The sequence below is a fragment of the Streptomyces sp. NPDC005483 genome, from assembly GCF_040606035.1.
In the GTDB taxonomy this organism is placed as follows: Bacteria; Actinomycetota; Actinomycetes; order Streptomycetales; family Streptomycetaceae; genus Streptomyces.
In genome coordinates this window covers 497,119-548,530 of sequence record NZ_JBEXEA010000003.1, presented here as the reverse complement: position 1 = coordinate 548,530, position 51,412 = coordinate 497,119, and the positions used below count along the sequence as shown (strand labels likewise).

General features: G+C 71.1%; 75 protein-coding genes and 3 pseudogenes (2 of these 78 running past the window's edge). 57 read left to right on the top strand and 21 right to left on the bottom strand.

Annotated features, from left to right (window positions below):
* From ABZT06_RS08930 to ABZT06_RS08905, 6 genes are all read left to right on the top strand, one after another.
* A protein-coding gene (locus tag ABZT06_RS08930) for a class I SAM-dependent methyltransferase (RefSeq protein ID WP_355736986.1) crosses the window boundary here: on the top strand, window positions 1–307 show its end. The gene continues 479 nt to the left of window position 1, outside the view; only the last 307 of its 786 coding nucleotides appear in the window; its start codon lies off the left edge, out of view; the stop codon is at window positions 305–307.
* A 383-nt stretch (window positions 308–690) separates the two neighbouring features.
* Window positions 691–1,308 carry a TOPRIM nucleotidyl transferase/hydrolase domain-containing protein gene (locus ABZT06_RS08925; protein ID WP_355736983.1) on the top strand — a complete coding sequence of 206 codons (618 nt, stop codon included), beginning with the start codon at window positions 691–693 and terminating at the stop codon, window positions 1,306–1,308.
* A 166-nt stretch (window positions 1,309–1,474) separates the two neighbouring features.
* Window positions 1,475–2,587 (top strand): Gfo/Idh/MocA family oxidoreductase, encoded by a 1,113-nt coding sequence (locus ABZT06_RS08920; RefSeq protein ID WP_355736980.1) that lies wholly within the window; start codon window positions 1,475–1,477, stop codon window positions 2,585–2,587.
* The gene (locus tag ABZT06_RS08915) at window positions 2,584–3,510 is read left to right on the top strand and encodes a PmoA family protein (protein ID WP_355736977.1); all 927 of its coding nucleotides are present in this window, start codon (window positions 2,584–2,586) and stop codon (window positions 3,508–3,510) included. Before ABZT06_RS08920 ends, ABZT06_RS08915 begins: the two co-directional genes overlap by 4 nt.
* Window positions 3,504–4,256 (top strand): cupin, encoded by a 753-nt coding sequence (locus tag ABZT06_RS08910; protein ID WP_355737073.1) that lies wholly within the window; start codon window positions 3,504–3,506, stop codon window positions 4,254–4,256. Before ABZT06_RS08915 ends, ABZT06_RS08910 begins: the two co-directional genes overlap by 7 nt.
* A gap of 73 nt (window positions 4,257–4,329) precedes the next feature.
* Window positions 4,330–4,968, top strand: a complete 639-nt coding sequence (locus ABZT06_RS08905) for a hypothetical protein (protein ID WP_355736974.1) — start codon at window positions 4,330–4,332, stop codon at window positions 4,966–4,968.
* 11 nt (window positions 4,969–4,979) lie between these two features.
* Here the strand turns inward: ABZT06_RS08905 and ABZT06_RS08900 are convergent, their stop codons facing one another.
* Complete coding sequence (locus tag ABZT06_RS08900; RefSeq protein ID WP_355736971.1) at window positions 4,980–7,223, bottom strand: heavy metal translocating P-type ATPase; 2,244 nt, start codon at window positions 7,221–7,223, stop codon at window positions 4,980–4,982.
* A 159-nt stretch (window positions 7,224–7,382) separates the two neighbouring features.
* Between ABZT06_RS08900 and ABZT06_RS08895 the strand changes: the two genes are divergently transcribed.
* Window positions 7,383–8,348, top strand: coding sequence for a hypothetical protein (locus tag ABZT06_RS08895; RefSeq protein ID WP_355736968.1), 966 nt, complete (start codon window positions 7,383–7,385; stop codon window positions 8,346–8,348).
* A 3-nt stretch (window positions 8,349–8,351) separates the two neighbouring features.
* On the opposite strand, the gene ABZT06_RS08890 is transcribed toward ABZT06_RS08895, so the two are convergent.
* Together ABZT06_RS08890 and ABZT06_RS08885 are read right to left on the bottom strand one after the other, a co-directional pair.
* Window positions 8,352–9,227, bottom strand: a complete 876-nt coding sequence (locus tag ABZT06_RS08890) for a PhzF family phenazine biosynthesis isomerase (protein ID WP_355736966.1) — start codon at window positions 9,225–9,227, stop codon at window positions 8,352–8,354.
* 59 nt (window positions 9,228–9,286) lie between these two features.
* Window positions 9,287–11,083: a glycoside hydrolase family 15 protein gene (locus ABZT06_RS08885; protein ID WP_355737070.1), complete on the bottom strand. Its 1,797-nt coding sequence runs from the start codon at window positions 11,081–11,083 to the stop codon at window positions 9,287–9,289.
* Window positions 11,084–11,255: 172 nt separating this feature from the next.
* On the opposite strand from ABZT06_RS08885, the gene ABZT06_RS08880 reads away from it, so the two are divergent.
* Both ABZT06_RS08880 and ABZT06_RS08875 read left to right on the top strand, forming a co-directional pair.
* Window positions 11,256–12,140, top strand: a complete 885-nt coding sequence (locus ABZT06_RS08880; protein WP_355736963.1) for an SIS domain-containing protein — start codon at window positions 11,256–11,258, stop codon at window positions 12,138–12,140.
* Between the two features lie 8 nt (window positions 12,141–12,148).
* Window positions 12,149–13,000, top strand: coding sequence for a class II fructose-bisphosphate aldolase (locus ABZT06_RS08875; protein ID WP_355736960.1), 852 nt, complete (start codon window positions 12,149–12,151; stop codon window positions 12,998–13,000).
* On the opposite strand, the gene ABZT06_RS08870 is transcribed toward ABZT06_RS08875, so the two are convergent.
* Window positions 12,981–13,742 carry a class I SAM-dependent methyltransferase gene (locus tag ABZT06_RS08870; protein ID WP_355736958.1) on the bottom strand — a complete coding sequence of 254 codons (762 nt, stop codon included), beginning with the start codon at window positions 13,740–13,742 and terminating at the stop codon, window positions 12,981–12,983. The two genes, ABZT06_RS08875 and ABZT06_RS08870, sit on opposite strands and share 20 nt — an antisense overlap.
* The gene (locus ABZT06_RS08865) at window positions 13,735–14,877 is read right to left on the bottom strand and encodes a methyltransferase (RefSeq protein ID WP_355736955.1); all 1,143 of its coding nucleotides are present in this window, start codon (window positions 14,875–14,877) and stop codon (window positions 13,735–13,737) included. Before ABZT06_RS08865 ends, ABZT06_RS08870 begins: the two co-directional genes overlap by 8 nt.
* Before the next feature lie 68 nt (window positions 14,878–14,945).
* Between ABZT06_RS08865 and ABZT06_RS08860 the strand changes: the two genes are divergently transcribed.
* The 4 genes and pseudogenes from ABZT06_RS08860 (at window position 14,946) to ABZT06_RS08845 (ending at window position 18,036) form a co-directional block, all read left to right on the top strand.
* Window positions 14,946–15,587 (top strand): alpha-ketoglutarate-dependent dioxygenase AlkB, encoded by a 642-nt coding sequence (locus ABZT06_RS08860; protein WP_355736952.1) that lies wholly within the window; start codon window positions 14,946–14,948, stop codon window positions 15,585–15,587.
* Window positions 15,588–15,624: 37 nt separating this feature from the next.
* On the top strand, window positions 15,625–16,869 hold the full coding sequence (locus ABZT06_RS08855; protein ID WP_355736949.1) for an ROK family protein: 1,245 nt from the start codon (window positions 15,625–15,627) through the stop codon (window positions 16,867–16,869).
* Window positions 16,862–17,585 (top strand): annotated as a pseudogene (locus ABZT06_RS08850) (NUDIX hydrolase). Before ABZT06_RS08855 ends, ABZT06_RS08850 begins: the two are co-directional and overlap by 8 nt.
* A 1-nt stretch (window position 17,586) precedes the next feature.
* Complete coding sequence (locus tag ABZT06_RS08845; protein WP_355736947.1) at window positions 17,587–18,036, top strand: RpiB/LacA/LacB family sugar-phosphate isomerase; 450 nt, start codon at window positions 17,587–17,589, stop codon at window positions 18,034–18,036.
* A 14-nt stretch (window positions 18,037–18,050) separates the two neighbouring features.
* Here ABZT06_RS08845 and ABZT06_RS08840 read toward each other — a convergent pair whose 3' ends face one another.
* Window positions 18,051–19,022 carry an NAD(P)-dependent oxidoreductase gene (locus ABZT06_RS08840; RefSeq protein ID WP_355736944.1) on the bottom strand — a complete coding sequence of 324 codons (972 nt, stop codon included), beginning with the start codon at window positions 19,020–19,022 and terminating at the stop codon, window positions 18,051–18,053.
* Window positions 19,023–19,132: 110 nt separating this feature from the next.
* On the opposite strand from ABZT06_RS08840, the gene ABZT06_RS08835 reads away from it, so the two are divergent.
* Window positions 19,133–19,660, top strand: a complete 528-nt coding sequence (locus tag ABZT06_RS08835; RefSeq protein WP_355736942.1) for an SMI1/KNR4 family protein — start codon at window positions 19,133–19,135, stop codon at window positions 19,658–19,660.
* A 6-nt stretch (window positions 19,661–19,666) separates the two neighbouring features.
* On the opposite strand, the gene ABZT06_RS08830 is transcribed toward ABZT06_RS08835, so the two are convergent.
* The 4 genes from ABZT06_RS08830 to ABZT06_RS08815 are packed head-to-tail and all read right to left on the bottom strand — an operon-like array spanning window position 19,667 to window position 22,168.
* Window positions 19,667–20,590: a phosphotriesterase gene (locus tag ABZT06_RS08830; protein ID WP_355736939.1), complete on the bottom strand. Its 924-nt coding sequence runs from the start codon at window positions 20,588–20,590 to the stop codon at window positions 19,667–19,669.
* Window positions 20,584–21,168 carry a DUF4865 family protein gene (locus ABZT06_RS08825; RefSeq protein ID WP_355736936.1) on the bottom strand — a complete coding sequence of 195 codons (585 nt, stop codon included), beginning with the start codon at window positions 21,166–21,168 and terminating at the stop codon, window positions 20,584–20,586. Before ABZT06_RS08825 ends, ABZT06_RS08830 begins: the two co-directional genes overlap by 7 nt.
* A gap of 11 nt (window positions 21,169–21,179) precedes the next feature.
* Window positions 21,180–21,575 (bottom strand): cupin domain-containing protein, encoded by a 396-nt coding sequence (locus ABZT06_RS08820; protein ID WP_355736934.1) that lies wholly within the window; start codon window positions 21,573–21,575, stop codon window positions 21,180–21,182.
* Between the two features lie 14 nt (window positions 21,576–21,589).
* Window positions 21,590–22,168, bottom strand: coding sequence for a TetR/AcrR family transcriptional regulator (locus ABZT06_RS08815; protein ID WP_355736932.1), 579 nt, complete (start codon window positions 22,166–22,168; stop codon window positions 21,590–21,592).
* A 171-nt stretch (window positions 22,169–22,339) separates the two neighbouring features.
* On the opposite strand from ABZT06_RS08815, the gene ABZT06_RS08810 reads away from it, so the two are divergent.
* The 3 genes and pseudogenes from ABZT06_RS08810 to ABZT06_RS08800 form a co-directional block, all read left to right on the top strand.
* Window positions 22,340–22,633 (top strand): SHOCT domain-containing protein, encoded by a 294-nt coding sequence (locus tag ABZT06_RS08810; protein ID WP_355736930.1) that lies wholly within the window; start codon window positions 22,340–22,342, stop codon window positions 22,631–22,633.
* Window positions 22,630–23,490 carry an ABC transporter ATP-binding protein gene (locus ABZT06_RS08805; protein WP_355736927.1) on the top strand — a complete coding sequence of 287 codons (861 nt, stop codon included), beginning with the start codon at window positions 22,630–22,632 and terminating at the stop codon, window positions 23,488–23,490. Before ABZT06_RS08810 ends, ABZT06_RS08805 begins: the two co-directional genes overlap by 4 nt.
* A pseudogene (locus ABZT06_RS08800) lies at window positions 23,490–25,661 on the top strand (ABC transporter permease); the annotation flags it as partial. The gene ABZT06_RS08805 and the pseudogene ABZT06_RS08800, both read left to right, overlap by 1 nt.
* Before the next feature lie 29 nt (window positions 25,662–25,690).
* On the opposite strand, the gene ABZT06_RS08795 reads toward ABZT06_RS08800, so the two are convergent.
* Together ABZT06_RS08795 and ABZT06_RS08790 are read right to left on the bottom strand one after the other, a co-directional pair.
* The gene (locus ABZT06_RS08795) at window positions 25,691–27,028 is read right to left on the bottom strand and encodes an integrase (RefSeq protein WP_355736925.1); all 1,338 of its coding nucleotides are present in this window, start codon (window positions 27,026–27,028) and stop codon (window positions 25,691–25,693) included.
* A 431-nt stretch (window positions 27,029–27,459) separates the two neighbouring features.
* Window positions 27,460–27,873, bottom strand: coding sequence for a hypothetical protein (locus ABZT06_RS08790; RefSeq protein ID WP_355736922.1), 414 nt, complete (start codon window positions 27,871–27,873; stop codon window positions 27,460–27,462).
* Between the two features lie 198 nt (window positions 27,874–28,071).
* On the opposite strand from ABZT06_RS08790, the gene ABZT06_RS08785 reads away from it, so the two are divergent.
* From ABZT06_RS08785 to ABZT06_RS08675, 23 genes are all read left to right on the top strand, one after another.
* The gene (locus ABZT06_RS08785) at window positions 28,072–28,326 is read left to right on the top strand and encodes a helix-turn-helix transcriptional regulator (RefSeq protein WP_355736920.1); all 255 of its coding nucleotides are present in this window, start codon (window positions 28,072–28,074) and stop codon (window positions 28,324–28,326) included.
* Window position 28,327: 1 nt separating this feature from the next.
* Window positions 28,328–28,675, top strand: coding sequence for a hypothetical protein (locus ABZT06_RS08780; RefSeq protein WP_355736917.1), 348 nt, complete (start codon window positions 28,328–28,330; stop codon window positions 28,673–28,675).
* Window positions 28,676–28,795: 120 nt separating this feature from the next.
* Window positions 28,796–29,083: a hypothetical protein gene (locus ABZT06_RS08775; protein WP_355736915.1), complete on the top strand. Its 288-nt coding sequence runs from the start codon at window positions 28,796–28,798 to the stop codon at window positions 29,081–29,083.
* Entirely contained in the window at window positions 29,080–29,706 is a 627-nt protein-coding gene (locus ABZT06_RS08770; protein WP_355736912.1) for a hypothetical protein, read from the top strand. The genes ABZT06_RS08775 and ABZT06_RS08770 overlap by 4 nt, the downstream gene beginning before the upstream one ends.
* Window positions 29,703–30,089: a hypothetical protein gene (locus ABZT06_RS08765; RefSeq protein ID WP_355736910.1), complete on the top strand. Its 387-nt coding sequence runs from the start codon at window positions 29,703–29,705 to the stop codon at window positions 30,087–30,089. The genes ABZT06_RS08770 and ABZT06_RS08765 overlap by 4 nt, the downstream gene beginning before the upstream one ends.
* The gene (locus ABZT06_RS08760; RefSeq protein ID WP_355736908.1) at window positions 30,086–30,385 is read left to right on the top strand and encodes a hypothetical protein; all 300 of its coding nucleotides are present in this window, start codon (window positions 30,086–30,088) and stop codon (window positions 30,383–30,385) included. The genes ABZT06_RS08765 and ABZT06_RS08760 overlap by 4 nt, the downstream gene beginning before the upstream one ends.
* A complete protein-coding gene (locus tag ABZT06_RS08755) occupies window positions 30,382–30,558 on the top strand; it encodes a hypothetical protein (protein ID WP_355736906.1) in 177 nt (58 codons plus the stop codon). The genes ABZT06_RS08760 and ABZT06_RS08755 overlap by 4 nt, the downstream gene beginning before the upstream one ends.
* Window positions 30,555–30,806 (top strand): hypothetical protein, encoded by a 252-nt coding sequence (locus tag ABZT06_RS08750; protein ID WP_355736903.1) that lies wholly within the window; start codon window positions 30,555–30,557, stop codon window positions 30,804–30,806. The genes ABZT06_RS08755 and ABZT06_RS08750 overlap by 4 nt, the downstream gene beginning before the upstream one ends.
* The gene (locus ABZT06_RS08745; protein WP_355736900.1) at window positions 30,807–31,007 is read left to right on the top strand and encodes a hypothetical protein; all 201 of its coding nucleotides are present in this window, start codon (window positions 30,807–30,809) and stop codon (window positions 31,005–31,007) included.
* 14 nt (window positions 31,008–31,021) lie between these two features.
* Window positions 31,022–31,312 carry a hypothetical protein gene (locus tag ABZT06_RS08740; RefSeq protein WP_355736897.1) on the top strand — a complete coding sequence of 97 codons (291 nt, stop codon included), beginning with the start codon at window positions 31,022–31,024 and terminating at the stop codon, window positions 31,310–31,312.
* On the top strand, window positions 31,309–31,518 hold the full coding sequence (locus ABZT06_RS08735; protein ID WP_355736895.1) for a hypothetical protein: 210 nt from the start codon (window positions 31,309–31,311) through the stop codon (window positions 31,516–31,518). Before ABZT06_RS08740 ends, ABZT06_RS08735 begins: the two co-directional genes overlap by 4 nt.
* 97 nt (window positions 31,519–31,615) lie before the next feature.
* A complete protein-coding gene (locus ABZT06_RS08730; RefSeq protein WP_355736893.1) occupies window positions 31,616–32,098 on the top strand; it encodes a hypothetical protein in 483 nt (160 codons plus the stop codon).
* Window positions 32,099–32,650: a hypothetical protein gene (locus tag ABZT06_RS08725; protein ID WP_355736890.1), complete on the top strand. Its 552-nt coding sequence runs from the start codon at window positions 32,099–32,101 to the stop codon at window positions 32,648–32,650.
* Window positions 32,651–32,727: 77 nt separating this feature from the next.
* Window positions 32,728–32,883: a hypothetical protein gene (locus tag ABZT06_RS08720; protein WP_355736888.1), complete on the top strand. Its 156-nt coding sequence runs from the start codon at window positions 32,728–32,730 to the stop codon at window positions 32,881–32,883.
* Window positions 32,880–33,989 carry a DNA polymerase III subunit beta gene (dnaN, locus tag ABZT06_RS08715; RefSeq protein WP_355736885.1) on the top strand — a complete coding sequence of 370 codons (1,110 nt, stop codon included), beginning with the start codon at window positions 32,880–32,882 and terminating at the stop codon, window positions 33,987–33,989. Before ABZT06_RS08720 ends, dnaN begins: the two co-directional genes overlap by 4 nt.
* A 16-nt stretch (window positions 33,990–34,005) precedes the next feature.
* The gene (locus ABZT06_RS08710) at window positions 34,006–34,647 is read left to right on the top strand and encodes a hypothetical protein (RefSeq protein WP_355736883.1); all 642 of its coding nucleotides are present in this window, start codon (window positions 34,006–34,008) and stop codon (window positions 34,645–34,647) included.
* A gap of 203 nt (window positions 34,648–34,850) precedes the next feature.
* On the top strand, window positions 34,851–35,801 hold the full coding sequence (locus ABZT06_RS08705) for a lambda-exonuclease family protein (protein ID WP_355736880.1): 951 nt from the start codon (window positions 34,851–34,853) through the stop codon (window positions 35,799–35,801).
* Window positions 35,801–36,043, top strand: coding sequence for a hypothetical protein (locus tag ABZT06_RS08700; RefSeq protein WP_355736878.1), 243 nt, complete (start codon window positions 35,801–35,803; stop codon window positions 36,041–36,043). The genes ABZT06_RS08705 and ABZT06_RS08700 overlap by 1 nt, the downstream gene beginning before the upstream one ends.
* Window positions 36,040–36,882 (top strand): recombinase RecT, encoded by an 843-nt coding sequence (locus ABZT06_RS08695; protein ID WP_355736875.1) that lies wholly within the window; start codon window positions 36,040–36,042, stop codon window positions 36,880–36,882. The genes ABZT06_RS08700 and ABZT06_RS08695 overlap by 4 nt, the downstream gene beginning before the upstream one ends.
* 79 nt (window positions 36,883–36,961) lie before the next feature.
* Window positions 36,962–37,339 (top strand): hypothetical protein, encoded by a 378-nt coding sequence (locus ABZT06_RS08690; RefSeq protein WP_355736872.1) that lies wholly within the window; start codon window positions 36,962–36,964, stop codon window positions 37,337–37,339.
* Between the two features lie 88 nt (window positions 37,340–37,427).
* Window positions 37,428–37,763, top strand: a complete 336-nt coding sequence (locus tag ABZT06_RS08685; RefSeq protein ID WP_355736869.1) for a hypothetical protein — start codon at window positions 37,428–37,430, stop codon at window positions 37,761–37,763.
* A complete protein-coding gene (locus tag ABZT06_RS08680) occupies window positions 37,760–38,587 on the top strand; it encodes a hypothetical protein (protein ID WP_355736866.1) in 828 nt (275 codons plus the stop codon). Before ABZT06_RS08685 ends, ABZT06_RS08680 begins: the two co-directional genes overlap by 4 nt.
* Window positions 38,584–38,757: a hypothetical protein gene (locus ABZT06_RS08675; protein WP_355736863.1), complete on the top strand. Its 174-nt coding sequence runs from the start codon at window positions 38,584–38,586 to the stop codon at window positions 38,755–38,757. Before ABZT06_RS08680 ends, ABZT06_RS08675 begins: the two co-directional genes overlap by 4 nt.
* 59 nt (window positions 38,758–38,816) lie before the next feature.
* On the opposite strand, the gene ABZT06_RS08670 is transcribed toward ABZT06_RS08675, so the two are convergent.
* On the bottom strand, window positions 38,817–38,999 hold the full coding sequence (locus tag ABZT06_RS08670) for a hypothetical protein (RefSeq protein ID WP_355736860.1): 183 nt from the start codon (window positions 38,997–38,999) through the stop codon (window positions 38,817–38,819).
* A 193-nt stretch (window positions 39,000–39,192) separates the two neighbouring features.
* Between ABZT06_RS08670 and ABZT06_RS08665 the strand changes: the two genes are divergently transcribed.
* Window positions 39,193–40,068, top strand: coding sequence for a helix-turn-helix domain-containing protein (locus tag ABZT06_RS08665; RefSeq protein ID WP_355736858.1), 876 nt, complete (start codon window positions 39,193–39,195; stop codon window positions 40,066–40,068).
* On the opposite strand, the gene ABZT06_RS08660 is transcribed toward ABZT06_RS08665, so the two are convergent.
* A complete protein-coding gene (locus ABZT06_RS08660; RefSeq protein WP_355737085.1) occupies window positions 40,065–40,244 on the bottom strand; it encodes a hypothetical protein in 180 nt (59 codons plus the stop codon). The two genes, ABZT06_RS08665 and ABZT06_RS08660, sit on opposite strands and share 4 nt — an antisense overlap.
* On the opposite strand from ABZT06_RS08660, the gene ABZT06_RS08655 reads away from it, so the two are divergent.
* The 15 genes and pseudogenes from ABZT06_RS08655 (at window position 40,173) to ABZT06_RS08585 (ending at window position 48,202) form a co-directional block, all read left to right on the top strand.
* A complete protein-coding gene (locus ABZT06_RS08655) occupies window positions 40,173–41,369 on the top strand; it encodes an AAA family ATPase (RefSeq protein ID WP_355737067.1) in 1,197 nt (398 codons plus the stop codon). The two genes, ABZT06_RS08660 and ABZT06_RS08655, sit on opposite strands and share 72 nt — an antisense overlap.
* An 11-nt stretch (window positions 41,370–41,380) precedes the next feature.
* The gene (locus ABZT06_RS08650) at window positions 41,381–41,653 is read left to right on the top strand and encodes a hypothetical protein (protein WP_355736856.1); all 273 of its coding nucleotides are present in this window, start codon (window positions 41,381–41,383) and stop codon (window positions 41,651–41,653) included.
* Window positions 41,650–41,934 (top strand): hypothetical protein, encoded by a 285-nt coding sequence (locus ABZT06_RS08645; RefSeq protein ID WP_355736854.1) that lies wholly within the window; start codon window positions 41,650–41,652, stop codon window positions 41,932–41,934. Before ABZT06_RS08650 ends, ABZT06_RS08645 begins: the two co-directional genes overlap by 4 nt.
* A 53-nt stretch (window positions 41,935–41,987) precedes the next feature.
* A pseudogene (locus tag ABZT06_RS08640) lies at window positions 41,988–42,473 on the top strand (DNA cytosine methyltransferase); the annotation flags it as partial.
* Between the two features lie 13 nt (window positions 42,474–42,486).
* Window positions 42,487–43,377, top strand: a complete 891-nt coding sequence (locus ABZT06_RS08635) for a hypothetical protein (protein WP_355737082.1) — start codon at window positions 42,487–42,489, stop codon at window positions 43,375–43,377.
* A 23-nt stretch (window positions 43,378–43,400) separates the two neighbouring features.
* A complete protein-coding gene (locus ABZT06_RS08630; RefSeq protein ID WP_355737079.1) occupies window positions 43,401–43,559 on the top strand; it encodes a hypothetical protein in 159 nt (52 codons plus the stop codon).
* A 117-nt stretch (window positions 43,560–43,676) separates the two neighbouring features.
* Window positions 43,677–43,874: a hypothetical protein gene (locus tag ABZT06_RS08625; protein WP_355736851.1), complete on the top strand. Its 198-nt coding sequence runs from the start codon at window positions 43,677–43,679 to the stop codon at window positions 43,872–43,874.
* A gap of 198 nt (window positions 43,875–44,072) precedes the next feature.
* Window positions 44,073–44,612, top strand: coding sequence for a hypothetical protein (locus ABZT06_RS08620; RefSeq protein ID WP_355736849.1), 540 nt, complete (start codon window positions 44,073–44,075; stop codon window positions 44,610–44,612).
* A 70-nt stretch (window positions 44,613–44,682) separates the two neighbouring features.
* Entirely contained in the window at window positions 44,683–44,949 is a 267-nt protein-coding gene (locus tag ABZT06_RS08615; protein ID WP_355736847.1) for a hypothetical protein, read from the top strand.
* Between the two features lie 3 nt (window positions 44,950–44,952).
* A complete protein-coding gene (locus tag ABZT06_RS08610) occupies window positions 44,953–46,224 on the top strand; it encodes a hypothetical protein (RefSeq protein WP_355736844.1) in 1,272 nt (423 codons plus the stop codon).
* 394 nt (window positions 46,225–46,618) lie between these two features.
* On the top strand, window positions 46,619–46,822 hold the full coding sequence (locus ABZT06_RS08605) for a hypothetical protein (protein WP_355736841.1): 204 nt from the start codon (window positions 46,619–46,621) through the stop codon (window positions 46,820–46,822).
* 52 nt (window positions 46,823–46,874) lie between these two features.
* Window positions 46,875–47,102 carry a hypothetical protein gene (locus tag ABZT06_RS08600; protein WP_355736839.1) on the top strand — a complete coding sequence of 76 codons (228 nt, stop codon included), beginning with the start codon at window positions 46,875–46,877 and terminating at the stop codon, window positions 47,100–47,102.
* A 52-nt stretch (window positions 47,103–47,154) separates the two neighbouring features.
* Window positions 47,155–47,568: an SLOG family protein gene (locus tag ABZT06_RS08595; protein ID WP_355736836.1), complete on the top strand. Its 414-nt coding sequence runs from the start codon at window positions 47,155–47,157 to the stop codon at window positions 47,566–47,568.
* The gene (locus tag ABZT06_RS08590; RefSeq protein ID WP_355736833.1) at window positions 47,565–47,915 is read left to right on the top strand and encodes a hypothetical protein; all 351 of its coding nucleotides are present in this window, start codon (window positions 47,565–47,567) and stop codon (window positions 47,913–47,915) included. Before ABZT06_RS08595 ends, ABZT06_RS08590 begins: the two co-directional genes overlap by 4 nt.
* Window positions 47,912–48,202: a hypothetical protein gene (locus ABZT06_RS08585; RefSeq protein ID WP_355736830.1), complete on the top strand. Its 291-nt coding sequence runs from the start codon at window positions 47,912–47,914 to the stop codon at window positions 48,200–48,202. Before ABZT06_RS08590 ends, ABZT06_RS08585 begins: the two co-directional genes overlap by 4 nt.
* Window positions 48,203–48,246: 44 nt before the next feature.
* On the opposite strand, the gene ABZT06_RS08580 is transcribed toward ABZT06_RS08585, so the two are convergent.
* From ABZT06_RS08580 to ABZT06_RS08560, 5 genes are all read right to left on the bottom strand, one after another.
* Entirely contained in the window at window positions 48,247–48,570 is a 324-nt protein-coding gene (locus ABZT06_RS08580) for a hypothetical protein (protein WP_355736827.1), read from the bottom strand.
* Between the two features lie 136 nt (window positions 48,571–48,706).
* Window positions 48,707–48,850 carry a hypothetical protein gene (locus ABZT06_RS08575; protein ID WP_355736824.1) on the bottom strand — a complete coding sequence of 48 codons (144 nt, stop codon included), beginning with the start codon at window positions 48,848–48,850 and terminating at the stop codon, window positions 48,707–48,709.
* A 15-nt stretch (window positions 48,851–48,865) separates the two neighbouring features.
* The gene (locus tag ABZT06_RS08570; protein ID WP_355736821.1) at window positions 48,866–49,312 is read right to left on the bottom strand and encodes a hypothetical protein; all 447 of its coding nucleotides are present in this window, start codon (window positions 49,310–49,312) and stop codon (window positions 48,866–48,868) included.
* Window positions 49,312–49,482: a hypothetical protein gene (locus ABZT06_RS08565; RefSeq protein ID WP_355736819.1), complete on the bottom strand. Its 171-nt coding sequence runs from the start codon at window positions 49,480–49,482 to the stop codon at window positions 49,312–49,314. The genes ABZT06_RS08570 and ABZT06_RS08565 overlap by 1 nt, the downstream gene beginning before the upstream one ends.
* Before the next feature lie 2 nt (window positions 49,483–49,484).
* Window positions 49,485–50,129 (bottom strand): hypothetical protein, encoded by a 645-nt coding sequence (locus ABZT06_RS08560; RefSeq protein ID WP_355736816.1) that lies wholly within the window; start codon window positions 50,127–50,129, stop codon window positions 49,485–49,487.
* 86 nt (window positions 50,130–50,215) lie between these two features.
* Here ABZT06_RS08560 and ABZT06_RS08555 point away from each other — a divergent pair, with 86 nt between their 5' ends.
* Entirely contained in the window at window positions 50,216–50,494 is a 279-nt protein-coding gene (locus tag ABZT06_RS08555; protein ID WP_355736813.1) for a sigma-70 family RNA polymerase sigma factor, read from the top strand.
* 49 nt (window positions 50,495–50,543) lie between these two features.
* Here the strand turns inward: ABZT06_RS08555 and ABZT06_RS08550 are convergent, their stop codons facing one another.
* Both ABZT06_RS08550 and ABZT06_RS08545 read right to left on the bottom strand, forming a co-directional pair.
* Window positions 50,544–50,939, bottom strand: a complete 396-nt coding sequence (locus ABZT06_RS08550) for an NUDIX domain-containing protein (protein WP_355736810.1) — start codon at window positions 50,937–50,939, stop codon at window positions 50,544–50,546.
* A 300-nt stretch (window positions 50,940–51,239) separates the two neighbouring features.
* Window positions 51,240–51,412 carry the end of a hypothetical protein gene (locus ABZT06_RS08545; RefSeq protein ID WP_355736808.1) on the bottom strand. The gene runs 217 nt beyond the window's last position, so 173 of the gene's 390 nt are visible here — the last part of the coding sequence; its start codon lies beyond the right edge, outside the window; it ends in the stop codon at window positions 51,240–51,242.

Below are 51,412 nucleotides of genomic sequence, written 5' to 3'. Positions count from 1 at the left end.
GCCGGACGCCCACTTCGACGTCGTCCACGCGCACAGCGTCTTCTCGCACTCGCCCCTGCCGGTGATCGACGAGTGCCTGGCCCACGTCGGCCGCGTGCTCGCCCCGGGCGGCTGGTTCGACTTCACCTTCGACCGCACCGAGGGCGAGGAACACCAGGTGCTCCGCGAGGACTTCTACTACCGCGCCGAGACGCTCGTGGCCCTGGCCGAGGGGCACGGGCTGCGCGCCCGGTTCATGGACGACTGGGAGGAACTCTCGCACGGCCAGTCCAAGATCAGGGTGACGCACCAGGAGACGGTCCGGTGAGTCCGGGGTGTGTGGTGGGAAAGGGCACCGACTCGTGCCATGGCCGGCATAGGTGTTCAGGGACGCGCTCACGGCGGCCGGCTGAGGAGCGCAGGTTCCGCACGGCCGGTCCAAGCTCCGGGTGACGCACGGGGAGGCGAGCCGGTGAGACCGGTGCCCGATACGGCCGCGGCCGGGGCGCCGACGGACGGCTGAGACGTCCGTGGAAGGCAAGGACACGAACGAGGCGCGCACGCTCGTCCCTGGGCCGAGGCCCGCGGGACGCTGAAGGACTTCAAGAGAGACCCGGAACGTTCGCGCGCGGCCTCTCGTCATGGATGTACCACCGGCCCCCCGGCGGAAAATGCCTACCGCCGGGGCCGGTGAGGGCACAGACTCGTCCCATGGCTGACATGGGGGAGTTCCGGGACGCGGTCACGGCGTGGGCGGCCGGCGGCCCCGGCGAGCCGGCACAGGAACTGGCCGCGCGGCTGTCCGTCCGGACCGTCGTCCTGCTCGAAGGGCCGAGCGACGTGGCCGCGGTCGACGCGCTGGCCGCGAGCCGGGGCCGCGATCTGGCCGCCGAGGGGATCTGCGTCCTGGCGATGGGCGGGGCGATGAGCGTCGGCCGCTTCGCCGGCCTGCTCGGCCCGGCGGGCCTGGGCCTGCGCCTGACGGGACTGTGCGACGAGCGGGAACAGCCGTTCTACGCCCGGGGCTGGGAGCGGGCCGGCGCGGCACCGGACGGGTACTTCGTCTGCGCGGCGGACCTGGAGGATGAACTCATCCGCGCGCTGGGTGTGCCCCGGGTGAAGGAACTCGTGCGGGAGGAGGGCGACCTGCGGCCCCTCCAGACCTTCCTGTCCCAGCCCGCCCAGCGGGGCCGCACCGCTCAGCTGCAGTTGCGGCGCTTCTTCGGCACGAGGTCGGGCCGCAAGATCCACTACGGCCGCGTCCTCGTCGAGGCCCTCGCCCCCGGCCGGGTGCCCGGGCCGCTGGACGACCTGTTCGCCACCCTCTGACCGGGGGTTTCTCGCACACACGGAGCGCGGGAAGGCGGCCGTGTTCACCGATATCACCGCCCGGGGTCTTGTTAGGACAATCGCCGGGATCTAGGGTCGTCCCCGGGAGAGCAAGCGCTTTCCCCGCACGTCAGCGTCCCCTTGCCGGACGTCCGAGGAGGACCGTATGTCCCGTCCAGCCCGCCGCCGCGTAGCCGTGGTCGGCACCGGCGCCATCGTCAGCGGAAGCCATCTGTCCGCGCTCAGGGCCCACGCCGAGCGCACGGAACTGGTCGCCGCCGTCGACGTGGACCAGGGCAGACTCGACGCCTTCCGCGAGCTCGCGGGCGGCGAGGTCGCCGGGTACACCTCGGTCGACGAGATGCTGGACGCCGTACGCCCCGACCTCGTCCTCATCGGCACCCCGCCCTCGCTGCACCGCGAGCAGACGGTGGCCGCCCTCAAGGCCGGCGCCTGGGTGCTGTGCGAGAAGCCGCTGACGCTGTCGCTCGCCGAGTACGACGAGATCGCCGCGGCCGAGGAGGCCTCCGGCGCCTACGCCTCCGTCGTCTTCCAGCACCGCTACGGCTCCGGCGCCGTCCACGCGCGCGAGCTCATCACCAGCGGCGAGCTGGGCGCCCCCCGGGTCGCGCACTGCCAGACCACCTGGCACCGGGACGCCGCCTACTACGCTGTACCGTGGCGCGGCACCTGGGCCAGTGAGGGCGGCGGCCCGACCATGGGGCACGGCATCCACCAGTACGACCTGCTCCTGCACCTGCTCGGCCCCTGGGCGGAGATCCGCGCCATGGCGGCCCGGCTGGTCCACGACACCGAGAGCGAGGACGTCTCCACCGCCCTCGTCCGGTTCGAGAACGGCGCCCTCGCCACCGTCGTCAACAGCGTGCTCTCACCCGACGAGGTGAGCCGCATCCGCATCGACTGCGCCGACGCGACCGTCGAACTCACCCACCTGTACGGCCACCGCAACGAGGACTGGACCTACGTCCCCGCCCCGCACGTGGCCGCCGATCGCGTCGACGCCTGGCGCAGGCCGGCCGCCGACGTGCCCAGCTCGCACGCGGCCCAGCTCGGCGCACTCCTCGACGCGTACGACAACGGTGTCAGGCCTCCCGGCAGCGGCGCCGATGCGCGTGCCACCCTCGAGTTCGCCGCCGCGCTCTACAAGTCGGCGTTCACGGGGCAACCCGTGCTCGCGGGCGAGGTCGCGCCGGGCGACCCGTTCTACCCGGCCATGCACGGCGACCACCCCCACTGGGCCCCCAAGGAGCGCGCATGAGCATCCGCGTCAGCCACGTCCACGGCGAGCACATCGCCGTCGAGGCGGCGAACGGCACGGAGATCCTCCGCTACGTCTACCGACCCGACCCCGAGGCCTTCGAGGCCAAGAAGCCCTACGCCCACCCGGTGCGCACCCTCGGCGGCCGCACGGTGACCGGCTACCGGCCCAACGACCACCGCTGGCACAAGGGCCTGCAGATGACGGCGAGCCATCTGTCGGGGCAGAACTTCTGGGGCGGCAACTGCTATGTCCACGGCCAGGGTTATCTGCCCCTGCCGGAGCGCGTCGGCTCCATGCGGCACGACGGCTTCACCGCGTTCACGGCCTCCGAGGCCCGGCTGGACGTCACCGAGGCGCTGACCTGGGTGGAGAACGGCGGTGAGGAGTGGGCGCGTGAGGAGCGTGGCCTGGCCGTCCACTCGGTCGACGAGACCGCCGGCTCCTGGGCGCTCGACTGGTCGATCCGGCTGACCAACCTGCGCGCCGAGCCCCTCGCCTTCGGTTCCCCCACCACCGCGGGCCGTGAGATGGCCGGCTACACCGGACTCCAGTGGCGCGGCCCCCGCGACTTCACCGGCGGCGCGGTCTTCGCCCCGGACACCGACGGAGACGCGGACAAGCTGATGGGCAGCCAGAGTCCGTGGCTCGCCTTCACCACCGAGCACGACGATGTGGACGCCCACTCCACGCTCGTCTTCGCGCACGCCCCCGAGAACCTCGACCCGGGGACCGCGATCCACGAGTCGCACTGGTTCGTGCGCTCCGAGCCGTTCCCGACGGTCGCGTTCTCCTGGGCGTTCTTCGAGGAGTTCGAGCTGCCGCCGGGGGAGTCCTTCGCGTACCGCTACCGGCTGGTCGTCGCCGACGGCGCCTGGGACGGGGCACGTGTCTCCTCGTGTCTGGAAGGCCTGCCCTGGTGAAGCCGGGCCTTCCCCACCCGCTGCCGGGCGCCGTGGGCCTGTCACACCTGAGCGCCTACGACTGGGAGGCCGTCGACGGCGTGTGCGGCGGCAGCCCGCATCTGCACCTGGTGTGCACGGAGGCGTACGTCGTCACCGGGGGCCTCGGCGCGGTGCAGACGCTGAGCCCCGACGGCTACCGGGAGATCCCCCTGGAGGCCGGCTCGATCGCCTGGTTCACGCCCGGCACCGTGCACCGCATGGTCCAGGGCGGTGATCTCCGCATCACCGTGCTGATGCAGAACAGCGGCCTGCCGGAGGCCGGGGACGCCGTCTTCACCTTCCCGCCGGAGGTGCTCGCCGACCCCGCGCGGTACGCCGCCGAGGCCCGGCTCCCGCCCGGAACCGGCCCGGAGACGGCGGCCGCCGCCCGGCGCCGCAGGGACCTCGCCGTCGAGGGCTACCTCGTGCTGCGCGAGGCCCTGGCCGACGGTGACAACGGCCCGTATCGGGCGTTCCAGCGGGCCGCCGCCGGTCTGGTACGGGGCAAGGTGCCCCACTGGCGCGAGCTGTGGGAGGCCGGTGCCCTGGCCACCGCCGAGCGCACCGGCGCCCAGCTCGACGCGCTGGCGTCCGGCGAGCCGTCGTATCTGGACGACGCGACCGTGCACGAGGCCGCGCCGACCCGGCTCGGCGGCTTCGGGATGTGCGGACGCCGGGACGAGTACAACCTGCCGGGGACGACACTGCCGTACCACGGCGAGTAACACCGCTTGTTTTGGGGGGAGTTCCGCGTACAGGCGCCGTTCTCGGGTTGCGACGCCTACGCAGAAGTCCGCCGTGCAGTCTGCGGGCGGCGACGCACCCGGCGTGATGCAGCAGCAGGCCGTCCTGCACACCTCCGACATTGTTCCCGGGCTGCTCGCCACCGGCCGCGTGGACGACAGCCAGTACGCGATCCGGCAGGGCCACGGCACCGAGACCGTCGTCTACGACGTCAAGACGTGGGAGGACTCCGGAGCAACCGGCCACCGCGCGGGGCGGTACTTCGCGGTCCTGCGGCGACGGCTGCAGGCCGGTGACCTCGCGACGGGCGCGGTGGCTCAGACCGGTGCGCTGCTGTTCCTGGCGGACCTGGCGGACCTGGCGGACCTGGCGCCGGCCGGTGCGCGGTTGTCGGGGGCGCCGCTGTTCGCAGTGGTGGCCGCCGGCATCGGTACGGTCGCCTTGGTGGTGGGCCTGCGGGCCTGCGCGCGTCCCGAGTCGCTCACCGACTGGCCGACCGCCGTGCGCGAGGCCGTGCGGGACGTCGGAGGGAGCACCCAGGTGCTGCTCGCCGTGGCCACGGCGGCGCTGTGCGCCTGGATGCTGGTGCCGCCGGGGTTCCTGGTCCCCGGGCCGCCGGCGCGGGCGCTGACCGCGGTTCATGTCCGGCCGGCCGCCATGTCCGGAAGCCAGGGTGCCCGGGGCGCAGGGTGACGCCGGCGGTGTCAGCGGACCGCCTTGAAGGAGCGCAGCCGCAGCGAGTTGCCGACCACGAACACCGACGAGAACGCCATCGCCGCCCCGGCCAGCATCGGGTTGAGCAGTCCGGCCGCGGCGAGCGGCAGCGCGGCCACGTTGTAGGCGAAGGCCCAGAAGAGGTTGGACCGGATCGTGCCGAGGGTGCGGCGGGCGAGCCGGATGGCGTCCGCCGCGGAGCGCAGGTCGCCCCGGACGAGGGTCAGGTCGCCCGCCTCGATCGCGGCGTCCGTGCCGGTGCCCATCGCCAGGCCCAGGTCGGCCTGGGCCAGCGCGGCCGCGTCGTTGACGCCGTCGCCGACCATCGCGACCGAACGGCCCTCCGCCTGAAGCCGCTTGACGACGTCGACCTTGTCCTGCGGCAGCACCTCGGCGATCACCTGCTCGGGATCGATACCGACCTCGCGGGCCACGGACGCGGCCACGGCCCGGTTGTCGCCGGTCAGCAGGATGGGGGTGAGGCCGAGCGCGCGCAGGCGGGCGACGGCCTCACGGCTGCTGTCCTTGACCGCGTCGGCGACTTCGAGCACGGCCCGCGCCTCGCCGTCCCAGGCGACCGCGATGACGGTACGGCCGGCCGACTCGGCGGCGGCCTTCTCGAGCCGGAGCTCCTCGGGCAGCTCCATCGCCCAGTCGGCGAGCAGGCGCTCCCGGCCGACGAGGACGGCGTGGCCGTCGACGATGCCTTGCACGCCGAGCCCGGGAACGTTCGCGAAGTCCTCGGGGGTGGGCAGTGACCCCAGCTTTTCCAGCGCCCCGTCGGCCACCGCCCGCGCGACCGGATGCTCCGACGCGTGCTCCAAGGCACCCGCCAGCCGCAGGACTTCGGCCTCGTCGGTGCCGTCGGCCGCGTGCACGGCCAGCAGGGTCATCCGGCCGGTGGTGACGGTGCCGGTCTTGTCCAGGACGACGGTGTCGACCCTGCGCGTGGACTCCAGGACCTCAGGACCCTTGATGAGGATGCCGAGTTGCGCGCCGCGCCCGGTGCCGACCAGCAGCGCGGTCGGCGTGGCGAGTCCCAGGGCGCACGGGCAGGCGATGATCAGTACGGCGACCGCGGCGGTGAACGCGGCGGCCGTACCGGCGCCGTTGCCGAGCCAGAAGCCCAGGGTGCCCAGGGCCAGGGCGATCACGACCGGGACGAACACGCCGGAGATCCGGTCCGCCAGCCGCTGTGCGGCCGCCTTGCCGTTCTGCGCGTCCTCCACCAGCTTGGCCATCCTGGCCAGTTGGGTGTCCGCGCCGACCCGGGTCGCCTCGACGACGAGCCGTCCGCCCGCGTTGAGGGTGGCGCCGGTGACGGCCTCACCGGGGGTGACCTCCACCGGCACGGACTCGCCGGTGAGCATCGAGGCGTCCACGGCGGAGGAGCCCTCGACGACGGTCCCGTCGGTGGCGATCTTCTCGCCGGGGCGGACGAGGAAGCGGTCGCCCACCTTCAACTCCGTGACGGGGACGGTCTGTTCGTGACCGTCCGGGTGCAGCACGGTCACGTCCTTCGCGCCCAGCTCCAGCAGCGCCTTCAGGGCCGCGCCCGCCTTGCGCTTGGAGCGTGCCTCGAAGTACCGCCCGGCCAGGATGAACGCGGTGACCCCGGCAGCGGCCTCCAGATACAGGTTCCCGGTGCCGTCACCGCGGGCGATCGTCAGCTCGAAGGGGTGCTTCATGCCCGGCGTGCCCGCGGACCCCAGGAACAGCGCCCACAGCGACCAGCCGAAGGCGGCCGTCGTACCGACCGAGATCAGCGTGTCCATGGTGGCCGCGCCGTGCCGGGCGTTGGTGAACGCCGCCTTGTGGAAGGGCCATCCCGCGTAGGTCACCACGGGTCCCGCCAGTGCCAGTGACAGCCACTGCCAGTACTCGAACTGCAGCGCAGGCACCATCGCCATCGCGACCACGGGTACCGCCAGCACCACGGCGGTCACCAACCGCTCACGCAGGGACCGTAGTTCGTCGGATGCCACTTCGTCCGGGGCGGCCGGCTCGGGAGGTGCCGGTTCCTGGGCCGTGTACCCGGTCTTCTCGACGGTCGCTATGAGTTCCTGGACCGAGACGCCGGCGGGGTGGATGACCCTCGCCTTCTCGGTGGCGTAGTTGACGGTGGCGCTGACCCCGTCCATCCGGTTGAGCTTCTTCTCGATGCGCGCCGCGCACGAGGCACAGGTCATCCCGCCGATGGCGAGTTCGGTCTCGGCCGCTGCGGTAGTGGTCATCGATGCTCCTCATGAATACCAGGTGGGGGTATCTTGGTGCGTGCCTCCTGTATACCCCCGGTAGGTATCCGGGGCAAGCGGTCGAGCGGGTTGACTTGATACCCCCTAGGGGTATGGTGAAGTGCATCGGGAACCCCTGCCGAGCTGAAGGAGCCGGTCATGCACGCTGGACTGAAGATCACCGCGTTCGCCGCCGCGCTGGCCGCGACGTTCGGCACCGCCTACGGCGTGGGCCAGGGCATCGGACCGGTCGCCGACGACGAGCCGCCCGCCCGCCACGACGCGCACACGGACGGCGGCGACTCAGGGCGCTCGGAACCCGCAGGGCACTCGGGATACGAGTCGCCCCCGGCCGGCGGGCTCCAGATCTCCGAGAACGGCTACACCCTCGACCTGCGGACCCCGCACGTCACAGCGGGCCGCACCGCCGACCTCCGCTTCGCCATCAGGGGCGACGACGGCCGCGCGGTCACCGCCTTCCGTCGGGAGCACGACAAGGAACTCCACTTGATCGTCGCCTCGCGCGACCTGAACACCTACCGTCATCTGCACCCCACCCGGGCCGCCGACGGAACCTGGAGCATCCCCGTGTCCCTGCCCCGAGCGGGCGGCTACCGGGTCTTCGCCGACTTCACCCCTGAGACGAAGGGCGCCGAGAACGTCACCCTCGGCGCGGATCTGGCCGTGTCGGGCAGCTACGCACCGCAGAACCTTCCGGCGCCGAACACCACCGCCGCCACCGACGGCTACGAGGTGAAGCTCGGCGGAGCACTGCGTCCCGGCGCCGCCCGCGCACTGAAGCTGACGGTCTCCCGGGGCGGCAGGCCGGTCACCGACCTCCAGCCCTACCTCGGCGCCTACGGCCACCTGGTCGCCCTGCGCTCCGGCGACCTCGCCTATCTCCACGTCCACCCGAACGGCGAGCCCGGCGACGGCACCACCACCGCCGGCCCGGACATCTCCTTCACGGCCACGGCGCCCAGCAGTGGCACCTACCGGCTCTTCCTCGACTTCAAGCACGAGGGCAAGGTGCACACCGCCGCGTTCACGGTCCGGGCGGGCGGAGCGGTCGCCGCGCCCGCGGACGAGGCTCCCCACGAGTCGTCCGGCGAGCACGGCCACTGAACCTCAGCCGATACGCGCGCCCGCGCCCCCGACCCGGACGCGCGCGTCGCCCGCGCGCAGGGTCACCGTGAGCTCGCCGGGGCGGCCCAGGTCCTCCCCCTGGCGCAGGGTGAGGACGGCGTCCTCGGGAACCAGGCCGAGATCACGGGCGTACGCGCCGAACGCCGCGGCCGCCGCACCGGTCGCCGGGTCCTCGACGACACCGCCGACGGGGAAGGGGTCACGGACGTGGAACACGGTCGACGACTCCCGCCACACCAACTGGACCGTGGTCAGGTCCAGTCGGTGCATCAGGGCTTCGAGGCGCGCGAAGTCGTACGCCAGCTCCGCGAGGCGCGCGCGAGTCGCCGCCGCCAGGACGAGGTGGCGGGCGCCCGCGAACGCGATCCGGGGCGGGAACGCCGGGTCGAGATCAGCGGCAGGCCAGTCGAGCGCGGCCAGCGCCTCCGTGAGGTCGGCGTCGGAGATCTCCTCGACACGCGGTTCGACGCTGGTGAGCGTGGCCCTGACCGTCCCGTCCTGCTCGGCCACCGACACCGGCACGGTCCCGGCAGGAGTCGCGAACACCAGCTCTCCGGGGCCGATCCGCTCCGCCAGCGCGACGGCGGTCGCGACGGTGGCGTGCCCGCAGAACGGCACCTCGGCCTTCGGGCTGAAGTAACGGATGCTGAACGTCCGTCCCTCCGGCCCCGCCAGCCCCTCGGGGGGCGCGGTCAGGAACGCGGACTCCGAGTACCCGAGCTCGGCGGCGATGGCCAGCATGTCGCCGTCGTCCAGGGTGGAGGCGTCCAGTACGACGCCGGCGGGGTTGCCGCCCTCGGGACTGCTGGAGAAGGCGGTGTATCGCAGGACCTCGGGGCGCGGCGCGTTCGTCGTCATGCTGGCGGCAACGCGGGCCCGCGCGACGTCTATTCCGGGCCTCGTCGAGCGGCGGGTCCTCAGCCGAGGGCCCGGTCCAGGTTGAACGCCGCGCTGATCAGGGCGAGATGGGTGAACGCCTGCGGGAAGTTGCCCTGTTGCTCGCCCGTGTTGCTGATCTCCTCGGCGTACAGGCCCAGATGGTTGGCGTAGGTGAGCATCTTCTCGAAGGCCAGGCGTGCCTCGTCGATCCGTCCGGCGTGCACCATCGCCTCGACGTACCAGAACGAGCAGATCGAGAAGGTGCCCTCGTCGCCGCGCAGTCCGTCGGGGCTCGCCGCCGGGTCGTAGCGGTAGACGAGTGAGTCCGACACCAGCTCCTCGGTGAGCGCGTCCAGCGTGGACAGCCACTTGGGGTCGGTCGGCGCGATGAACTTGGTCAGCGGCATCATCAGGACGGCCGCGTCCAGCACATCGCCGTCCTCGTGCTGCACGAACGCCTGCCGGGTCTCCGACCAGCCGCGGTCCATGATCCGCCGGTAGATCGCGTCCCGGCACTCCCGCCAGCGGTTCAGGTCGGCGGGCAGCCCGCGCCGGTTGGCCATCCGGATCGCCCGCTCGATCGCCACCCAGCACATCAGCCGCGAGTACAGGAAGTTCTTCCGGCCGCCGCGAGTCTCCCAGATGCCCTCGTCGGGCTGGTCCCAGTGCGCGCACACCCACTCCACGAGCGTGCACACGTCGTCCCACTGGCCGCTGGAGATGGGCTTGGCCCACTTGTCGTAGAGGTAGATCGAGTCGATCAGCGCACCGTAGATGTCGAGTTGCAGCTGGTCGGCGGCCGCGTTGCCGACCCGGACCGGCGCGGAGCCCTGATGCCCTTCCAGGTACGGGAGTTCACGTTCCGTCAGATCGGTGCGGCCGTCGATGCCGTACATGATCTGAAGGGGCCCCGAGGGGCCGTGGCCTTCCGGGCTGACGTGACGGATGAGGAAGTCCATGAACTGCTCGGCCTCGCTGGTGAAGCCGAGGCGCAGCAGGGCGTACACGCAGAAGGCGGCGTCGCGCACCCACACGTACCGGTAGTCCCAGTTGCGCTCGCCGCCGAGCTGCTCGGGCAGGCTCGTGGTCGGCGCGGCCACGATGGCGCCGGTGGGCGCGTAGGTGAGCAGCTTGAGGGTGAGGGCGGAGCGGTGCACCATCTCCCGCCAGCGGCCCCGGTACTTGGAGGCGGACAGCCAGCGCCGCCAGTAGGCGACCGTGCTGTTGAACTGCTCCTCGGCCTCGGTGCGCGCGCACCGGCGCGGGCTCACCTCGCCGCCGACCTGGTCCAGGGCGAAGACCGCCGACTCGCCCTCGGAGAGCTTGAAGTCGACGCGCACGTCCGCCCCTTCGGTCTCCAGCGGCACGGTCGAGGTCAGGCCCAGCGACAGCTTGGGCGACTCGAAGACCGCGACGTCCCCGACCATGCGGAGGGTGTGCGGCTGGGCGCCGTAGTCGAAACGCGGCGCCACGCGCGTGCGGAACGGGATCGAACCGCGCACGCACACCACCCGCCGGATCAGCCGATGCCGCTCGGTCTCCACCGCGTCACCGTCGACCGGCATGAAGTCCTGGACCTCGCCCACGCCGTCCTCGGTGTAGAAGCGGGTGATCAGGACGTTGGTGTCGGGGAAGTAGAACTGCTTGGTCCGGGCCGGCACGGTCGCCGCCAGCTCGAAGCACCCGCCGCGCTCCGCGTCCAGGATCGACGCGAAGACGCTCGGCGCGTCGAAGGACGGGCAGCAGTACCAGTCGATCGTGCCGTCGGTCCCGACCAGCGCCACACTGCGCAGGTCTCCGATCAGACCGTGCTCGGCGATCGGCAGGTAGCCCATGTGTTCCCTGGCTGATCCGCTCATCGCAGCCTCCTGCCGATCAGCCTAGGCAGGTTCGGCCACAGGTGTCAGGGGAACGGCCCTCACACCGGCTCCCTGCACGCTGATGCTTGATTATGCTCGAAACCTCGCGGTATCTTGCAAGAACAAGCAAAACTACGGAGGGGTACGGATGACCCATGTCGAGGACGAGCTGACCAGCCAGCCACAGTGCTGGACCCGGGCCGCGACGGAGGCCGCACGCCACTTTGGCGTGCTTCCGGCAGCCGGGGAGCGGGTCGCGATCGTCGGATGCGGCACGTCGTACTTCATGGCGCAGGCGGTCGCGGCGCTGCGCGAAGCCGCGGGCCAGGGCGAGACGGACGCCTTCGCCGCGTCGGAGTTCCCGCACGGCCGCTCGTACGACCGTGTCGTCGCCCTCACCCGCTCCGGTACGACGACCGAAGTCCTCGACCTGCTACGGCAGTTGAAGGGCAGCACCCGCACGACGGCCCTCACCGCCGACCCCGCCACCCCCGTCATGGCAGTCGCCGACGAGGTGGTCGTCCTCGACTTCGCCGACGAACAGTCCGTGGTCCAGACGAGGTTCGCCACCACCGCCCTCACACTGTTCCGCGCCCACCTGGGCCTGCACACCGACGCCGTCGTCGCCGACGCCCGCACCGCGCTCGAGACGCCCCTGCCCGAAGGTCTCGTCGACTGCGCGCAGTTCACCTTCCTCGGCCGGGGCTGGACGGTGGGACTGGCCAACGAGGCCGGACTGAAGATGCGCGAGGCCTGCCTCGCCTGGACCGAGGCCTACCCGGCGATGGAGTACCGGCACGGCCCCATCAGCATCACCACCCACGGCACCGCCACCTGGATGCTCGGCGAGGCACCCGAGGGGCTGGCCGAACAGGTGCGGGAGACCGGCGGACTCTGGGTGCCCGGCGCCCTGGACCCGCTCGCCGAGCTGGTCCGCGTGCAGCGCCTCGCCGTCGCCGTCGCCGCGGCTCGCGGTCTCGACCCGGACCAGCCCCGCCACCTCACCCGCTCGGTGATCCTCGCCCGCCCCTAGGAGACGTCATGCCCCTGGTCACCACCGGTGAGCTCGTCTCCCGCGCCGCCACCCACCGCTCCGCCGTCGCCGCCTTCAACATCATCACCCTGGAGCACGTCGAGGCCGTCATCGCCGGCGCCGAGTCGCTGGACGCGCCCGTCGTTCTCCAAGTCAGCGAGAATGCCGTCAAGTTCCGCTACGGCCGTCTCCTCCCGCTCGCCCGCGCCGCCGTCGCCGCGGCCGAACGCGCCGCCGTACCCGTCGCGTTGCACCTCGACCACGTCCAGAGCGACGACCTGCTCCGCCAGGCGGCAGACGCCGGCTTCGGCTCCGTGATGTACGACGCGGCCCACCTGCCCTACGCCGAGAACCTCGCCGCGACCCGGGCCGCCGCCGACTGGGCGCACTCCCAGGGGCTCTGGATCGAGGCGGAGTTGGGTGAGGTGGGCGGCAAGCCGAGCAGGCCCCCGCTGGACGCCCACGCCCCCGGCGCCCGCACCGACCCGGACGAGGCCCGCGCCTTCGTCACCGACTCCGGTGTGGACGCCCTCGCCGTGGCCGTCGGCAGCGCCCACGCGATGACCGAGCGCACCGCCACCCTCGACCACGACCTCCTCAAGCGCCTCGCCACCTCCCTGGACGTCCCCCTCGTCCTGCACGGCTCCTCCGGAGTGCGCGACGAGGAACTCACCGCGGCCGTCGCGGGCGGCATCGCCAAGGTCAACGTCGGCACCGCGCTGAACATCGCCATGACCGGCGCGATCCGGGAGTTCCTCGCGGCTCACCCCGAGGCGGTGGACTCGCGCAAGTACCTGAGTGTCGGACGGGACGCCATGGCCGAGGCGGCCCGTCGGATCATCAAGCTGCTCGGGCGGTGAGGACGGGCTGGTAGAACCCGCTGGAGGCCGGATCGTGCCAGCGCACATCGACGAAACCGGCCGCGGTCACGAACTCCGTCACCTGCGCGCGTGTCAGCGCCCAGGAGGTCGTACGGCGGACGCGGACGGACCAGTCGTCCCCGCCGCCGGGCCGGAGCTGGAAGTGCTCCTGGTCGTAGCGCTCGCCGTCCTCGTGCCACTGCCACAGCTGGAAGGTGATCACCCGGCCTTCGGAGGTCCCGGACACCTGCGGAGGTGGGGCGCCGGGCCTGGTCCGGCGCAGCTCGTCGTAGTCCCGAAGCGTGAGCACCAGCAGGCCGTCGCCCCGCAGCACCCTCCGCATGCCCGCGAGCGCGGCCTGCACGTCCGGGGCCGTCAGCAGATGGGCCAGCGAGTTGTCGGCACAGACAACGACGTCGAAGACGGACGACGCGAACGGCAGCCGCCGCATGTCCGCCGCGGCCGTGGGCAGTCGGGCGCCGCGTGCCGACGCCTCCGCGCCGGCACGTGCGGCGGCGACGGGGCTGAGATCGCTGCCGACTACCCGATGTCCGGCCAGCGCCAGTCCGATCGCCTGGGTCCCGATCCCGCACGAGCAGTCCAGGACCCGGTGCGGCCCCGGCCCCAGGAGGGGGCCCAGTACCGCCGCCTGGTACGCCATGCTCGCGTCCCAGTCCGCGAACATCCGGTGGTAGTCCGGAGCCAGTGAGTCGTAGAAGTCCCGTGCCGAGGAGTCAGTCACTCGACCTTTTTACCGCTTTCAGCACCACGAACTTCGGGTCACTGGCGACCAGTTGGCTGTTCCCGAACAGCTTCCGCAGCTTCACGTGGTACCCGAGATGCCGGTTCCCGACGACCCACAGCTCGCCGCCGGCCCGCAGCGTCCTGCGCGCATCGGTGAACATCCGCCAGGCCGTCGTGTCGGTCGTCGCCTGGTGGGAGTGGAAGGGCGGGTTGTTCAGGACGAGATCGACGCTGCCCGCCGGGACCCCCGACAGACCGTCCCCGACGCGGAACTCCGCGTGCCCCGGCACGCCGTTCGCCTTGTACGTCCCCTCCGCCGAGGCCACCGCCTGGAAGGACTCGTCGACGAACAGCACCTCGGCCTCGGGGTTGGCCAGGGCCACGGCCGTACCGACGATCCCGTTGCCGCAGCCCAGGTCGACGATCCGCTGGGAGCCGCGACTGTCCGGCAGGTGCTGGAGGAAGAAACGGGTGCCGATGTCGAGCCGGTCCGCGCAGAAGACGCCCGCGTGGTTGACGACGGCCCGCCCGGAGGCGGCACCGATGCCCTCCGGGAGCGCATAGCCGTACGGCCAAGGGTTGGCGGGCCGTTCGAGCGACGGCTCGGGTGCGCAGAAGACGAGCCGGGCCTTCTTCTCGGCCAGCGAGGTGCGGGTCGGCCCGAGGATCCGCTCGAACAGCTGGAGCGTGGAGGTGTGGATCTCCTTCACCATGCCAGTGCCGACCACGACCGTGCCCTCGTGCACCGCGGGCGCCAGCCGCAGCAGCTGGTCCTCGAGCAGGGCCAGGCTCTTCGGCACGCGCACCAGCAGGACGTCCACCCGGCCGGGTGGTGGGTCCTGCGTGGTGAGCAGCCGGACGGTGCCGGGCTCGACGCCGGCGCGTTCCAGGTTGGCCCGGGTCGCCTGCTGGCTGAGGAAGGAGTCGGTGATCTGCACCGGCCGGTGCGCCGCCAGTGCCGTGACAAGGGCTCCCCAGCGGTCCCCGACCACCACGACGGTGCCGGACAGGGCCACCTCCGCGTCCGCGAGATGCCTCAGCAGATACTCGTCGGAGGCGTCCCAGGCGCGCAGCCGGTCACGCGGGTCCTCGGGGAAGCGGGTGAGGGCGAGCTCGCCCCAGGGGGTCGTCATACGGTCGTCCATCGTGCGTCCAGGCTATCGGAGTCGCAGCTCAGACCCGCTCGGGCAGGATGGAACCCATGGATGGCGAACTGTTCCCCAGACCCCGCACGGAGGTCGCGCCGGGCGCGGTGCACCTCCCGGACTGGCTGGAGCCGGAGCGGCAGCGCGAGCTGCTGGAGGCCTGCCGCGCGTGGGCCCGCCCGCCCGCCGGACTGCGCACGGTCCACACCCCGGGCGGCGGCACGATGACCGCACGCCAGGTCTGCCTGGGCTGGCACTGGTACCCGTACGCCTACGCCCGCACGGTCGTCGACGGCGACGGGGCGCCGGTGAAGCCGTTCCCCGACTGGCTGGGGGAGCTGGGCCGGGAAGCGGTCCGGGACGCACTGGACACCGAGGCCCCGGGACATGACATCGCGCTGATCAACTTCTACGACGGCGACGCCCGCATGGGCATGCACCGCGACAGCGACGAGAAGTCGGACGCACCCGTGGTCTCCCTGAGCCTCGGCGACACCTGCGTCTTCCGCTTCGGCAACCCGAAGACCCGGACCAGGCCGTACACGGACGTCGAGCTGCGCAGCGGCGACCTGTTCGTGTTCGGCGGCCCGTCGAGACTCGCGTACCACGGGGTGCCCCGGGTGTATCCGGGCACCTCCCCGCCCGAGTTGGGGCTGACGGGACGGCTGAACATCACGCTGCGGGTCAGTGGGCTCTAGGCCGAGGTGGCGTACGGATCATGGGAGACTCGCGTTCATGAGCGGCAAGGCGGACCCCCGGCCGGCGGGGGAAGGGACCACCTCGAGGGCGCGGCTGGACCGGGGGCGCGGTGTGCTCGGGCCCGCGCTGGAGCTCGTGCACACCGGGCGAGCGCCCACCCGGGCGGTGCTCACCGCCGAACTCGGGGTGACCCGGGCGACGGCGGGCGCGGTCGCCGCCGAACTGGAGGCGCTCGGGCTGATCCGCGTCGACGCCCGGCCCACCGCGGCCACCGGTTCGCAGGGCAGGCCCTCGCACCGGCTCGCGGTCGCCGAGGAGGGGCCGGTAGTGCTGGCCGCGCAGGTGCACGCCGACGGCTTCCGGGCCGCGCTGGTCGGTCTGGGCGGCCGTATCGTCGCCACCGCTCCCGGCTGCGAGACCGTCGACGCCGATCCGGCGAAGGTCCTCGGCTCCGTCGTGGAGGCGGGCGCCGACCTGCTGCGCACGACCGGCCGACGCTGCGTGGGCGCCGGACTCGCCGTGCCGTCGGCGGTCGCCGAACCCGACGGGCTCGCCCTCAACCCCCTGCACCTCGCGTGGCCCGCGGGCGCGCCCGTCCGCCGTATCTTCGACGAGTGCGTGCGCGCCGCCGGCATCACCGGACCGGCCTTCGCGGGCAACGACGTCAACCTGGCCGCGCTCGCCGAGCACCGGCACGGCGCGGGCCGCGGCGCCCGGGACCTGCTGTGTGTGGCGACCGGACACCGGGGCGTGGGCGGGGCGCTGGTGCTCGACGGGCGTCTGCACACCGGGAGTTCGGGCCTGGCCCTGGAAGTCGGCCATCTCACCGTGAACCCCGAGGGGCGCCCCTGCTACTGCGGCAGCCGGGGCTGCCTGGACGTCGAGGCCGACCCGCTGGCCCTGCTCACGGCCGCCGGACTCGACCCCGGCCCCGAACAGTCCCTGCTCCAGCAGGCCGACGACCTCGTCCGCGACCACTACGACGACCCCGCCGTCCGTACGGCAGCCGAGTCGCTGATCGACCGCCTGGGCCTGGGCCTCGCCGGTCTGGTCAACATCCTCAACCCGGACCGGATCATCCTCGGCGGCCTCCACCGCACCCTGCTCGACGCCGACCCGGGGCGCCTGCGCGCGGTCGTCTCCGACCGCAGCCTGTGGGGGCAGAGCGGCGGCGTCCCCATCCTGGCCTGCACCCTGGACCACAACAGCCTTGTGGGAGCGGCGGAGTTGGCGTGGCAGCCGGTGCTGGACGATCCGCTGGGGGCACTGAGCCGTGGCTGAACTGCTGGAGGCCGAGGGGCTGCGCCTGGTCGAGGTGGCGCCCCCCCGTGGTCCCGGCCGAGACGCGGGCGGCCATGGACCGCGAGTGGGACACGGCTGTCCTGGCCAACCCGGCTCTCTTCGACGGCCCGGTGGCGCTCTGCGCGGGACTCTCCCGGCAGGCCCCGGACGACCTGCTCGTCTCCTGGTCCCGCGGCACCTATCGCAACTTCGCCCTGCGTCGCGTTCCGGGCGCCAGGGTCCTGCGGTCCCTGTTCGTGAGCGTGGTGCAGCCGACCGAGGACGGACGGGTGCTCGTGGGCCGTATGTCCTCGTCCACCGCCGCGCCCGGCCGCTGGCAGTTCCCCGGCGGATCGGTGGAACCACCCACCGGCGACGAGCCGCTCGACGAGCACGCACTGCGCCGCCACGCGGCGGTGGAGCCGGCCGAGGAGACGGGCCTCGACGTCCCGGCCGGCCACCTCGTCCGCTGTCTGGTCACCCGCGGCGAGGACGGACAGGTCGGTGTCCACTACCTGGCGCCCCCGCTGTCCGCGCCCGTGCTCCAGGAGCGTTTCGAGGCACTCGTGGCCGCCGGGACGGCACGGGGACGCGCCCCCGAGTTCGACCGGCTCGCCCTCGTCGGCTCACCGGCCGAACTGCCGGACCTCGCCGGTCCGCACGTCGCCTACCTGGAACCCGTCGTCCGGTGGGCGAACCGCCGAGTAGGCTCGTGACATGCGGATCTCCGTCTCCTCGGACATGGACGAACCAGTCGCTCGCACCCTCCTCGACGAGCTGCGCGCGCGGGGCCACGAAGTGGTCGCGTACGGCGCCCTGAGCCCCGGCGCCGACCCGCAGTGGGCCGCCTGCTCCGAGGCCGCGGCCCGTGAGGTGGCCGCGGGCACGGCCGACCAGGCCGTCGTGTGCTGCTGGACCGGCACCGGAGCCTCCATCGCCGCCAACAAGGTCCCCGGTGTACGGGCCGCCCTGTGCACGGACGCCTACACCGCGGACGGCGCCCGCCGCTGGAACGACGCCAACGTCCTGGCGCTCAGCCTCCGCCTCACCTCCGAGCCGCTCCTCAAGGAGATCCTCGACGCCTGGTTCACCGCGGAGGCGAGCGAGGACGCCGAGGACCGGGAGAACGTGGCCCGGGTGGGACGCCTGGACGCCGGCCGGGCCTAGCAGCGCGCGTCCGGTCAGGCGCTGAGCGCGCCCGCCACCTTCAGCTCCTCGTGGTCGACCAGCCAGCGCACCGACTCCAGTACGGCGGTCTCCGGTTCGTAGCGCGGGGCGTAGCCGAGGAGGGTCCTGGCCTTCTCGATGGTGAGGCACTGGCTGCGGTGAAGGTGCTCCCAGCTCGCCTCGGCGTGTTCCGGGGCCGTGGTCCTGCGGAACTGTTCCCAGGTCACCGGCTCCAGCGTCACGGTCCGACCGAACCAGCCGGCAGCGATACGGGCGTACCCGCGGACGTTCAGCGCGGTCGGGGCCACGACGTTGAAGTCCTCTCCCGCCGCCGCGTCCCGGTGCTCGATCGCCCGCTCGAAGGCCTGCGCCACGTCGTCCGCGTGCACATGGTGCATCAGCTCGACACCGCTGCCGGGGATCCCCAGCGGCTGTCCCGCCGAGAGCGTGTACCAGACAGCGGGGTCGAGGCTTCCCAGCGGACCGATCGGGTGCCAGCCGGGGCCGACGATGTGCCCGGGGTGCAAGGACGTGGTCACCAGGCCCCCGGCAGCGGTCTCCTCCTTCAGCATCCGGGCGATCCGGTCCTTCTGGATGCCGTACTCCCCGACGGGCGGGGTGCCCGTCGTCTCGGAGATCGGCAGCTTGTCGGCGGGGCCGTGGCGCCACACGCTGCCGCAGTGCACCAGGTGCCCGACCTCGCCGCGCAGCCCCGCGACCAGCGCGGTGGCCGAGTCCAGGGTGAAACAGACCAGGTCGACGACGACGTCCGCGCCCAGCCCGGCCACCCGGCCACCGAAGGTCCCCTCCCTGTCCTCCTGCTCCCGGTCGGCGACGACCTGGCGGACCTGCTCCCACTCGGGAGCCTCGGTGTAGGCCGTGCGCGTGCCACGGCTGACATTGACCACTTCGTGGCCGGCCCGCACCAGGCGGGGGACGAGGAAGGTGCCGATGTGGCCGCTTCCGCCGATGACGACGACTCGCATAGGTTTCCCATCAGTGTCGGGCAGGTCAGTGTCAGCCAGGAGTATCCGACGGCACCGTCACACTCCACAGGCGCAGGGCCGTTGTCAGTGGCGGCGACTAGCCTGCGGGCATGATCGACACGACCGAGGGCGACCGCGCCTTCCCGCCCGCCCTGGCCGCCGTGGCCCGCGTGGAGTTCGACTACGACGACGGCGAGGGCGTCGACTTCGAGCCGTACGACGCCTTCGACTCCGCCGAGGAGACCACCGACTGGCTGCGTCACTGGACCGGCAATCACGAACTGGACGGCGACGCCTACCTGGTCTTCGGACAGGACGGCACCGGTGGCCTCGCCGCCCTGTGGCGTGTGCGGCCGGGGCGGCCCCTCGTCGAGCAGCCCGTGGTGTTCCTGGGCTCGGAGGGCGAGCGCGGTGTGGTGGCGGCGAGCCTGTCCGACTTCCTGTGGGTACTGGCCGACGGCCTGGGCCCGATGGAGATCGTGGAGCACGAGCGGTACGACGCCCACCCGGACCCGGCGCTCACCGAACTCGCCGAGCGCCATGCGACCACCCCGCGCCGCGCCACCCGCGACCTCGTCGAGGCCGCCCGGTCCGAGTTCCCGACGTTCTCCGAGGACATCGACGCCCTGTGCCGGTGAGCGGCGTCAAGGTCCGCGCCACTCCACGGCCAGGGCTCGACCAGGATTGTCGACGAAGATGCCGCGCACTATCTCCTCGCCCAGCTCGACCGTGAGCCGCGGGCGCACCCGGCGCAGGAGATAGGGCATCCCGGGGCCCCCGTCGACCGACCGCGCGGCCGCGGTGGTGGTGTCGCCGCCGAGGAGCAGACGGTCTGCGTGGCCCGCCTCGGCGAGGGCCCGTACGGCGTCCGGCATGCGCCAGTCCGTGGCGTGGTTGGCGCGCGACGGCCCGTCGAAGGCGAGGTAGCAGCCCGACGCCGCGGCCTGGCGGTGCACGGTGAAGTCGGGGGAGCGGTTGAGGTGGCCGAGGATCACCCGCTGCGGCGGCACCCCCAACTCCCCGCACAGCAGATCCAGTACGTCCAGTGCACCGGTCCCCAGCTCCAGATGGACGGCGATCGGCGCCTCCGTCACACGATGGGCCTCGGCCGCCGCGGACATGGTCCAGCGGGCGTGCGCGTCCAGCGCGTGGAAACCGCCCGCCACCTTGATCAGCCCCGCGCGGACCCCCGAGGTCCCGATGCCTTCGGTCAGTTCGGCCACGAAAACGTCGGCCAGCCTGCCGCGCAGCCCGGCGAGCGTGGCGTCGTCGTAGTGGACGGCCTGGTGCAGCCCGGTCGCGGCGACGATCCGCACCCCGGTCTCCCGCGACAGCGGCGGCAGATCGGCGGCCCGCCGCCCCAGCCCGTACGGCGTCCACTGCACCACGGCGCCACCGCCCTGCGCGGCGAACGCCGCCAGCTCGGCCCGCGCCGCGGACAGGCTCCGCAGTTCCTGGCCGGGCAGCCGCGGGCTGCCGAAGAACAGATGGTCGTGTGCGTCGCACACCCCGAGCCGCTCGGCGGGGACGTCACCGGCCACCGTTCGGACCGCGCTCGCCGTCACCACTGCCGTCCCCGCGGCAGCCGCCCCCGCTCCGGCGCCGACACGTGCAGCACCTCGAACACCTCGCCGTCCGCCTTGGGCGCCCCGTGCGTCCAGAGCGAGAAGTGGACGAGCTCCCAGCCGGCGGTGTCCACGGCGGCCGCCGCGCACACCGCGCCGTCCTCCCCGGCCAGCCGCTCCGTCTCACCCACCGCGTCCGCCATCACCTCGGCCAACTCCACGCCCTCCGCCACCGGTTGGCGCCGTCGCACGGCCCACCGGGCGGGAGAACCGGCGGCGCCGCCCTCCTCGTACGACAGACCCGTCCACTGCCGCACCGACGGCCGCCCGAAGTCGTTGCTGAGCCCCTGGAAGGCGCCTCCCCACAGGAAGGTGTTCATGCCCGCCACGGTGTTCCAGAGGTAGAAGGGGGCGTACTGGTTGACGGGCGAGCCGTTCACCCCGCGCTCGCGCATCAGGTACGTCTTGAAGCCGAGCCCGTCCCAGTCGTCCAGCAGATGCCCGATCCGGGCCACGCGGGCGCGGACGACGTCCATGTCGTAGTCGGACGGCAGGGTGAGCTCGTACTGCATCGCGTGCATCCGCTGCCTCCTCAGGCGGGGTGGTCCTCGGGGGCGACATGCGCGTCCCAGTCCGTCGTCGTGCCGTCCTCAGCGGCCTCGACGACCGCGAGATGGGTCATGAAGGTGCGCGGCCCGGCCCCGTGCCAGTGCCACTCGCCCGGCTCGATCCACACCGTGTCGCCCGCGCGGATCGGCTCGACTGCACCGCCCCGGCGCTGGACCAGCCCCTCGCCCTCCAGGACATGCAGCACCTGGCCGTGCGGATGGCGGTGCCACGCGGTGTGCGCCCCGGGGGCGAAGTGGACGTTGAACATCCGCAGCCGGGACGGGGCCGGTGGCGCGGCGACCTCGTCGAGCCACACCGTCCCGGTGAAGTTCTGCGCCGCTCCCTGGCGGGTCTCGGGGCGCTGTCGGATGATCTGCACGAGAATGAACTCCCTTACTTCGTCTGGGGCTTGAGCAGAGACAGCAGACCTCGCACACCCGTGTCGAACGCGGCGGGCGAGCCGGAGGCGCGGGCGAGGACATAGCCGCCCTGGACCGTCGCGAGCACCGTCGCCGCGATCTCCTCGCCGTCCAGCGAGGCCGCGAACTCGCCCTGTTCCTTGCCCTCTTCGACGATCCCGGCGATGCGTTCACGGATCCAGTCGATCGTCTCGTCGACCGGTGCGCGCAGTTCGTCGCTGGCGATGACGTCGGGGTCCATGGTGAGCCGGCCGATCGGGCACCCTCGCAACACGTCCCGCTCGCGCCGCAGATACGCCTCGATGCGCTCGTACGGCGTGCCGGGCCCGTCGAGTACGTCCTCCGCGGTGCCGCGCAGCTCCTCGGCGGTCCGCCGGATCGCGGCCAGGGCGAGATCGGGCTTGCCCTTGAAGTGGTGGTACATGCTGCCCTGTCCGGCCCCCGCGCGCTCCAGGATGGCCTTGGGGCTGGTGCCCACATAGCCGCGCTCCCACAGCAGCTCACGGGTGGACTCGATCAGTCGGTCGGAGGTGCTCATGCGCTCACTGTACATACTAGTAGTTACAGAAGTCGAGGCCCTTGGGAGCAGGCAGATCAGGCCCGCGTACTCCCCAGGAGGTACGCGCACTGCCGCTGGCCGTACGACGACCCGGACCGCTCCCCGGAGCCAGTCTCGAAGCATCACCGAACGACACCTTCAGGAACTCCAGGGAGATGAACCGACATGCAGACTCTCGCGAACTGGGACGGCGGCCCGGGCCCATGGATCCTCTTCTTCCCGTTGATCTGGGCGGCCGTCGTGCTCGGCGTCGTCACCGTCCTGCGCCGCACCGCCCGGCACGGCCGCCGCGGACCGTGGCGCGCCATGGCGGACGCCGGCCCCTCGGGCGACTCGCCGATCGCCATGCTGGGCCGCCGCTTCGCCTCCGGCGAGATCGACGAGGACGAGTACTGGCGTCGGCTGTCCGTCCTGGACGAGCAGTTCGGCCGTACGACGGGCAAGGGCGGTGCGGCATGACCGCCCCGACCACCGCGACTGTTTCGGCGCAGACGCTGCCGGCCGCCCGCGTGGTCAGCGCCGTGAAGGTGTACGGCAGCGGCGACACCGGCGTGCGGGCCCTGGACGGGGTGAGCGTCGACTTCCCGGCCGGCCGCTTCACCGCGATCATGGGGCCCTCGGGCTCCGGCAAGTCCACCCTCATGCACTGCGCGGCCGGCCTCGACACGCTCACCGAGGGCGCCTCCTACATCGGCGACACCGAGCTCGGCTCCCTCGACGACCGCCGTCTGGCCCTTCTGCGCCGCGATCGCGTCGGCTTCGTCTTCCAGGCGTTCAACCTGGTGCCGACACTGACGGTCGAGGAGAACATCCGGCTGCCCCTGGACCTCGCGGGCGGCGGGGGCGACCCGGAGTGGATCGACGCGCTGATCGACGTCGTCGGTCTGCGCGACCGGCTCCGTCACCGGCCCGCCGAACTCTCCGGCGGGCAGCAGCAACGCGTCGCCGTGGCCCGGGCGTTCGCCGGACGGCCCGACGTCGTCTTCGCCGACGAGCCCACCGGGAACCTGGACTCCCGCTCCGGCGCGGAGGTCCTCGGCCTCCTCGGCAGGACCGTGCGCCAGACCGGCCGTACGGTCGTCATGGTCACCCACGACCCGGTCGCCGCCGCCCACGCCGACGAGGTCGTCTTCCTCGCCGACGGACGCCTGGTGGACCGTATGGAAGCCCCGACCGCCGAGAGGGTCCTGGACCGCATGAAGGCCTTCGAGGACCCGGCGCGGACAGAGGTGCCTTCCACGACAGAGGTGTCCTCGCGGACGCAGGCCCTCCAGGGGCCCGGGACTCCCTCGCGCACCCGGACGGAGCGGCCCTGATGAACGCCTCCCTCCGCCTGAGCGCGTCCTCCCTGCGCGCCCACAGGCGCCGCTTCGCCGGAACCTTCCTCGCCGTGTTCCTCGGCGTCGCCTTCCTCGCCGGAACGCTCGTCATGGGTGACACCCTCCGCGCCGGCTTCGACACCATGTTCGGCAACGCGACCAGCGGCACCGACGCGGTGGTCCGCAGCGCCGAGGCCATCACCACGCCGGGGGAGAGCGAGGGGGTGCGCCAGCCCGTCGCCACCGACCTGGTCGGGACCGTCGAGCAGGTCCCCGGCGTCGCGGCCGCCGCCCCCGACATCCAGGGAGCCGGGCAGCTCGTCGGCGCGAACGGCAAGCCCATCGGCGGCCAGGGCCCGCCCACCCTCGCCGGCAACTGGATCGACGACCCGGAGCTCAACCCGTATCAACTCGCCGAGGGCCGCGCCCCGCAGAAGACCGGCGAGGTCGTCGTCAACCGCGGCACCGCCGAAAAGGGCGACCTGAAGATCGGCGACACGACGATCCTCCGTACGCCCGACCCCGTCGAGGTGACCATCGTCGGCCTCGCGACCTTCGGCGGCGAGGACGGCATGGCCCAGGTGACCTTCACCGGCATGACCCGGGCCGACGCCGAGAAGTACCTCACGGCCAGGCCCGGCGAGGCGTCGACCATCCAGGTGCGGGCAGGTCCGGGCGTCAGCCAGCGGGAACTCGTCGAGCGGCTGACTCGCGTACTGCCCAGGGGTGTTGAGGCGATCACCGGTCAGGAGTCGACCGAGGAGAACACCGACATGATCTCCAGCCGGTTCCTGGCCGTCTTCACCACCTTCCTGCTGGTGTTCTCGGGCGTGGCGCTCCTGGTCGCCACCTTCTCCATCCACAACACCTTCGCGATCGTCGTCGCCCAACGCACCCGCGAGAACGCCCTGTTGCGGGCCCTCGGCGCCTCCCGTCGCCAGGTCACCACGGCGGCCCTGACCGAGGCGAGCGTCGTGGCCGTGACCGCCTCCGCCGCGGGCCTCGCGGGCGGCATCGGGATCGCCGCCGGCCTCCAGGCGCTGTTCCCGGCGATCGGGTTCCCCTTCCCCGAGGGCGATTTGGTGATCAGCGTGCTGTCGATGCTGCTGCCGCTCGCGGTCGGCGTCGCGGTCTGTCTGGGCTCCGCGCTGCTGCCCGCCGTACGCGCCGGACGCACCGCACCTCTGGCCGCACTGCGCGAGACGGTCGTCGACGAGTCGGGCACCTCCCGCGTCCGTGCCGCCACCGGGGCCGGCCTGGCCGCGCTCGCCGTGGCCGTCACCCTCACCGGCGTCCTGGTGTCACCGTCCATCTCGCTCGCGGGAGCCGGCGCGGTCCTGGCCCTCGCCGCGTTCGTGGCCCTCGGCCCGGTCGCCTCCACGGCGGCCGTACGTGTGCTCGGCGGCCCCCTCGGCCGGCTCCGCGGTGTCACCGGGTCCCTCGCCCGGCGCAACGCACTGCGCAGCCCCAGGCGTACGGCCGCCACCGCGAGCGCACTGATGATCGGCGTGGCCGTGGTCTCGCTGTTCACGGTGTTCGGGGCGTCCCTGAAGGCCACCATGGACCAGACCGTGTCCCGGTCCTTCGCGGGCGATGTCGCCGTCAGCACCCCGTCGTTCGGCGCGGGCGGCAGCGGCCTCAGCCCCCGGCTCGCCGGAGCCGTCCAGCACCTGCCCGAGGTGGACACGGCCGTGGGTCTCGGACGCGGTGTCGCCGAAGTCGACGGCAAAGGGCGGGCGTTGACCGTCACGGACCCGCTCGCCCTGCAGCGCACCTTCGACCTCGGTACGGTGCGGGGCTCCCTGAGCGACCTCGGCACCGACGGCATCGCCATCACCGAGAAGGAAGCCGAGAAGCAGGGCCTCACGACCGGAGACAAGGCCCGACTCACCTTCACCGACGGAGAGAACGACACCTTCACGGTCCGCGCGGTCTACGGCCAGTCCGAGCTGGCGGGAGATTACGTCATCACCCGCGCTGCCTGGGCCCCGCACCGCACGCAGGACTCCGACACGCTGGTCGCGGTCTCCTTCAGGGACGGCGTGAGCACCGGCGCGGGCAAGGCGGCGGTGGAGAAGGTGGCGGCGCGCTACGGCCATCCCGAGGTGCAGACCCGCGACGAGTACGCGCAGTCCTCGGCGGGCGGCATCGACATGATGCTCACGCTCTAACCAGCCCGAGCCGCTGACCAGGGACTTCAGTCCCTCTTTGGCCTATCTGGGAGATTACTGGGAAACGGCGGGGACCACCAGACACCCATCTCCCAGAACCTTTCCCACCGCGCCTGCAGACTGTCCACTACCGCCTGCTCCATCAAAGGCGTGACGTTCGAGTAGAGCCCCTCCACACCGGCGACCTCATGGCCCATGCGCGCCTCGATCACCGTCCGGGAATGCTCGTTCTTCTCGTCCAGCCACTCCCGGTGCCCGTGCCGCACCAGATAGAACCGCTTGCCCGCCATCTGAGGCACCGCAAGGATCGCCGGCCGCACCAGATCCTTCCGCCCGCTACGAGCCGGCGCCCCGTCCCGCATCGGCACCCAGTAGCTGTCGTACCAGTTCCTCGGCATCTCCCCGCCCTGGATCCCCGGGAACACCCACTCGCTGTCGTGCGACGCCAGCAGCGCCACGAGCAGCTCATGCAGGAACGGGGGAATCACCAGCGTGCGATGCGAGTCGTACTTCGGATCCACCAGAGTCCGCACCCCGTCGACGTACTGCTGCTGCCACTGGACGCGGATCGCCGGCATCTTGTCCGGCCCGTAGCGCTCGGAGGCGTGCTCGCGGCGCCCGGGATCCGGATCGGACGCCGGCCACGTCGGGGACGCGAACTCCCGCCGCAGACCCCACAGCTCGCCGGGCGGACGCATCCCGGTGAACGCCGTCGTCCACACGCACACCCACCCGGGGAAACCCCAGATGGCGTAGGCGTTGAAGGCCAGATGGTGGAGGACTTCCATCTCCATCGGCCGCTTGATCTCCCGCGGCTTCTTCGTGTACTTGCCGCGCCGGCCGTGCTTGACGACAGGCGACTCCGAGCGGAGCTTGTACTTCACGACGGCGTCGGTCATCAGCAGGTTGAACAGGCTCAGCAGCTGGTCGACGTAGTGGTGGGAGATCTCACCTGCTGCGGCGGCCTTCTTGAGGCCCTTCTTCCAGGCGTCATGCTCCCAGGCCGTGATGTCGCCGACCGGCCGCTCACCCCAGTACGGGATGATCCGCGCACGCAGCCGCGACTTGTACCGGCCCATCGACATGGGGCGCAGATCCTGCGCCTCCCACCACATCCAGCAGTAGTCCCGCATCAGCGTCTTCGCGTTGGCGCGGGGGATGTTGGTGCCGTGCCGGACCTCGTGTTCACGGTCCAGGCCGTACTTGCGGGCCTCTTCCTCGTCCTCGAACGGAACCCCGGGCTCGGGGCCGCTCGCGGACTCGTACTTCTTGCGGCGGGTGGTCCTGCCCTCGGCGTCGAGCTGGTACTCGCCGCCCCACCACTTCACGCGGATGTTGCCGCCGCGTACCTCCACGTAAGGCATGAGCTCCCCTTGGGCGGGCGTTGGTCGCGGTAGTCCGGCAGGTACCCCTACCGCCAGGACTCCGCGGCCTCTTGCTCAGGTGCCGAGCCAGCAGCCCCGGCATCCCTTGCAGTCTCCTCCTGCACGCTTCACGATCTCTCGCATCGAGCGCTGTGCTTCCACGCTCGTCTCGATCTCGGTAGGCGCCGCACAGATCATTCTCCCATTGGCCGGGCCTGCCCAGCCTTCGAACTCCGGGCCTGCGTCAACTATGGACAGAGTGCTCCGCATTCCTGGTCCCCCTTTCGGGTGCTTCGGGGAACCCCCAAGGTGCGTCTCCGACTCTGCCACGTCAGGCGCCGGTTGGGACCTTCTGGGACCAAAGTGGCGGGGGAAAATGGGCAACGAAGGCGTGAAAGAGAAAGGTTGTACGTCTTTCGGCTGATCTTTTCCTAGATGACGCCCCGTTTATGGAGCTCCTCCAGTACGAGCTGGTTGAGGTCCAGGATCTGGTCGGCCGTCAGGTCACCCTTGAATCCGATCGCGGCACTGTTGACGGAGTCGCCGACGTGACGCTTCAGGTCTTCCTTGGGGATGACGGCGATTGCGCTGTCGTCGGCGGCCGGAGAAGCCTCGACGACGACAGGGTCGTCCCCTTTGAGGATGCGGCGGCAGCTGCTGGGGGCCCACCGGAGGGCGCGCTCGATGCTCGTGTATGAGGTGGCCCTGACGCTATGGGCTGCCTCGACGCGCTTCCAGGTGTCTTTGCTCATGGATGCGAGCTTGGCGGCGGGCTCGATGCCCAGGCCGAGTTCTAGGCGGCGCTCCTGTACGAGCGTCGCCAGGCGTTCGAGGTCGGTACCCATGGGTCACATCCTGCCAGGACCGGCTAGGACCAGCTAGGACTGAGGCCGCTCAGTCCGGAACGCGACCACATGATTGCGCAAAGTGATCGCACGCACGTCCGACCGTGAGGCTCTGGCCATAGCATGACGCCGCGAAGTTGCGCTAAAAGCCGCTAGAAGCGGCTAGACATGGCCGCTAACTCCCGCTAGGTTCGAGGCATGGAACAACCCCCTCCCACCTACCAGGTGAAAGGGGCGGAAATCCGCGAGCTCCGCATGCAGGCAGGGCTGAGCACTGACGAGCTGGCCCAGAGAGCGCAGATCAGCAGGCGCTACCTCAACCACCTCGAAAACGGATACCGCACCCGCATGAGACCAGGTCCCTACCAGCGGCTCCGCACAGAACTCGGCCTGCCGGCCGGCTCCACCCGAATCCTCCAGCCACCCCCGCAGAACCCCCCTGAGAAGAGGTGACATGTCCCCCCGAAAGCCCGCCCCCACCCCGCAGGGCTACTACCGGGTCGAAACGGCTGTCGTGAAGCTCGGTCTCGCCGAGGACGAGAACGACACCACCGGCCGCCGTTGGCTCCGCGATGGAGCCAACCGCAAGAAGAACGACCCGCGCGGCAAGCCCTTCCCCCACAGCCGCCTCAACGGCCTGCTCGTCTTCAGCGACGCCGACCTCGCCGAGATCTACGCCATGCACCGCAACGCCCCGACCCGCCGAGGCCGTCCGGCCGGCAGCCGCGTTGTCGGCCGCACGGTCATCACGCCGCAGGACGAAGCCGATTCGCCGGAACGGGAACTCCAGCAGGTCGCCTGACCCGCGCCGCCGCCTAGACGGCAAAGGCCCCACCCGCCGGATCGCACTCCAGCAGCCGGGGCCCGCGACCCGAAGGTCGCCGATCCACCCCTCACCACTCCGAAGAGAAGAGGCAGATCTGTGCCTACATCATCCACCACTCCCGCCCCCGGGACCATGACGGTCCGGGTGTGCGACCGGGGCACCGGCCGCGACTATGTCGGCGTCTCTGTCCGCACGGTGACGGTCTCGGACCGCTGCCCGCAGTGCGACGGTCCGCGCGGCGTCGACACGATCCGCAACCACAACTTCCACGAAGACGGCGAGTGGTACTCCGTCGACCGCTGGACGAACCCGTGCGGCCACATCGACATGTACTCCGCCGTGCTCGCCGAGTTCCGCGCCATCCAGGCGGGCGGTGCCGAATGAGCGACGAGCTGAGGAACGTCACCCTCGCCGCCAACGAGATGGCGCGCGAGATCGCGGATCTTCGTGACCAGAACAAGCGACTGATCGACGTCGCGCTCCCCGAGGTTCGGCGCGGTTACGAGGCGCAGCGCGAGGCCAAGGTCCGCTGGCGCGAGCGCGCCCAGAAGGCCGAAGCCCGCATCGCCGAGCTGGAGAACGCCCTGGCGGCCACCGGCCGTTCGCTGTCGTCGTTCATCTTCGACTCGGACGATCCGGGCGCCGACGCGCTGGGTGCCCAGTGGCTGTGCCAGCAGGCGATGCCGCAGGCGGACGACCCGTTCGCCCAGCCGCGCGCCTTCCGCTCCAGCGTCTTCACCGAGGCATCGAAGGCTGTCGAGGGCATGGAAGGCCGCCCGTCGGACGGCCAGTACTCGCGGGAGTACCTCGACGGCTACTCGCACGCCTTGGAGGACGCGGCCGAGCACCTGGAGAAGCACGCCGATCAGGCGGCCGAGGGAACCGAGACGACGGAGGCCCCCGTACCGCAGCACTTCGACAAGGTGCCGGACCCGCTGGACGGCTGCCACTGGTGCGCGTGCGGCAACCGCTGGCCCTGCAAGAACGCGGGGGAGGTGACGGGATGAACGCCTACGACAACGTCTTCTCGCTGATGATCAGCACGCTCACGGCGAGGTCCTGGGACGAGGCGCACGAGAACCTTGCGAAGCTGCGCACCGGCACGGTAGGCGAGGTAGCCGACTGGCTGGATGCGGCGGGAGAGCCTGCCGCTGCCGGTCTGCTCCGTAAGTGGGGTGTCCCGGACCCCGGTTTGAACATGGACGGCACCGACTGGGCCGCAGCCTTCGTCCCGCACACCGACTCCTGGCACAGGCTCCTGATCAGCGAATCCCGCGAGCAGGCCGAGGAGCGCGTTGCCCAGCTGCAAGAGCGGGGCTTCCGCGCCTGGCTGATGACGCGGACCTGGGAAGACGACGAGCCGTCCGACTGGGCGGAGGTGTCGCGATGACCCGCCGCAAGAACATCGACCACTTCGCCGTGGCCGCGGCGTGCCGCGCCAATCCGGGCGTGTGGCAGCGGGTCGGGGAGTACAGGGCCACGACGACCGCTCAGGGAATGGTCTGGCACATCCAGCGGGGCGCGACGAAGAACTTGACGCAGCGGTGGGCTTACCTGCCTGTCGGTTCGTTCGAGGCCCGGCACACGCTGACCGAGTTCGGTGCCCAGGTTGAGGCCCGTTTCGTCGGGGCCAGCGATGACCTGCTGTGGGCTGACGCCCTCGCCGGTCTGGCGGTGGCCCGATGACCCGCCCGATCACCGCCCTCTCCGCCGCTGTCGAGTTCGAGGGCGCGCTGCCGGTGCCGTTCGGTCACGCCCGCCCGCTCGGACCCGCCCCGCGCATCAAGGCCGCCGACATGCCGCTGGCCGAACTCGAAGCCCGCATCGACACCACCACGCCCGAGGAGGGCACCTCATGAACCGTGCCGAGATTTCCGGCGGGATCAACCTCGACCTGAACGACGGGCCGATCCGCACCAGGCACTTCCGAGGCTTCGACGGCAAGCCGTGCGCCCAGCTGATCATCGGCGAGGCCGGGCAGTCCGTAGCCATCTCCGTCACCCGATCCACACCCGAGGTGCTCGACGAGCTCGCCGAGGCTGTCGCCGAACTGAAGGCGTGGACGCTGCGCCAGCAGCAGCCGCAGCCGCTGAAGGCGGTGGTCTGAATGGCCACCGTAGCCGAACCCCGCCCGCTGGCCGACCTGGAGATGGACTCGGTGCTTGCGGTCGAGGCCGCCTGGGAGCGCCGCTCGCACGGCCGCAAGCCGTGGACGACCGCCGAGTACCTGGACGCCGTCGACGCCGTCCACGCCCGATATCGACTGCGCCGGGAATGGCTGCGCACGCACCGGCAGGGGGTGTCGTGATGGTGACCCTGTCCGTGACCCGCTCACGCATCGCCACCGTCCTCCGCGGCGCCGAGGACATCCTCCTGATGGAGGGCTGGGACCCGCTCACCAACCCGATCATGTCGGCCATCGACCGGGCCGCCGGATACGTCCCCGGCAAGGGCGGAACCGACGCCGAGCGAACCACGCTCGAAGCCTGGGAATCCCTCACCGAACACCTCGGGGTCGCATCCGTCTCCCACTGGGAACGGAAGCCCGGCCGCAGCGCCCTGCAGGTTCTCGCCGCACTCGACGGGGCCGCCGGCAAGACGGTGACCGCATGACCGCCCCGACGCGCCTGTCGCCGATGGCCGGCCTCTTCAACGCCCTGCTGCGCCTATACATCCGCCGGGCCCGCCCGGTGATCGCCGCCCAGCTTCGGCAGCTCGACGAGGCCCGCAACGTCAACGCCCGGCTCGCCACCGCCCGCGACTTCGCCGCCAGCAAAGCCGCCGGATACATCGACCGCACCGGACTGGAGGCGCCGTGATCACCGGCCTGTTCGTTGCCGTCGCCGCCGTGGCCCTGCTGCTCGCCAGCGCCCACCGAGACCGCCGTGAAGCCCGCACCGCCAACAAGGAGCAGCCGTGACCCTCAACGACCTCGTCCCCGCCCCACTCAGGGGCCACGGCCGCCGTCGGGCCGTAGACAAGGTGACCGAACTCCGCGCCGAGAACGTCATCCTCCTCGGCAACCTGCACTGCGCCGGCGACGCGATCGCCCTGCTCCGCCAGGACTTGGCTGAGGCGCACGCCAAGCAGGGCGAGGCCGAGGAACTCGTCGTGCAGCAGCAGGCCGACATGGAAGAGCTGACCGTCGAACGCGACGAGTGGCGGGACCGGTTCCTCGCCCTGCAGGCCCGTTTCGGTACTCAGATCGCCGCCGAGGAGAACGCCAACCGGGTCGACGTGCCGCCGATGACGCGCATCGGCGCCGACCAGGACACCCAGTCCATCGACGTCACCACCCTGCGCGAAGCCGCCGAAGCCGGCCTCCTGCCCGGATGCGGGGCGGGGCGCCTCGGACCCGTCACCGACCCCGGCCGGGTGCACGCCGAGGGGGTGGCGTAGATGGCGACCGCCACGTCAACCCTGATCCTCTCCGACCTGTCGGGCATGCCGGACGGCCCCCTGCCGGACCGGGACGCGATCGACGACTGGTCGATCAAATCCTTCGACGACTACTTCACCGCGACCGCCCGGCACTCCGCCCGCATGTTCGCCGAGCGGGCTGCCGAATGCGAGGCAACCGGCCGGTGGATGAAGGACTGGCACAGCTCGCGGCACATGGCGGTGCTGTCGCTACTGGCCGGGGCTGAGCAGGCGGCACCCGTTGAGGACCGGCCGTGGCACGCGGCCCGACTCGACGCCTACGCCGAGCAGTTCGGCCTGCGCGGCTGGCATCGCTACACCGACTTGCGCGGCAAGCACTGCATCCAGATCAACCTGATTCGCACCCGTGAGGACGGCGAGCAGGGACGCCACTACGTGCACGCCGCCGACCACATGCACGGACCGCTCCGCTTCTGGGTCATCGACCGCGACACGCACCGCACCGTCTACCGGTCCTTCACCAGCCGCATCGCCCAGCAGTGGATCGACGAGCGCGAGAGCCCGCACTGAGCACCGGCGGACAAGCAGAAACCCCGCCTGAAGACAGCAGGCGGGGTCCACCACCCACCTTCTCATGGAGGACCCCAATGGATCAGCTCGCCCTGTTCCCCGACACCGCCGTCACCGGCAGCGGCCAGCTCAAGCCCTGGCCCGCCGCCGAGACGCGGCCCGAGCCGGAGCCTGAGACCGCCGTCGACCCCAACCAGATCCGGTTCAACCTCGAAGCGGAGGAGGCGGCATGAAACTCCGCATCGACCAGAAAGAGCTGGCGGACGCGGCCCGCCGCGCCCACCGCCGCCTGCCCACCAATCCGATCGCACCGATCCTCGCCGGGATCCTCGTCGAGGCCACCGAAGACACGGTCACCCTGTCCGGCTTCGACTACGAGACCAGCACACGCGCCGTCCTCGACGCGGAAATCCTGGAACCAGGCCTCGCCCTGGTGTCCGGTCGGCTCCTCGCCGACGTGTCCGCCACCTTCCCGGCCGGTCTCGTTGACGTGGTCGCCGACGAACGCGAGGTGACCGTGACGGCGCCGGGCACCACATTCGCTCTGCCAGCGATGCCCGTGAGCGACTACCCGGCCCTGCCCGAGGCCCCGGGCGCCGCAGGCGCCATCGACGGCGATCTGCTGGCCGCCGCGGTCGGGCACGCCGCCCAGTGCACCCTGCCGATGAAGGAGGCGGCGGGCAGCCTCGTCGGCTTCACCGGCGTGCACGTCCTGGCCGACGGCGACCAGCTGACCGTGTCCGCCTCGGATCGGTACCGCATCGTGCGCCGCACCCTGCCGTGGCAGCCCGCCGACGACCGGCCCGGTGAACTCCTGATTCCGGCTGGAGAGTTCGCGGCCACCGTCAAGCAGACCGCCGGGCACACAGTGCACCTCGGTTTCGCCGACTCCGACGGATCCGTCGCCTCCCTCTCCACCGACACCTTGACGGTGACCAGCCGCACCATCGCCGGAAAGTTCCCCGACATCGCCGGCTTCTTCCCCAAGCCGGAGGCCGCCGCAGGCTCCGCGCTGGTCGACACCGCCGAGCTGCTGGCAGCGGTGAATCGTGCCGCCCTGGTCATCGAGGACAAAAACCCGATCAACGTCACCTTCGGCGGGGGCAAGGTCACGGTGCGGGGTGGCGGTGCAGGCCAGCGCGGCAGCAGCGAACTCGCCGCGAACACCGACATCGACGACTTCACGATCGCGTTCAACCCGCACTATCTCGCCTCCCTGCTCGCCCCCATCGAGGGGACGGTGCGGATCTGGCTGTTCACGTCCAGCAAGCCGGTGCTGATCGAGCCGGTCGACGACCCCACCTACCGGGCCGTGTGCATGCCCGTCCGAATCAAGTAGCCAGGAGACCCCAGAAGTGATCACCATCGCCGACCACGCGCTCAGCCGCCTCGTCGCGCAGACCAAGCCGCACATCGCCGGCAAGGACGACCCGGAGGCCCTGCAGTCCATCGCCTTCGACCACGACGGCACTTGGCTGTACGCGTTCGCCACCAACCGCTTCACCCTCGCCGTCTCCCGCACCCAGGTCACCGGGGGCGACGACAAGCCGTGGGCCGCGGTCGTGCACCGCATGCAGATCCCCGAACTGGCCGCCGCCATCCGCCTCCTCGACGCCAAGCCGATCAACATCGAGCGGACCGGCACCCAACTCGTCCTGTCCGGGGAGTCCGGCAGCCGCATCGCCATCGCCCTGTCACAGCCCGACAAGGAGCCCATGTCCTGGCGGAAGTATCTGCTGCCTCTACTGGAGAAGAAGGCTGCGACCGCCGAGATGTCGATGACCCCAAAGTTCTTTGGCGCCTGGAAGGACCTGCCTGGCCCGGTGTCGATGTGGTGCGTCGGCGAAATGAAGCCGACGTTGATCCTCGCCTCCGACTTCGTCGGCATGCAGATGCCGGTTCGCACTGCCGAGAGCCATGACCTGACGGTGCGCCGCGAACTCGACGCCTGGAAGGCCGCCAAACGGGACGAGCCCGAGGAGCCGGCCGCCGCCTAGACCGCCGCCGGCGCACTTCCCCCCAGCGCGCCGCGGCCCGGGTCCCGCCGCCACCCCCCTGCGGCGGCGGGACCCACCCCAACTCCACAGCCTGCGGCAGAAGCCCCCCACTTCGCGCCGCACCCCTGGCGGCCCGGCCCGCACCACCCCCCCCCCCGGTCGGGCCGGGCCGCCACCACCCCGCACACCTTCTGGAAGGTCACATGAGCACCGAAAGCACCATCAGTCACCCCTATCCGGCGCCGGAGGGGATCCTGCTCGGCCACCTCACCCCCGGCAGCGAAGCCTGGGACGAGGCCCGCGCCGGACTGTGCATCACCGCCACCGAGATCGCCGCCGTCGTGAACCTGTCGCCTTGGATGTCGCGCTTCACGTTGTGGCACAAGAAGGCCGGGCTGCGGGTCGCACCGTTCGAGATGACCCCGGCGATCGAGTGGGGGACCCGCCTGGAGGACGCGGTCGCCGGCAAGTGGCAGGACGAGCACCCGGGCCAACTCGCCGCCCCCGCGGGCACGTGGCAGCACCGGGAGCGGACGTGGCAGCGGGCCACCCCGGACCGGCTCGTCTACCCGCAGCCCGCAGGCGAGTTCGAGGTTCCGGAGTACGCCGAGGAACTCCTGGAGGTGAAGACCAGCCCGTTCGGCGACGACTGGGGGCCGGACGGCGCCGAGGACGGGGTGCCGGTCTGGTACCGCTGCCAAGTCATCTGGCAGATGGACACGCTGGGCCTGCGCCGCACCCGCTTCGCCCTGCTGATCGGCGGCTGGGACTACCGCGAATACGTCGTCGACTACGACGAGGACGAGGCGAAGATCCTCCGCGAGGCGGCCGTGAAGTTCCTCGACGAGGTCCGCGACGGAGTGCGCCCGCCCATCGACTCGGCCGACGACACCTACCAGACGATCCGCGTCCAGCCCGACCACTTCGACGACATCGACGTCGAGATCCCTGCCAAGGATGCGGCCCGCTACGAGAACGCCCGAGCCGCCTCCAAGGCCGCCGCCGCCGAACTGACCGCCGCGAAAAGTGTCGTCCTCGACCACATCGGCACCGGCAAGCGGGCCGTCGTCGGCGAACGCCGCATCGCCTACCGCATCGCCAAACCCGACGGCACCACCAAATCCCTCAACCCCTACCAGCAGAAAGCCGCCTGATGACCGAAGCCGAACAGCTCCTCATCGCCGCTGCGGACCTGAACGAGCGAGCCAAGGCATGCGAGGCGGCGCGGCACGAAGTACGGCTGCCGCCCGAAGTCGTCGCCACCATCGCCTACTTCCTGACGACGTGCGGCCGCATCGCCGCCCGAGCAGGCGGCATCCGCGCGACCGGCCCGCAGGAAGCGCTCATCGAGCACGCCCACGACATCGCACGCACCCACCTCGGAGAGTTCAAGTGAGCCAGATCAGCAACGCCATCGCCACCCGCGACAACGGGCCCGAAGCCATCGTCCGCCAGCACAAGGACGACCTCACCCTCGTCTTGCCCTCACACGTCAAGGGCGAGACGTGGATGCGCCTCGCCTACGGCGCCCTCCGCTCCAACGCCCAACTGCTGCAGGTCGCCACCCGCAACCCGGGCAGCCTGATGACCGCCCTCCAGGAGTGCGCGCGCCTCGGCCACGAGCCCGCCAGCAAGTCGTTCTACTTCGTCCCGTTCGGCAACGAGATCCAGGGCATCGAGGGCTACCGCGGTGTCGTCGAGCGCATCTACCGAGCCGGCGCCGTCAAGGTCGTCCACGCCGAAGTCGTGTACGCCAACGACGAGTTCGTGTGGGCGCCCGGCACCGTCGACCGCCACGCCGACGGCCCCCGGTGGGAAGGCCCGCAGCAGGTGCCGTTCCACAAGGCCGACTGGTTCTCCGACCGCGGCGAGGTCAAGGGCGCCTTCTCCTACGGCATCTTCCAGGACGGCACCCCGTCCCGCGTCGTCGTCATCAACCGCGCCTACATCGACAAGGTCCGCAAGGAGTCGAAGGGCTCCGAGAACCCGAAGTCGCCGTGGGTGAAGTGGTTCGACCAGATGGTCCTGAAGACCGTCGCCCACCGACTTGAGCCCTGGGTGCCCACCTCAACCGAGTGGCGCAAGGAGCAGCTGCGCGCCGCCCAGGAGGTCAACGCCGAGCAGGCCGGGCCGGTCGCCATCACCCCCCAGGGCGCCGAGCCGGACTACCGCGACCCCGCTTCGCCCGAGGACTTCAACGACGAGGGACCCGTCGACGCCGAACTCGTCGACTAGCCCGCACGCGCCTGAGCCGGCCGCGGGCATTGCGGCCGGCTCGGAACCCCACCACACCACACCCGGAAGGGATCGCGCCATGACCCGCCGCCTCACGCCCGCCGAGCGTCTCGCCTCCGCGGAGAAAGACCTCCTCCTGGAGGAGCTCGCCGAGCAGTCCTCGTGGGACCAATTCCTCGTCGAGCAGGCCGTCTTCCACTTCGGCCAGCGCCACGACGAGTGGTCGTGCAACGACTTGCGCGACGTGCTGCCCGAGCTGGGTCACGGCTTCCTCGGCGCCGCCATCAACTCACTGCGCACCGCCGGGATCATCGCCCACACCGGCCGCATGGTGCCGTCCACCCAGGTCAACACGCACGGGCATCGGATCTCAGTCTGGCAGTTGACCGACAAGGGACGCCAGATCGCCGCCAAGCGCCGCGACGGCCGCAACCAGCAGCAGGCGGAGGCGGCGTGATGGCCACCGTCGCACTGATCCTCGCCATCGCCGGGCGCGCCCTCAGCGTCACCGCCGTCATCTTCGGCCTGCGCGGACGGAGGCGGACGTGACCCCCGACGTGTACGGCGCCTGGATGGCCGCCGGCAACAACCTGCAGACGGTCGGGGCGTGGCTGGCCGGTGACGGCGCCTGGGTGCCCATCGCCGCCGTCGCCGCCGTCATCGTCTGGCGCACCTGGCGAATCCGGCCCCGCGACGACTACCGCAGCCGCAACGACCAGCGGCAAGCCGCAGAGGCGACCGCCTGCGCGCCGCACCCCGAACCCGGCCAGCCCGGCACCGACACCCGCCTCTACCTCGCCGCCGTCGCCATCTACGACGACTGCGAGGAGCTCGACCGACTCCGCGACGCCATCGAACAACACCGGAAGGAGACGCCGTGACCACCGCCGTCCGCCAGCCGCCCACGCACGCCAACAGCACCTGCGTGAAGTGGCACGGCTGCCACCGCCCCGACTGCCGCGAGCGCTACAACGCCCGCCGCCGCGCCATCCGGGCCGGCCTCATCCAACCCCGCTCCCTCATCGACGCCGAACCCATCCGCCAGCACATCCTCGACCTGATCGAGACCGGTCTCACGCCCACCCGCATAGCCCGCCTAGCCGGCATGTCCCACACCAACATCACCGACTTCCTCCACGGCAGCCCCGGCCAAGGGCGCGGACGGAAACGGCAGACCAGCCCCGACATTGCGCAGCGAATCCTCGCCGTCCAGCCGATCACCACCGTGGGCACCATCCGCCGCATCCAAGCCCTCGTCGCCATCGGCTGGCCGATAAGGCAGATCGCCCCGCGCGCCAACGTGTCCACGCGCTGGATCGTCAACCTTCACGACGGTGTCGTCGTCAACTTCGTCACCTCCGCGAAGATCGCCGAGGTCTACGGCGAACTCCGCAAGCGCAAGCCGGAAGCCCACGGCGTCTGGGCCGGCCACGCCAGAAGGTCCCGCGAACGCGCCAAGGCCAACCGCTGGCCCACCCCCAAGTACTGGGACAAGTACGCCGACGCCATCGACGACCCCCACTTCGAGCCCATGTACGGCATCGGACGCGGCGCCACCCTCGCCGCCGACGCCCGCGAGCTTCTGCGCATCACCGGACACAGCGTCGAGCAGATCGCCGAACGCCTCGGAGTGACGAAGGCCCACCTCTACCAGGAACTCCTCCGGCACCCGGAGACGGCCACGAACTTCGAGGAGGCCGCGTGAGCTGCCCGAGCGGCAAGACCCGCTACCGCGACCGCATCGCCGCCAACGCCGCACTCCCCATCCGGCAGCAAAGCCAGCAGGCGGCAGAGGAGTGCGACAGGTGCGGGGGAGTCCACCTGCCCGAACAGAACCAGCAGCAGCCCGGCCGGCAGGGCGAACGCGACCAGTAGGCGGACACGACAACGGCCCCGCAGAAGCGGGGCCAGGGAGGAGAGGAGGGGAGATGCGATCAGTCGGACTTGGCGGCGTCGCGTTCTTGCCGGCGGTTGAAGGACGCAACCTCGCGCTTGATGTACAGGCGCAGGTCGTCGGACCGGGAGATGCCCTTCTCTTCGCAGGCAGCGCCGTAGGCCTCCCAGGTCTCTGTGTCGAGACGGAAGACGCGGTTCGGCATGGGGTCGCGGGGTGCCATGGCAAAAGGCTAGCGGATGTACGGGCGTGCCGTCGATCTGGCGGCCGTGTTCCGCACATCACTCTGCACTCACTTTGCATAGGCGTTTTGCCTCATCGCTTGGTAGCATTCTGCATATGCGTTCGCGGCTCTTGAGTCACACAGACCACAACTTCCGCATGTCCCGAGCCGCAGACCCCGAGAAGAGATTTTCGTGAGCATCGACGCAATCAACTGGGCGACCGAGTACGCGCCGCCCATGCCGTCGCAGCTGCTGCCGACGCTGACCGCGCTGGCGAAGCATGCCGACCGCGACGGCACCGGCGCGTACCCGTCGGTGCCCCGCCTGGCTGCGCTCGCATGCAAGTCCGAGCGATCCGTGAGGCGCGACCTGCGCCAGCTCGAGGAGCTGAAGTTGATCCGAAAAGGCAACCAGGGCCTTGTCGCCCACCTGCCCGCAGACAAGCGGCCGGAGGTCTACGACCTGGCAATGGAACTGACCGTCCCAAAGGGGCGGGCCGGCGACGACGAGGGGACGCGGGCGTCCGCCCGGACGCTGGTGTCCTCCCGTGAGCGTGGACGCGCAGCCCGCGAAGCAAAGAAGACCAGCTCACAGGCCCGACGCGATACGGAACGGGCGGACGTGGACGTCCGGGCGGACGTGGACGTCCGGGCGGACGTGGACGTCCAGAGCGACCGGACGTCCACGTCCGCAGCGGGGGGACGTGGACGTCCGCCAAAAGGTTCTTTGAAAGGTCCTTTGAAGGGGGCGGGCGCGAACCGGGGCGAGAACCCCTTCCCGTCGCGGGATGACGGCGCCCTGGCCCCCATCGACGAAGACGGATTCAAGATCACCGACGAGATGCGCCGCTGGGCCAAGCGTGACGGCTACTCCGACCTCATCGACATCGACTTCGCCACTGCCCAGTTCGTCGACCACTACCGCTCCACCGGCGACCACCGCCGCTCCTGGCCAGCTGCTTGGCAGAAGTGGATCCGGTCCGACGCCGACAAGGAAGCCAAGCGCCGAGCCCGCGGCACGCACCTGCGCGCCGTCGGTGGAAGCCCCGAAGAGCGAGGAATCTTCTAGTGCCCGCCCACCTCGAGCCCGTACCCGACCACGACGACGTCGTGCCGTTCGAACGCGTCCCGCCACACGACCTCGACGCCGAACAGGCCGCCCTCGGCGCCTGCATGCTCTCCCGCGCCGCCTGCGCCGAAGTCCTTGCCGCAGTCGCCCCGGAAGCCTTCTACAAGCCGCCGCACGTGACGATCTTCAACGCGATTACGCACATGTTCCTGCAAGGCCACCGCATCGACCAGATCACCGTAGCCAAGTACCTTGCCGATGCTGGAGATCTCGAGCGCGTCGGCGGCGCCAGCTACCTCTACGTGCTGGTGCGCGCCGTGCCCACCGCAGCCAACGGTGACTACTACGCCACGATCGTCCAAGACCGGGCCCTGCGCCGCGGCCTCATCGAACTCGGCGCGCGCGTCGTGCAGATGGGCTACGCCACCGAAGGCGAGACGAGCGAACTCGTAGAGCGCACGGTCGTCCTGAGTCGCGAACTCCGCGACCGCGGCATGGCAGCCGACGAACTCCCCACGCTCGACCTCCACGACTTCCTCGCCGTCAAGCACGCCTATGACTGGCTGGTGCCCGGCCTCCTCGAGCGCGGCGACCGACTGATCCTTACGGCAGCGGAAGGTGGTGGCAAGTCGACCCTGATGCGACAGATCGCGATCTGTTCCGCCGCCGGCCTCGACCCCTTCACCCAGAAGCCCATCGACCCGCTCAGGGTCCTCATCCTCGACTGCGAGAACGGCGAAGCCGCCACCCGCCGTGCCCTAGCCCCCCTCGCCCAGACCGCAACCCGCTGGAATCACCGGATCGCCAGCGGCCAGCTCAGCATCGAATGCCAGCCCGCCGGGGTCGACCTCACCAAGGCGCAGGATCGTGCGTGGCTGATGCGCCGCGTCGAGAAGCTCAAGCCCGAAATGCTGATCATCGGGCCGGTCTACCGCCTCCACGCGGGCAATCCGAACGACGAAGAACTTGCCCGCAAGGTCACCGTCGTCATCGACGAAGCCCGCGCCACCGCCGGATGCGCAGTCCTCATGGAAGCCCACGCCCCCCACCACAACGGCTTCAGCAAGCACCGCGACCTGCGCCCCGCCGGCTCCTCCCTGTGGAAGCGCTGGCCCGAGTTTGGCTACGGACTGCGCCCCGTCGACGACGAACTTTCCGCTGAACAAGACCGCGCCCGCGCCGTCGTCCCCTGGCGCGGGGCCCGCGACGAACGCGACTGGCCCACCTACCTCAAGCAGGGCAGCGACTGGCCCTGGACCCCGTACAAGCCGCCCTACAACGGCTCCGAAGCCGTCGCCTGAGAGGACCTAACGTGATCACCTGGCCCGAACTGACCGCCGCTGAACCTCGCTTGCGTGACCTCGAGGTCGAGGTGCTCGCTGAAGCCGCTAAGGCCGAGACCGACCCCATGTGGTCGTTCTCGATCTACTGGTCGCGCACCCTGCGCCCTGCCATCAAGCCCCTCGTCGGCTGGGAACGCGACACCGGCGCCCACCCTCAGCTCGAGAGCGAAGCCGCCTGGCACGCCGCCATCAGCCACCTCATCGGCCTCCTCCCCGCAGGCGAAGGGCTGTGGGCGTCATGACCGAGATCAGCGTCGAGGACATCGCCGAGCTCCGGCGGCAAGGCGACTTCCGCGCCTACCTCCGACAGGCCGTTGAGCGCGAGGCCACGCAAGTTCCGAAGCCCCCACTCGCCGCGGTCCCGACCCCCGGCTACCGGGTCGCCCACACCGGCGGCTGGCCGTTGGGCACCGCCGCGACGGGCCCGACTCCGCCCCCGGATACCTGCACCTGCGCCCGCTGCGGCGGCAACCCGGCCGCCTCTGCCTCCGTCCACCACCACCGGCAAGGAGACGCCGCGTGAGCCTGCGTATCGGATCCCTGTTCACCGGCACGGGCGCCTTGGACCTGGCCGTGATGGACGTCTACGACGCCGAGGTGGTCTGGCATTCCCAGTACGAGCCGCCCGATAAGAACGGCAAGGAGGACAAGAACCAGTACGCGGCCAAGATTCTCGCCCGCCACTGGCCGGACGTCCCCAACCTGGGCGACATCACGAAGGTCGACTGGCAGGCCGTCCTCGACGAACTCGGCCCCATCGACATCCTCACGGGTGGCTTTCCCTGCCAGGACGTGTCTTCTGCGGGGCGTCGCGTCGGCCTCGCGCCCGACTCCCGGTCCGGGCTGTGGACGCACATGGCCCGTGCTGTCGCCATCCTCCAACCACGATTGGTGATCATCGAAAATGTCGAAGGGCTCCTCTCGGCGCCGGCCGCCAGTGACATGGAACCCTGCGCGTACTGCGTGGGAGACGGACATTCTGAGCCTCTACTGCGGGCATGCGGAGCCGTTCTTGGCGACTTGGCCAGCCTCGGGCTCGATGCGGAATGGGGTCGCTTCGGAGCGGACGAAGTCGGTGCCCCCCACCGCCGCCGCCGCATCATCATCCGCGCCTGGCCCGCTGTTCAAAACACCCACGTCGAATCTGGGGACGAACGGCGGCTCGCAGCACCCGGAGAAGCGCAAGTTGGGTGGGCATGGCCCGACGCTGGCGGACGAGGTGGAGCATCTGCTGCCGACTCCGGCCGCCAGGGATTGGAAGTCGGGGGAGTCGAATCTGATCGGGACGAACTCCCGGCCTCTGAACGAGGTGGTCGTGAACTTGCTGCCGACGCCGACGGCGTCGAACCCCAACGACGGGGAGTCGCTGGAGTCCTGGGAGGCCAGGCGGCAACGGAACCTGGCGAAGGGGGTCAACGGGAACGGGCAGGGCACGCCGCTGGCGATAGCAGTGAAGCTGCTGCCGACGCCGATGGCCGGGGACTCGAAGGGAACCCGGAACGCCACCGCGGGGCGGACGACGGACAACCCGAATGTGAACGCGGGCTGGACCCTCTCGGACGTGATCTTCGACGGGCAGTTGTCGAACCCGCCTGCCCCACCTGCGGATGCGAAGAGTCCTTCCACGACGCCGGAGGCTTCTGCGCCGGCTGCCGCGGATGCGCCGATTCCGAACTCGGGCGGCCCGATGAAGCTGCTGCCGACGCCGGATACCGGCATGAGCCCGAACGGTCACGGACGGCGGGGCGGAAAGCCGGGCAACGGGCACCAGTCGGGCGCTTCGCTGGACAACGTCGTGAAGGATCTTCTGCCGACGCCGACGGGCTCGGACGGCGAGAGAAAGTCCTCCAGCTACGGCCGGGGCAACCCGACCTCGACTGGGGCGATTACGAGCCTGCCATCCGGCGCTGGGAACGAATCCTCGGACGACGAGCCCCTTGGCCTACTGACGTTCTGGGACGACTGAGCCCCGTTTTCACCGAATGGCTCATGGGCCTGCCTGACGGCTGGGTCACGGATACCCCCGGCCTTACTCGCGCCGCCATGCTGCGCGCCCTCGGCAACGGCGTCGTCCGGCAACAGGCTGCCGCCGCCATCCGTGTGCTTCACGCCCGCGCCACCGAGAACGCCGGCGAGGCGGCCGCATGACCGCAGCGACCCGGGGCGCGCCTAACGCCCCGGGTCTGCCGGAACGCTACCCGCCGCCGGGGTGACCGGTGTTGCCGAAATGCACGTTGAATCCCGATCCGACCCAGGAGGAACGCCATGACCAAACCGGTCGACCATTCGAAGGCCGCCCGCCGCAAGGGCCCGCCGTCCCGCTACGTGTCCGCCGCGTCTCTGGCTCTGCTGCGGTTCAGCTTCCCGGGCCGGGTGCCCTCGGTCGTGATCGCGCAGGCGCTGGAGGAGAAGGCCCGCCGCGAGGGCCGTCCGCTGCCGCCGCGCGAGGGGGACGGGTCGTGAAGCCGCCGACGATCGCCCAGATGCGGAACCTGGTGAACCGGGCGGAGCGAGGCCGGCTGACCGTCGCGGAGGCGGACCGGCTGCGCGAGGGGCTGGAGCTTCTGGCCGCAGCCACACCGCCCGATGCGGCCCCGGATGCCCCACGTGCGGCCCACAGTTCGCCCCTGACGGCCTCTGGGGCGTTCGGCGGGGCGCCGCGTGACGGCAGCCCACCACCCGCACACCACCACCCCGAAAGGCACCCCGATGACCGACCACACCCCGCCCACCAACCAGCAACTCGACGAGATCGAAGCCCGCGCCGCGTACCTGGAGGAGTACGCGACTCTCACCGACGGGCCGTTGCAGGCCGACGCCGATCAGCTCTGGGGCAACGACGTGGGCGTCCTGCTCGCAGAGGTCCGCCACCTCCGCGCCTCAGCCGAGCCGGTGACCGTGCCCACCAAGGACACCCCGCTGTCCGAGTACGACTTCGTCGAGCTCGTCGCCTTCGCCCACAAAGTCGAGTCGGAAGGCTTCGGCTACGCCTTCGAGGAGTACCCGCCCCGCTTCGAAGCCCCCGAACTCGACCCGATCGCCGACGACTACAGCCTGCTGCGACAGCTCTTCGACGAGTGGGAGGAGGCGCTGGACGAGTTCTGGACGCGACCGGACGCCGAGGCCGCCTACGACGCGCACATCGACGAGGCCCGTCGCCGTCGGCGGGAGCAGCGCGATACCGAGTCCGCCGCCCCGTGAGCAGGTCGGCCCCGCCGGCGGAATCGGCGGGGCCACCCCGACCCTCCCATACCGAACCAGGAGACACACCATGCCCATCACCCATCACGACCAGCCCGTCTACAAGCTCGTCTGCGACAACACCGACTGCTACAGCGGCGACTGGACCGCCCTCGACGAGGACAGCCGAACCCGCTACTTCGAGACCCGCACCGACGCCCGCGACTGGGGATCGCTCAACGGCTGGCAGATCGGCGACCGCGTGCTGTGCCCGGCCGACGCCGCCGAAGCGCGTGACCGCCGTGAGCAGGCCGAGGACATCGCGTCCGCCGTCACTGACGCGCTGATGGAGGGCTGAGCGATGACCGACCAGCCCGACACCGCCCTCTGCCCGTACTGCCCGCATCCCGCCCACAAGCCGGGCGTCGAGTGTGAGGGCGGTGTCGACCACGGCCCGAAGCACTGGCACCGCTGCCTGTGCCTGAACCTCGTCGGCTCCGAGGCGCCGTGCCACCCGTTGATGGACTGCCAGGGCGGCAAGCTCGGCTACTCCGACATCTGGTATCTCCAGCGTGGGCACACGCTGTCGAGCGCGGACGGGCCGGTGACGCCGGACGTGCTGAAGACGACGCCCGCCGCGCCCGCTGTGCCGCCGTCTGCGGAGTCCGTTCCGTCTCGCCGTGCCGGGCTCCGCGACGAGCTGGCCGCCGCGATCTGGGAGCGGCAGAACCCCGGCCGCCGCTACGCCGACTGTGAGCACGCCAGGGATCGGGCCGATGAGGAAGCCGACGCCGATGCGGTGCTGGCGGTGTTGTACCGGGAGTGGCCTTGGCTCCGCGCCGAAGCCGAAGACGCTGTCCCGCAGGACCGGGCCGCCGCGCTCGACGAGGCTGCCGACACCCCGGCCGCCGAGTGCGGCGCCCAGAACCGCAACTACGAGTCCGGCCCGCGCCTGTGCATCCGCGCCGCGCAGCACACCGGCAAGGACCACGTCGACGAGCGCGGCTTCCACTGGTCCGACACCACCGCCGTGTACCCGGTGAGCGATGGCACGTTCCGCCGAGGCGTGGACGTGCGGGCCTCGCTGCGCCGGTTGGCGGCCGAGACCACCCCGGAACCCGCGACGGAGGCTGAGGCGGGCGCCTGCGGCCATCGAAGCTCCGAAGGCCACCCGTGCACCCAGCCGTCCGGCCATTACGGCTACCACCGCAACGTCCGCAACGACGGCGACGAGTGGACCTCGTGGGTCGGCGACGCCCCGGTCGTCGAGGAAGCGGAGTGCTGCGGCGCCGAGCCTCCTGAGGGCTGGCCCGGAGACTGCTGGTGCACCCTCGCGCAGGGCCACGACGGTGCGCACCGGTGCGAATCATGCAGCAACCGGCACGACGCGCCCGGCTGGACCGACAGCGAGCCGGAGGGGCCCGCTGTCGTGGAGGCCCAGCCCGACGAGACGCAGGAGACCCGGCCTCCCGTCGCCTACAGCAACGGCTACGGCAGCACCTACTGCCTGGGCTGCGCCCCCGCTGTCGAAGCCGACGTGCCGCTCACCGCCGCCGACGTCGACCACTGGGAGCTGTGCCCGTCCTGCGGACGCCACATCGTCGACGTCGCCCGCGCCAAGGCGTCGTCGTGATTGCTGACGCCATCGACACGGTGATCACGCTCGGGTGGGCGTTGTGCGTGTGGATCCTGCTGTGCGCGGCCACGGCGACGCTCGGGCTGTACGCGGTCGTGGTGGCGGTCGCATGGCCGTGCAGGATCGCACGGGAGGCCGTAGCCGGGGCTGTAGCGGCCGAACGGGCCTTGCGGGCACTCCGGGAGGGCCGGACGCCTCCTGGCCCTCCTGGCGGGCTTGTGCCGCTTCCGGTACGGGAGACGACCGGTGGAACAGGCCCATCCCGCGCCCCCAGTCGCCGCTGTAGCGGCCCGCAGACGGTCGACGGCCCGATTCACGCACCAGCACCCGCCAAGCCGTCAGAAGCCCGCCCTGGCCCCTCGTGGGCCCGAACCGACAAGGACACCGCCGCATGACCGCTGAGCCCTACCCGTACCGCGTCCGCCTCTGGGGAGGCCGCAACGTCCACGCCTCCCGCGACGTCAACGGAGGCCCCAACAGGGTGACCGCCTGCGGCTACTACCTGCCAGCCAACTCGAACAACCACGGCGTCACCCCGATTGCCGACATTGAGTGCAGCCGCTGCCGGACCGCCATCAACACCGCCCGCCCGTAAGCCCGTCTGCCCGGGGCGACACCCGCCCCGGGCCCGCAGGAAGGAACCCGACGTGACCGACCCCAATAGCCGCATCGCGCAGTACCACTCACCGCCCCGAGGCGGCCCCATCCCGCCCGGCATGCGCGACGACGGCCCACCACACAACGGGCCACTGTGCCTCGGCCCCACCGGCGACTGGCTCTGCCGACAGCGTGCCGACGACGGCCACAGCGACCACGCCCCCTACGTCGAAGGCGAATACCTGGCACCCGCCACCGCGCCGAACGCCCAGCCGTGACCACCCACCCGTGGCTACCCCACCCCGCCCGCGCCATCAACCGGAGCCAGCCGTGACCACCACGCCCTACCGCATCCTCGTCACCGGCAGCCGCGCCTGGAACGACCACGACACCATCCACAAAGCCCTCGCCGACACCGTCCGCCCACTCCCCGCCAACCGCGAAATCGTCATCGCACACGGCGCCTGCCCCACCGGAGCCGACCACATCGCCGACCAATGGGCCCGCGCATACGGCGCCCGCCCCGAAGCCCACCACCCCGAAGACCACGGCACCTGGCCCCGCTGCGGCCCCATCCGCAACCACCACATGGTCACCCTCGGCGCCGACATCTGCCTCGCCTTCATCGGCCCCTGCACCAGCCACCGCTGCCACCGGCCCCGACCCCACCCCAGCCACGGCGCGAGCGGCTGCGCAGACCTCGCCGAACGCGCCGGGATCCCCACGAGGCGGTGGACCGTATGACCGACATAGTCCGGGCCGTCTGCCCCGGCTGCGACAAACCCCACCGCGTCACCATCGCCGGAGTCTTCGTCCGCCACCGCCGAGGACAAGACACCTGCCCCGGCGCCGGACAACCCGCCCAAGACGCCACCCCACCCGCCTCCCACCGAGGCGCAACCGGCCTCACCGGACCACCCGCACCCGACGAACCCGCCGCCGGACGCTCCTGCGACGGCGGCCACTGCGACCGCCCCTCCATCGGCTGGCGCCTGTACCGAGGCGAACGCCACTGGCTGCCCGTCTGCGGCCTCCACATGGACGGCCCGGCCGGACGCACCCGCATCCACGACGAACCGGAGCAGCCATGACCGACCGCAACACCCTCGACCAGATGAACAGCAACGACCTCGACCAGCTGTACGACCGCGCCGACCGCGCCGAAGCCACCCTCGCCCGCCTCGCCGACTACCTGCACACCAGCGGCCCCTGCTGCGAAAGCGTCCGACACACCCTCGACGACATCATCGGCGGGCGCAGTGAACAACCCCAAACAACCGCGAACAACCCCGCCACCAGCGACAACGGTCCCAGCGTGACCGAAGCGGCAGCAGACGACCGCGCCTACTGGGACGGCGGCAAGGCCGGCGAACAGTGAGCACAGCAAAGCCCCCGGCCGATTGGCCGGGGGCTTTCGCGCGCCTAGAACAACCCTTCGCAGGCGAGGCATAGTTTCGCCGCCGCCCAGTCCGCCAGCTGCACCCGGTACCGCTCCACGCCCGCATGGTTGACGACACCGAAGACCATGCCGCCCACCGCGACCAGCAGCCCCAGCAGGATCGCCCCGCTCACCATCACGCCGATCCCGGCCAGCGTCGCCACCAGCGCGAGCAGCACCTGCGATGCCACCTCATCCGGCGGGGCGTAAGTCGCCCGCAGCGGCGACTCTGCGGGGAGGGCCTTCCAGAACAGGTCGAGCTTCTGGACATTCGGCGAACTGCATGTCGGGCAGAGCAAGGCCAACACGCCCGGGGCTGCGCGTGGTTGAGACCCGGAGTGTCGGCGGAATGCGGGCGTCCAGGAAGCGGGCGGTAGGCGATGTGGCCGGGGTCACTTCACGCCGAAGCCCCGCCGGGGTGGCGGGGCTTCGGTCGATTCGGATTCAGTCGGCGGCGGTCAGGTACTGGTCGTACTCACTGCAGGCGCAGTCGCAGGTGTGGGAGCGCTCGCAGGGGCAGGGCTCGCAGCAGTAGTGGGTGTTGCAGTCGCGGCAGAGGGTGCGTCCGCAGTCTTCGCAGTCGTCCATCAGTTCTCCTTTGGATCAGCTGGCTCGTTCGAGCCAGAAGCCGTCGCTGTGCTCGTCGTGGTGCTGGCGGCCGATCTGCCACCCGTTGAGGCGGGCGACTTCGGCCCACGTCCAGCGGAGCGCGCCGGAAGCCCAGCCGTCTTCGGGCCTGTTCATCAGGTACAGGCGCCCGTCGTGCGGGTGGATCCGCACCAGCACCCGGTCGTCGAGCGCCCGAAGCTCCTTCGGTGCGGTCTGGAAGACCGGGCAGGCCTCGCACTGGCCGCCGTTGACGCAGGAACTGAATCCGCCCCAGCGGGCCCGGCGCGTGTCCTGCGACTCCCGCAAGGCCGCGTATGAGGTGGGCCGCAGGGCGCACTGGGGCAGGGGGGTTCCCATGTGGCCGCCCATGGACAGGCGGTTCCAGCCCTTGCCGTCCGGGCCGTGGGCGTGGCCCGTCGGGGCTTCGAGGTGGATCGGCATCACTCGCCTGCCTTCTCGGCGAGAAGCCGGTCGATGAGGGTGCGGGCGAGCTCGGCGTTCCCGTCGTAGTAGACGGTCAGCGCGTGCTCAATGACGGGCCGCACGCTGCGCCGCTCATTGGAGGGGACGGCCTCGCGGTTCTCCTTGCTGGCGTTCTCGGTGGCGACCATGGTCAGTTCCCCTTCGTGGCGAAGTAAGCGAGCGGGTTGACGCCGCCGTTGTCGTCGACGTCCATCAGCCACTCGTCGAACAGGTCGTCACCGAGGCGGCGGTTGAACTCGTCCATGATCCAGCCGCGCACGAGGGCCAGCTCCCGGGTGGCCGGCTTGCCCTCGGTGCCCGTCCAGGCGAGGCAGAGAGCCTCGTCGCTGAGCTTTGCGGCCATCTCGGCGACCTTGGTGGTGGCCTGCTCGCGAGACGGGGCGGTCACGTCGGTCTCGCTGGCCGCCGTCGACGTCTCTCCGAGGTAGGGCTTCATGCAGTGGCTGCACACGCACTGGCCGCCTGCGGTGATGTTGGCGCAGGGCTCGATGCGGCGCTTCTCGCAGTAGTCGCAGGAGCAGATGCCGCCGGGGGCGACGACGTGGCCGTGCTCGTTGAGCTCGTAGGTGCCGGGCGTGTACCAGCACTCGTTCCAGCGGCCCTCGAAGGGGCGGGAGTCGACGTCGTCGATGGTGCGCTTGGCCCACTCGATGACGTCGGCCTGGGTGCCGAACCATTCGCCGCAGTCGGTGCCGTTCACGGAGATCCGCGACTTGGCGTAGCTCTTGCCCTTGACGGCCTTGAGCTGACGTCCCTTGTAGTTCTCGCGGATCATCTCGGTCTCCCCTGCTTGCTGTTCCCTGACTCTCTAAATGTAAGGGCACCCCTTGCAGATGTCAACCCACCCCCTACACTGAGTCCATGACGAACCCGCCGGCCCCCTTCGAGAACCTGAAACACCTCGCCGAACAAGGCGACGCCACCCAGCGAGCCAAAGACGTCGGCACCGCCCTCCAGGCGATCCCCGACCTGCAGAAGTGGCTGCACGCGCTACGGCAAAGCGCCGTCCAGGAGATGCACGACGACGGCCTCAGCTACGCCCAGATCGGCAAGGAACTCGGCGTACACCGCGTTCGCGCCCACCAGATCGCCGAAGGACGCACCAGCGGGAAACGGGCCGGCGAAGCGGGAGGGGCATGACGAAGGCCCCCTGCTCCACTGTCCGGAGCAGGGGGCCTTTCATGTGTCGTCACTCTGCCAGCTGGCCCACCACCCATGCCTGCACCGGCGCGTACAGCCCACCCGGCACCAGCTCCGCCAGCCGGTTGCGGTCCACCCACGCCACCTCCGCAACCTCCCGCGGCGACGCCGGATGCGCGGTGCCGGCCAGCAGCGTGCACGCCCAATACGACACCAGATGCCCCGTCGCCGGATGCACCCGCTCACCGAGCAGCGCCGTCGCCTTCACGGTGACACCCGCCTCCTCCAAGGCCTCACGCGCCGCGGCGGCAGCCGGGGGCTCGCCCGGCTCGACCTTGCCCGACGGCAACGACCACAACAGCGAGCCCACCGGAGTAGTGCGGCGGATCAGCAAGAGACGGCCCGCGTGAACGATCACGGCGCCGGCGATGGGGGAGAGGGGCATCGATCTCTGCTATCGAGAGAAGCGGGAAGGGCCCGGCCTCAACCCGAGGCCGGGCCCTTCACTGCAAGCCGTTCACTGCGTCGGCTGCCCGCTACCCGGGCACGTCTCCCGACTCCCCGGCTTCTGATGGTGCGCCGCCGGCTGACCCTTCTCCGCACCAACCCAAGCGCCGCACTGCGAGCACGCCGCCTCTAGCCGGCCCGGATCGAATCGCCCGCCACCCGCTGCGCCCACAATGGCCTCCTCGCACAAGACGACAGGGCCATCACGCTGCGCCCGCAACGGCAATACGGGGAGGGCTCACACGAGGCGCACGAAAGCGCGCTCACCATTCCGGAACCGCACCGTCAGCCCCCGCGAATCCCTGCCCTCCTGGGCCGACCACACATCCATCCGCTCAACATCCCTCGGCTCCGACCGACCCAAAACGCCAGCCAGCCACGCATCCGGAGACGCCGACACCGGAGCATCCG

Coding starts and splice junctions, on each gene's coding strand:
- ABZT06_RS08925 (WP_355736983.1), top strand. CDS start 691: ATGGCTGACATGGGGGAGTTCCGGGACGCGGTCACGGCGTGGGCGGCC.
- ABZT06_RS08920 (WP_355736980.1), top strand. CDS start 1,475: ATGTCCCGTCCAGCCCGCCGCCGCGTAGCCGTGGTCGGCACCGGCGCC.
- ABZT06_RS08915 (WP_355736977.1), top strand. CDS start 2,584: ATGAGCATCCGCGTCAGCCACGTCCACGGCGAGCACATCGCCGTCGAG.
- ABZT06_RS08900 (WP_355736971.1), bottom strand. CDS start 7,223: ATGACCACTACCGCAGCGGCCGAGACCGAACTCGCCATCGGCGGGATG.
- ABZT06_RS08895 (WP_355736968.1), top strand. CDS start 7,383: ATGCACGCTGGACTGAAGATCACCGCGTTCGCCGCCGCGCTGGCCGCG.
- ABZT06_RS08890 (WP_355736966.1), bottom strand. CDS start 9,227: ATGACGACGAACGCGCCGCGCCCCGAGGTCCTGCGATACACCGCCTTC.
- ABZT06_RS08885 (WP_355737070.1), bottom strand. CDS start 11,083: ATGGGCTACCTGCCGATCGCCGAGCACGGTCTGATCGGAGACCTGCGC.
- ABZT06_RS08880 (WP_355736963.1), top strand. CDS start 11,256: ATGACCCATGTCGAGGACGAGCTGACCAGCCAGCCACAGTGCTGGACC.
- ABZT06_RS08875 (WP_355736960.1), top strand. CDS start 12,149: ATGCCCCTGGTCACCACCGGTGAGCTCGTCTCCCGCGCCGCCACCCAC.
- ABZT06_RS08865 (WP_355736955.1), bottom strand. CDS start 14,877: ATGACGACCCCCTGGGGCGAGCTCGCCCTCACCCGCTTCCCCGAGGAC.
- ABZT06_RS08860 (WP_355736952.1), top strand. CDS start 14,946: ATGGATGGCGAACTGTTCCCCAGACCCCGCACGGAGGTCGCGCCGGGC.
- ABZT06_RS08855 (WP_355736949.1), top strand. CDS start 15,625: ATGAGCGGCAAGGCGGACCCCCGGCCGGCGGGGGAAGGGACCACCTCG.
- ABZT06_RS08845 (WP_355736947.1), top strand. CDS start 17,587: ATGCGGATCTCCGTCTCCTCGGACATGGACGAACCAGTCGCTCGCACC.
- ABZT06_RS08840 (WP_355736944.1), bottom strand. CDS start 19,022: ATGCGAGTCGTCGTCATCGGCGGAAGCGGCCACATCGGCACCTTCCTC.
- ABZT06_RS08835 (WP_355736942.1), top strand. CDS start 19,133: ATGATCGACACGACCGAGGGCGACCGCGCCTTCCCGCCCGCCCTGGCC.
- ABZT06_RS08825 (WP_355736936.1), bottom strand. CDS start 21,168: ATGCACGCGATGCAGTACGAGCTCACCCTGCCGTCCGACTACGACATG.
- ABZT06_RS08815 (WP_355736932.1), bottom strand. CDS start 22,168: ATGTACAGTGAGCGCATGAGCACCTCCGACCGACTGATCGAGTCCACC.
- ABZT06_RS08810 (WP_355736930.1), top strand. CDS start 22,340: ATGCAGACTCTCGCGAACTGGGACGGCGGCCCGGGCCCATGGATCCTC.
- ABZT06_RS08805 (WP_355736927.1), top strand. CDS start 22,630: ATGACCGCCCCGACCACCGCGACTGTTTCGGCGCAGACGCTGCCGGCC.
- ABZT06_RS08795 (WP_355736925.1), bottom strand. CDS start 27,028: ATGCCTTACGTGGAGGTACGCGGCGGCAACATCCGCGTGAAGTGGTGG.
- ABZT06_RS08790 (WP_355736922.1), bottom strand. CDS start 27,873: ATGGGTACCGACCTCGAACGCCTGGCGACGCTCGTACAGGAGCGCCGC.
- ABZT06_RS08785 (WP_355736920.1), top strand. CDS start 28,072: ATGGAACAACCCCCTCCCACCTACCAGGTGAAAGGGGCGGAAATCCGC.
- ABZT06_RS08780 (WP_355736917.1), top strand. CDS start 28,328: ATGTCCCCCCGAAAGCCCGCCCCCACCCCGCAGGGCTACTACCGGGTC.
- ABZT06_RS08770 (WP_355736912.1), top strand. CDS start 29,080: ATGAGCGACGAGCTGAGGAACGTCACCCTCGCCGCCAACGAGATGGCG.
- ABZT06_RS08765 (WP_355736910.1), top strand. CDS start 29,703: ATGAACGCCTACGACAACGTCTTCTCGCTGATGATCAGCACGCTCACG.
- ABZT06_RS08760 (WP_355736908.1), top strand. CDS start 30,086: ATGACCCGCCGCAAGAACATCGACCACTTCGCCGTGGCCGCGGCGTGC.
- ABZT06_RS08755 (WP_355736906.1), top strand. CDS start 30,382: ATGACCCGCCCGATCACCGCCCTCTCCGCCGCTGTCGAGTTCGAGGGC.
- ABZT06_RS08750 (WP_355736903.1), top strand. CDS start 30,555: ATGAACCGTGCCGAGATTTCCGGCGGGATCAACCTCGACCTGAACGAC.
- ABZT06_RS08745 (WP_355736900.1), top strand. CDS start 30,807: ATGGCCACCGTAGCCGAACCCCGCCCGCTGGCCGACCTGGAGATGGAC.
- ABZT06_RS08735 (WP_355736895.1), top strand. CDS start 31,309: ATGACCGCCCCGACGCGCCTGTCGCCGATGGCCGGCCTCTTCAACGCC.
- ABZT06_RS08725 (WP_355736890.1), top strand. CDS start 32,099: ATGGCGACCGCCACGTCAACCCTGATCCTCTCCGACCTGTCGGGCATG.
- ABZT06_RS08720 (WP_355736888.1), top strand. CDS start 32,728: ATGGATCAGCTCGCCCTGTTCCCCGACACCGCCGTCACCGGCAGCGGC.
- dnaN (WP_355736885.1), top strand. CDS start 32,880: ATGAAACTCCGCATCGACCAGAAAGAGCTGGCGGACGCGGCCCGCCGC.
- ABZT06_RS08705 (WP_355736880.1), top strand. CDS start 34,851: ATGAGCACCGAAAGCACCATCAGTCACCCCTATCCGGCGCCGGAGGGG.
- ABZT06_RS08700 (WP_355736878.1), top strand. CDS start 35,801: ATGACCGAAGCCGAACAGCTCCTCATCGCCGCTGCGGACCTGAACGAG.
- ABZT06_RS08690 (WP_355736872.1), top strand. CDS start 36,962: ATGACCCGCCGCCTCACGCCCGCCGAGCGTCTCGCCTCCGCGGAGAAA.
- ABZT06_RS08670 (WP_355736860.1), bottom strand. CDS start 38,999: ATGGCACCCCGCGACCCCATGCCGAACCGCGTCTTCCGTCTCGACACA.
- ABZT06_RS08655 (WP_355737067.1), top strand. CDS start 40,173: ATGCTCTCCCGCGCCGCCTGCGCCGAAGTCCTTGCCGCAGTCGCCCCG.
- ABZT06_RS08645 (WP_355736854.1), top strand. CDS start 41,650: ATGACCGAGATCAGCGTCGAGGACATCGCCGAGCTCCGGCGGCAAGGC.
- ABZT06_RS08630 (WP_355737079.1), top strand. CDS start 43,401: ATGGGCCTGCCTGACGGCTGGGTCACGGATACCCCCGGCCTTACTCGC.
- ABZT06_RS08625 (WP_355736851.1), top strand. CDS start 43,677: ATGACCAAACCGGTCGACCATTCGAAGGCCGCCCGCCGCAAGGGCCCG.
- ABZT06_RS08615 (WP_355736847.1), top strand. CDS start 44,683: ATGCCCATCACCCATCACGACCAGCCCGTCTACAAGCTCGTCTGCGAC.
- ABZT06_RS08610 (WP_355736844.1), top strand. CDS start 44,953: ATGACCGACCAGCCCGACACCGCCCTCTGCCCGTACTGCCCGCATCCC.
- ABZT06_RS08605 (WP_355736841.1), top strand. CDS start 46,619: ATGACCGCTGAGCCCTACCCGTACCGCGTCCGCCTCTGGGGAGGCCGC.
- ABZT06_RS08590 (WP_355736833.1), top strand. CDS start 47,565: ATGACCGACATAGTCCGGGCCGTCTGCCCCGGCTGCGACAAACCCCAC.
- ABZT06_RS08585 (WP_355736830.1), top strand. CDS start 47,912: ATGACCGACCGCAACACCCTCGACCAGATGAACAGCAACGACCTCGAC.
- ABZT06_RS08575 (WP_355736824.1), bottom strand. CDS start 48,850: ATGGACGACTGCGAAGACTGCGGACGCACCCTCTGCCGCGACTGCAAC.
- ABZT06_RS08570 (WP_355736821.1), bottom strand. CDS start 49,312: ATGCCGATCCACCTCGAAGCCCCGACGGGCCACGCCCACGGCCCGGAC.
- ABZT06_RS08565 (WP_355736819.1), bottom strand. CDS start 49,482: ATGGTCGCCACCGAGAACGCCAGCAAGGAGAACCGCGAGGCCGTCCCC.
- ABZT06_RS08560 (WP_355736816.1), bottom strand. CDS start 50,129: ATGATCCGCGAGAACTACAAGGGACGTCAGCTCAAGGCCGTCAAGGGC.
- ABZT06_RS08555 (WP_355736813.1), top strand. CDS start 50,216: ATGACGAACCCGCCGGCCCCCTTCGAGAACCTGAAACACCTCGCCGAA.
- ABZT06_RS08550 (WP_355736810.1), bottom strand. CDS start 50,939: ATGCCCCTCTCCCCCATCGCCGGCGCCGTGATCGTTCACGCGGGCCGT.